Raw genomic sequence first — 55,989 nt, 5'->3', positions numbered from 1 at the left:
GCCCCTCGGAGAAGACGACCAGGTCGGCCGCGGTGTCGCCGAGCATGCCGCGGCACAGCCTGGCGGCGGCCCGTTCGGGCTTGCCGCGGGCCGGCCGGGCGGTGCCCCAGACCGGGACCGCGGTCAGCGACCGGACGTTGCCGGGCAGCTGGACCGCGGGCCGGTCCGGTTCGGTGCCGACGATGGCGACGAGGTCCCAGTCCACATCGGACAGTCCGCGCACCAGCTGGTCGCACCAGGTGCTGACGCCGCCGGTGACGTACGGGTAGGTGCCTTCGTTGACGAGCACGACACGCACGGCGCGGACCTCAGGCCGGCAGCCGCAGCAGCTGCGACGCCCCGCGGCCCAGACTCCGCCAGCCGGAGCGTTCGCCGCCGTACGGGTCGCCGAAGTTGCCGCCGGTGACCTCGATGCCGAGGACCGACATGGTGATGACCTTGGTGCCGTTCGGCATGGTGATGGGCACGTCGAGGGCGCCGGTGCCGCGGTTGACGACGGTGACGCGCCCGTTGAGCGTGTATGCCTCCACGGTCCGGTTCCGCAGCGCCGCCGCCCACGCCGCCTGCCGCTTGTTCTGCAGCGCGGTCTCGGCGAACTTCGGGTTCACGAGCGGGGTCGCGGTGGTGTAGGTCGCGGTGTAGCGGGCGAGGACCGCGTCGAGGACCGGGTAGAGGATGCGGTCCTCGGCGAGGTTCGACTGGTGCGCGTAGTGCGGCGCCGGGCTGGTGGAGACCACGTGGTCGTAGGCGATGCGGGCCTCCATCGGCACGATGTAGGTGTCGAAGCCGTTCGCGCCGAGCGGGGTGATGCAGGTGGAGGCGGGGTTGCTCTCGCAGATGCCGCTGCCGCCGTTGGCCCGGCTGGTGTAGATCCAGTTGTACTCGTCGACCTCTTCGGCCTTCGTGGCCACGTTGTAGTAGATGTTCATCGGGTAGCGGGGCACGGTGACGGCGTTGCCGACGCCGCGGGGCGCCTGCTCCCTGGAGGCGTCGGAGGCGATGTACTTGACGCCGGTGCCGTTCAGGGCGGGCGCGAGGTTCGGGTTGTCGGCCGGCATCTGCGGCAGCGTCTTCAGGCCGGAGTGCTCGCCGGTGACGAGTTCGGCGGCGTCGACGGTGATGCCCTTGCTCTTCGCCCAGTCGATGTTGCGCTTGATCTGGGCGGTGATGTCGGCCTGCGACACCCACTTCGTGGCGCCGTAGCCGTCGGTCGCGCATTTCCACGGCGACACGGTGAAGTCCTGGACGCAGCCGAGGTACGGGTGTTCGTAGGTGTGGTTGATCCAGCGGAACTGGCCCTTGTTGTTCACCATGGCGGTGGTCAGCGGGTCGCCGGCGCCGGCCTCGACGCTGCCGCCACCGTTGAACGCGATGTCGAGCTTGAGGTTGCTGGCCTTCTGCCAGGCGATGAGCGCCTGCACGTCGGCGGGCGTCATCCGGATCGGCGTGTTCTCGACCCCGGGGCCGCAGTCGTCACCGACGGTGCAGTTGTGCGTGGTGCTCCACCGGCCGTCGGGCAGGAGCACGTCGTCGACGTGGACGCTGAAGAAGTTGCGGGTGTAGCCGAGGTGGACGCCCTTGGTGAGCCAGGTGATCAGGCCGTGACCGAGCTCCATCGCGTGCGTCTGGTAGCGGTTGGCGGCGAGTGTGACGACGAGTTCCTCGCGGCCGTCGTGGGTGTAGACGCCCATCAGCGAGCCGGTCGGGGCGTTCTGCACCGAGCCGGTGACCAGCGGGGTGAAGGTCGCGCCTTCCCGCGGTGTGCCGAGGTACCCGTAGGACTCGATGACGTTCGGGTCGCGGTCGTCGATGCGGACGGTGCCCTTGAGGTAGCCGAAGCCGGCGGCCTTGCCCGCGGCGGTGACGGTCATCGTCGCGCCGTCGAGCACGCCGCTCCAGGCGAGGTCCTGCCCGACGTTCGGGTTCGCCCACGTGTACGCGTCGATCTGGCGGATCTTGAACTCGCGTTCGAAGTCGGCGAGGGCGGTCGCCTCGGCGCCGGTGACCGCGCTCTCGTTCGGCACGATCACGCCCTGGAACTTGGCCCGCCGCACGCCGCTGACGGAGTCGGCGAGGAACCCGGGCGTGATCCGCGCCCGGGCGGCGTCGGCGAGCCGCAGCGCGTCGTAGGGGACGCCTTCGCGGTCGAGCTGGGCGCGGAGCATGTCGACGCCGGTGCTGCCGTCGTCGAGCACGAGGACGCGCAGGTCGACGCGCTGGCGGGTTTCGGCGGCGAGCGCCGGAGGGGCGAAGACGAGGCCGGTGAGGCCGACGAGCGCGCAGGCACCGGCGATGACTCGCCGGCGGATCCGGAACTTCAACGTGCTGCTCCTTCGGGCGGGGGGTTCGCTGTTCGCTGTCGCTGTCCGTGCTTTCGTGCGGCAGGTGCTCTCGTTCGGCAGGTGCTCTCGTTCGGCAGGTGCTCTCGTTCGGCGTTCGGCGTTCGCCGTTCGCCGTTCGGCGCCTGGCAGGCGCTCGCGTTCGCCGTTCGGCGGGCGCTCTCGTTCGGCGGGCGCTCCCGCTCGGCGGGTGGGCGAGAGCCGGGTCAGGCGGCCTGGGGCTCCGCGACGGGGGTGGCGGCGGCGCTGCGGACGATCTCGTCGAGGTCGTGGCGGGCGTGCCAGCCGAGCAGTTCCTGGACCCGGGCCGGGCAGGCGACGACCTCGGCGGGGTCGCCGGTCCGGCGGGGCGCTACGACGTACGGCAGCGGCAACCGCAACGTGTCGGACACCGCCGCGATCATCTGCAGCACCGAGGCGCCTTCGCCGCGACCGATGTTGAGGACCTCGTCGTGGATCTCGCCGTCCCTGAGCGCCAGCGCCGCGCGGGCGTGGGCGTCGGCGATGTCGGCGACGTGGACGTAGTCGCGCACGGCGGTGCCGTCGGGCGTCGGGTAGTCGTCGCCGTAGACGACCGCCGGGAGGCCCTCGGCCGCCGCCCGCAGGAGTCGCGGCACGAGGTTGGTGCCGCCGTGGTCGCGCAGGTGCGGGGCGCCGGCGCCGGCGACGTTGAAGTAGCGCAGCGCCGCCCAGCCGAACCCGGCGCTGGCGGCCGCGTCGCGCAGCATCCATTCACCGATCAGCTTGGTGCGCCCGTACGCGTTCTCGGGTGCCGTGCGGGCCAGTTCGCTGACCGGCGAGCACGTCGGCGTGCCGTAGACGGCGGCGCTGGAGGAGAACAGGACCGACCGGGTGCCGGTCGCGGCGACGGCGGCGAGGACGGACCGCAGCCCGTCGAGGTTGTCCTGGTAGTAGCGCAGCGGGTGGGCGGTCGACTCGGCGACGTCCTTGCGGGCGGCCAGGTGGATGACGCCGTCGGGCTGGTAGCGGCGGAACAGGTCGCGCATCGTGGTGCTGTCGCGCACGTCGGCGCGCACCAGCGGCACCCCGAGCGGCAGGCGGGCGGCACGCCCGGTCGACAGGTCGTCGACGACGACCGATTCGACCCCGGACGCCCCGAGGGCGGTGACGACGTGCGCGCCGATGTACCCGGCGCCTCCAGTGACTAGCCATCTCACGATGGGGGCAACGAGGGTCTATCACTACGAATCGGGCAACTGTCGGGTTCCTGACAGTTGGAGCACCCAAAAGTCCGACCGAAGTCCCTCCACCGGTCCCGTAACCCCAGTGTGCCCGCTCCCCCGACCTGCCCTTTCCGTTTTGTCCGATTTACCCCTGTTCGAGTGAGAGGAGCGTCGCCAAGGCTCATCCCGGCCGCCGCGCTGCCGACGTCTCTGGTCGGGAGCGACGACCAACGACCGGACGGGGGAGGCACATGCCTGAGGCTCGGCTGCCAATCCCGCTGTGGCCCTTCGGGCCGCACCAAGCCCTTTCGCTGCAGGTGCACGAGCTGACCGTGCACGGCCGCAACTCCGAGGCGCTGGAGCTCGCCGACCGGCTCGAACAGGTCGTCGAAATCCTCGGCGACGACCGCAGCGTCGGCATGATCCGCCAGGGCCGCCTGTACGCGCTGATCAGCCTCGGCCGGCTGCACGAGGCCCTGGAGGAGGCCGAGCGGCTGCTGACGATGCACCGGGCCGCCGGCGCCCGCACCGGCGAGGCCAAGATCCTCGCCGACACCGCCGAGATCCTGATCAAGCTGGGCCTGCTCGACGAGGGCCTGCACCGCCTCGCGAGCGCACTGCGGCTGATGGAGACCATCCCGCGCGGCAACGTGCGCTACATCTCCGCGATGTCGTCGGTCAGCGAGGCCGCGCGCGCCGCCGAGCTGTACGAGCTGGCCGACGAGGTCTCCGCGTTCGCCGTCGAGTCCTTCACCCCCGGCACCGACCAGCGCGCGGCCGCCGAGCTGCAGCGCGCCGAGCTGCTCCTCGAGTGGGGCCTGCGGCTGGAGCACGTCGGCCTGGTGGAGGAGGCGAACGTCCGCTTCGCCCGCAGCGTCGACCTCGTCCGGTACTGGGTGCAGAACCACTTCCACGACGCGCCGCTCGCCACCGTCCTCTACGCGCTCGGGCTGGTGAAGATCGGCGCCGTCGACCAGGCGCTCATCCTCGCCGACTCGCTGGTCGTGCCGCTGCGCACCAACGGCCACGAGCACGAGGCGCGCCTGGCCCACCTCGCGTACGGCATCGCCCTGCGCCGCACCGGCCGCCTCCGCGAGGCCCGCCGCGAGTTCCTCGCCGCCGACGAGCTGGCCCCGCTCAGCCCCCAGCGGCTGATCTTCCAGTACGAGCTGGCCCTCCTCGCCGCCGCCGAACTCCCCGGCGACTCCACCGGCGCCCTGCTCAACGCCGTCCGCGCCCACGCCCGCCACCTGTGGCGGCTCCGCCTGGAGCGCCGCTCGATGCTCCAGCAGGCCCGCCGCCGCGTCGACCTGGAAGCCGCCCGCGCCCGCGCCGACCGCGTGGCCGCGTCGGACGCCCTGACCGGCCTGGGCAACCGCCGCCAGTTCGACCGTCAGCTCGCCGTCGTGGCAGGCTCCGTCGTCCTGCTCCTGGTCGACATCGACCACTTCAAGGGCATCAACGACCGCTTCTCCCACATCGTCGGCGACCGCGTCCTGCGCGAGATCGCCGCCATCCTGCGCGCCCACTGCCGCCCCGAGGACACCGCCGTCCGTCTCGGCGGCGACGAGTTCGCCCTCTTCCTGCGCACCGACCTGCCGACCGCCGCCCGCATCGGCGAACGCATCCTCGACGTCGTCACCGCCCGCGACTGGAACCAGCTGGCGTTCGGCCTGCACGTCACGCTGAGCATCGGCGTGGCCGCCCTCAACGACGGCATGGACGGCCGCGCACTCTACGACCTCGCCGACCGCAACCTCTACACCGCCAAACGCACCGGCCGCGACCGCCTCGCCGCCTGACCTGCGCTTCCACTGGCAACTCGCCGCAGCCGCTCAACGCGACCGACCCGGCCGCTGTTCTGCTCCGCTCCGCTCTGCTCTGCGGGCCGGGCGCGGGCCGCCACCAGAGATGCCGGCCTGCCGCACTCAGAACCCGTGGCCAAGCCCGAGGCGATGCTTATCCACCTGGGCGGCGCCAGTGAACCTCCCGAGTCGCAGGACGAGCATTCCGCCGCCAGCGACGCCGAACCGCACCACGCCCAGAACCCGCCCCGGACAGCGCCAGTGAACCTCCCGAGCCACCGGACGAGCACACCACCGCCAGCCACGCCGAACCGCACCACGCCCAGAACCCGCCCTGGACAGCGCCAGTGAACCTCGCGAGCCGCAGGACGAGCACACCGCCGCCAGCCACGCCGAACCGCACCACGTCCAAGACCCGGCTCCACAACGCTGCGCCACCCGACCGCCTGGCCGCACGCCCAACCCGACCGCCCAACGCGATCACGCAGCCCGACCACCCAAGCCCAGCCCGCGCCCCGTCCGGGACACACGGCCCAGCCCACCCCGTCCGGGACCCGCGCGGGCGCGCGGGCGGGGCGGGAGGCTGGGTCAGGGCAGCCCCGGACCGCTCAGTGAGGCACGCGGCCCGGCGAGGTGTCAGAGCAGGTGCGGACCTGGTGCCGGGGGGCGTTCCGCTTCATCCCAGCCTAGACCCGGCTTACAAACCGTCGAATCGGATCGTCACTCGGTGTGACCGGTGCGAGTTGACAAAAGGCGGGTCATGCGCGGAGCAGGCGGGCGGCGTCCACGGCCCAGTAGGTGAGGATGAGCTGGGCACCGGCGCGGCGGATGGAGGTGAGGGTCTCCAGGATGACGCGGTCGCGCTCCAGCCAGCCGTTGGCGACGGCGGCCTCGGCCATCGCGTACTCGCCCGAGACCTGGTAGGCGGCGACGGGCACGTCCACGGACGACGCCACCGCGGACAGGACGTCCAGGTACGGCAGGGCCGGCTTGACCATGACCATGTCGGCGCCCTCGGCGATGTCGAGCGCGACCTCGCGAAGGGCCTCGCGGACGTTGCCGGGGTCCTGCTGGTACGACTTGCGGTCGCCGACGAGGGCGGACTCGACGGCCTCGCGGAAGGGGCCGTAGAAGGCGCTGGCGTACTTCACCGCGTAGGCCAGCTGGGCGACCTCCGTGAAGCCGGCCTCGTCCAGGGCGCGGCGCACGACGCCGACCTGGCCGTCCATCATGCCCGAGGGGCCGAGGACGTGGGCGCCGGCGGAGGCCTGGGCGACCGCCATCGAGGCGTAGGCCGCGAGGGTGGCGTCGTTGTCGACCGTGCCGTCGGCGGCGAGCAGGCCGCAGTGGCCGTGCGACGTGAACTCGTCCAGGCAGAGGTCGCTCATGATGACGGTGGCGTCGCCGACCTCGGAGGCGAGGTCGCGGATGGCGAGGTTGAGGATGCCGTGGGGGTCGGCGCCGGCGGAGCCCTGCGGGTCCCGGGTGACGGGCACGCCGAAGAGCATGATGCCGCCGATCCCTGCCTGGACCGCCTCGACGGCGGCCTTCCGCAGGGATTCGCGCGAGTGCTGGACGACGCCGGGCAGCGACGAGATCGGTCGCGGCTCGGTGATGCCTTCCTTGACGAACATGGGCAGGATGAGGTTCGACGGCTCGACGTGCGTTTCGGCGACGAGCCGCCGCATCGCTGGCGTACGACGCAGCCGGCGTGGGCGGACGATCGGGTAACCAGCCATGGTGAACCCCCTGGCAGCAGAGACGATCTAGCGGAACCGCAACGCGGTCGGGCCTTGGACCTTGGAGCCGCGGCGCTGCTTGGCAGGCATCGCGGCGAGCTTCTCGCGCAGTTCCACGGCGTAGCCGGCGAGGGCTTCGACGAGGTCGGGCACGGAGGCGTGCGGCGGCTGGACGTCCACGCGGAGCCCGAACTCGACGGCGGTGTCGGCGGTCTTGGGACCGATGACGGCGACGACGGTGCGGGCGTGCGGCTTGCCGGCGATGCCGACGAGGTTGCGGACGGTGGAGGACGAGGTGAAGAGCACCGCGTCGAAGCCGCCGGACTTGATGGCGTCGCGGATGTCGGCCGGCGGCGGGGCCGCGCGGACGGTCCGGTACGCGGTGACGTCGTCGACCTCCCAGCCGAGTTCGGTGAGTCCGGCGGCGAGGGTCTCGGTGGCGATGTCGGCGCGGGGCAGGAGCACCCGGCCGACTGGGTCGAGGATCTCGTCGTGCGGGGAGAACTCGGCGAGGAGCCCTTCGGAGGACTGGTCGCCGGCGGGGATGAGCTCGGGGACGATGCCGAAGCCGCGGACGGCCTCCGCGGTCGCCTCGCCGATGCAGGCGACCTTCACGCCGCCGAAGTGGCGGGCGTCGAGGCCGTGCTCGGCGAACTTCTCCCAGACGGCACGGACGGCGTTGACCGAGGTGAAGACGGTCCAGGCGTAGCGGCCGTCCACGAGGCCCTTGATCGCGCGTTCCATCTGGGCCGGTGTACGGGGAGGCTCGACCGCGATGGTCGGCACCTCGCACGGGATGGCCCCGTAGGCGCGCAGGCGCTCGCTCATCGCGCCGGCCTGCTCCTTGGTGCGGGGGACGAGGACCTTCCACCCGTACAGGGGCCGGTTCTCCCACCAGCCGAGCTTCTCGCGCTGGGCGACGCCGGCGCCGAGGCACAGGACGACCCGGCCGGCGAAGCCGAGCGCGGCGGCGACCATGCTGTCGACGGTCGTGGCGGAGCTGTACTGGGTCTCGCCGGTGCCGTCGCCGGTGACGGAGACGGGCGTGGTGGGGTCGACGCCGGCGGCGAGGAGGCCGTCGCGGACCGCGGCGAGGTCACCGGCGTCGACGGCGACGGCCGAGGAGCCCCGGCTGACGGCGGCGGCGATGGACTCGAAGTCGACGCTCTGGACGTCGTCGACGTCGGCGGTGACGCGGACGCCGGGGAGGGGGACGCCGGCGTACGTGGCGACGCCCGCCGCCTGTCCGATGCCGGGGACGACCTCGAACGGGACGGCGGTGCGGGAGACGGCCTGCACCTCCTTGAGCACCGTCTCGTGGGCGAGCGGGTCGCCGCCGACGAGGTGGATGGCGCGCAGCCCGGACCGGGCCGCGGACAGCAGCACCTTGGCGACGTCGCCGGGCGCTCCCTCGGCCGGGGAGAACTGTGCCTCAGGGTCGGCTTCGGCGCGGATCACGCTGAGCAGCGACTCGGGGACGTTGCGGTCGTAGACGATGTGGTCGGCGGACACCAGCGCCTCATGGGCGCGACGCGTCAGCAGGCCTGGATCGCCGGGGCCGGCCCCGACGAAGGCGATCCGGCCGGTGCCCTTACGGGTGCGGGTCATGCTGCACTCCCAGTGCGTTGTCGGCGCCTTCCTCGCGCAGGTCGCGGGCCAAGGCTCGGCCCACCTCCGCGGCGTCGGCGAGCGTTCCGGTGCGCGACAGCCGGAGGGCGAACCCGCCGTCCGGGCTGAAGACGGCACCGCGCAGATAGATCTCCGGGCCGTCGTCGCCTTCTGCGACCTCGGCCAGTGCCGCGATCGGGGCGGAGCATCCCGCCTCGAGCTCGGCCAACAGCGCCCGCTCGGCGGTGACCGCCGCGCGGGTGTATTCGTCGTCGAGCGCGGCGAGGAGGTCGCGCAGCTCGGCATCGTCTTCTCGGCATTCGACCGCGAGTGCGCCCTGCGCGGGGGCGGGCAGCATCAGCAGCGGGTCGAGGACCTCGGTGGCCTCGCCGCCGCGGCCGAGGCGGGACATGCCGGCGTGGGCGAGGACGATCGCGTCGAACTCGCCGTCGGCGAGCTTGCGGAGGCGGGTGTCGACGTTGCCGCGCAGCGGGAGCGGCTCGAAGTGGCGGCCGAGCGCGTTGAGCTGGGCGATGCGGCGCAGCGCGCCGGTGCCGATGCGCGCGCCGGCGGGCAGCTCGTTGAGGGTGAGGCCGTCGCGGGCGACGAGGGCGTCGCGGGGGTCGTGGCGCGCCGGGATCGCGGCGATGACGAGGCCGTCGGCCGGGGCGGTCGGCAGGTCCTTGTAGGAGTGGACCGCGAAGTCGATCTCCTTGGCGAGCAGGGCGTCGCGGAGCGCGGACACGAAGACGCCGACGCCGAGGGTCTGGATGGGCGCGCTGGAGCGGTCGCCGGGGGTGACGATCTCGACGAGCTCGACGTCGCGGCCGGTCCGGTCGTGGACGGCTTGCGCGACGGTGCCGGACTGCGCCATGGCGAGGGCGCTGCCCCGGGTGCCGAGTCGCAATGGGTTGGTGGACGTCAAGGGTGCACCTCGCCTGCGGCGGCCGGGTCGATGTCGGAGGTGGGGATCTGTAAGTCAAACAGTTCCCGAAGCGCCTGAGCATATGCCTCGCCGCCCGGTTCGGCGGCAAGTTGGCGCACGCGAACGGTCGGTTGGTGCAGGAGCCGCTGGACGATCCGGTGGACGCTGTGGGCCACCTCGGCGCGGTGGCCGTCGGTGAGCTCGGGGCAGCGCTGGGCGAGCCGGCCGAGCTCGGCCTCGACGACCTCGTCGGCGCGGGCGCGCAGGGCGGCGACGGTGGGCGCGACGTCGGCGCCGCGCAGCCAGGTGAGGAACGCCTCGACCTCGCTGGCGACGATGTCCTCGGCGGCGCGCTGCTCGGCGTCGGCGGTGGTCGACAGCGACGTCGACAGCAGCTCGATGTCGACGAGGGTGACGCCGGCCAGGTCGCCGACGCCGGGGGCGACGTCCCGCGGCAGCGCGAGGTCGAGCACGAGCAGCGAGTCGCGGCCGCCGGAGAGCGCGGCGCCGACCAGGGCGGCGTCGAGGACGGGCTCGGGTGAGGCGGTCGCGCTGACGACGACGTCGACCTGCTCCAGTGCGGTCGGCAAGGTGGCGTAGGGCACCGCGACCGCGCCGTGCAGCTCGGCGAGGCGTTCGGCCCTCTCGTGGCTGCGGTTGGTGACGTACAGGGGGTGCGCGCCGGCCCGGCGCAGCGTGGCGAGCGACAGGGCACCCATGGCGCCGGCGCCGATGACGAGCGCGGGGCGGCCCTCGACGGGGCCGGTGGCGCCCTGGCCGTAGGCGAGGGCGGCGCTGACGACGCTCTGCCCGGCCCGGTCGATCTCGGTCTCGGCGTGGACCCGCTTGCCGACGCGCAGCGCCTGCTGGAGCAGTTCGTGCAGCACGCGGCCGGCGGTGGCGTGCTCGGCGGCGACGCCGTAGGCGTCGCGGAGCTGGCCGAGGATCTGGGCCTCGCCGACGACCATGGAGTCGAGGCCGGCGGCGACGCGGAAGGCGTGCCGGACGGCGTCGACCTCGTAGTGGACGTAGAGCTGGCTGGCCAGGTCGCCGACGGTGGTGCCGGAGCGCGCGGCGAGGACGCCGCCGATGTCGGCGAGGGCGCCGTGGAAGGCGGTGACGGCGGCGTAGATCTCGACCCGGTTGCACGTCGACAGGACGACGGCCTCGTCGACGTACGGCTGGGCGACGATCTCACGCAGCAGCGTGGGCAGCTGCTCGCCGGTGACGGCGAGGCGCTCCAGCAGGGGCACCCCGGCGGTCCGGTGCGAGATGCCGACGACCAGCAGGTTGGAGCCGTTCATGCCGTCACCTCCGCTGCGCTCCGGCGCCGGCCTGACCCGACCTGCACCCATGGTGAACGGCCCGAGCCGCTCCGCTCGCCGGTCATGCCGTCACCTCCGCTGCGCTCCGGCGCCGGCCTGACTCCAACCCGCACCCATGGTGAACGGCCCGAGCCGCTCCGCTGGCCCGTCATGCCGTCACCTCCGCTGCGCTCCGGCGCCGGCCTGACTCCAACCCGCACCCATGGTGAACGGCCCGAGCCGCTCCGCTCGCCGGTCATGCCGTCACCTCCACTGCGCTCCGGCGCCGGCCTGACTCCAACCCGCACCCATGGTGAACGGCCCGAGCCGCTCCGCTGGCCGTTCACGTGGCCACCGCCTCCCCGCCGAGCCGGTTGGCCATGCCGACCCGCCCGGGTTTCTGCACCGCGGCCGGCAGCGCGGTGAGCGCTGACTTGCGGTGCTCGTGGAAGGACAGGATTTGCAGTTCGATGGCCAGATCGACCTTACGCACGTCGACGCCGTCGGGAACGTTCAAGACACAAGGTGCGAAGTTCAGGACACTGGTCACGCCGGCCTCGACGAGGCGGTCCGCGACGTGCTGGGCGGCGTGCGCGGGGGTGGCGATGACCGCGATCGAGATCGACTCCTGCTTGACCACTTCGGGCAGGTCGTCGATGTGGCGCACGACGAGGCCGTTGATGTGTTCGCCGACGCGGCCGTGGTCGGCGTCGAAGAGGGCGGCGATGCGGAAGCCGCGGGTGCCGAAGCCGGCGTACCCGGCGAGGGCGTGACCGAGATTACCCACGCCGACGAGGGCGACGGCCCTGCGGTGGGTGAGGCCGAGGACCTGTTCGATCTGGTCGATGAGCAACGTCACGTCGTAGCCGACGCCGCGGGTGCCGGTGCGGCCGAGGTGGGAGAGGTCCTTGCGGAGCTTGGCGGAGTTGACGCCGGCGGCCGCTGCGAGGCCCTCCGAGGAGACCGTGTCGTGCCCGTCCTCGGCGAGGTGGTGCAGGGCGCGCAGGTATTCCGGAAGCCGGGCGACGGTCGCCTCCGGGAGGTCCGGAAAGTCCGGTCCGCCGGTGGGGCCGGTGCGCTGCTGGCTCATGAGTCTCCGTGACGACGACGGTATGCGAGGCCGCTCGCGATGGCTGTGACCGCCTGTGCTAGCGGGGTTCGTCGTTGCAACAGAGTAGGCGCTTGTGAAGCCGTGCACAAATCGCGATCTTGAAGCGTCCACGCCAACCACGTAGAGGTCAGCGCCCGCCCGTGCGGCCCACGTCCACATGGAATGCCCCCGCGGCACCTGCGTGCCCCTTTCCCCGGACCTGGCCGGCAGCGGGCGGGCGCTCGATGAAGTATTGCCACAAATTCGGGCAATTCGCCATCGACACGCGGGAGAGAATTTCTCACCAGTAGCCAGGCTACACGTGTCGGTAGGGTTGCCCCTACTACCGAGAAGCCTGGCGGCGGGATGGGATGAGCGAGGCGTCATGCATAGCGTCGATGACATGACAACGACCATCACCCCTCGCCGCCGCGGCGTCTTCCGCCAGCTTGCCGTTGACACCCAGTACGTGCTGCTCGGCTTCCCTCTCGGCATCCTCACCGTGGTGCTCTTCATCGCCGGCTTCGCCCTCGGCGTCGGGCTGATCGTGACCGTGCTCGGCTTCCCGATCCTGGTCGCGACGCTCTTCCAGGCCCGCGGCTTCGCCACCGTCGAACGCGCCCGGATCGGACCCGTGCTCCGGACCCGGCTACCACACCCCTATTACAAGAAACCCGACCCGGGCGACGGCTTCTGGCGCAAGATGATCGTGCCGCTCAGCGACGGCCAGTCGTGGCTGGACCTGCTGCACGGGATCCTGCGGTTCATCCCGAGCACGATCGCCTTCGCGTTCGTCGTCACCTGGTGGGCCGGTGCCCTCGGCGGTGTCACCACCATCCTGTGGGACTGGTCGATCCCCCACCCCCCGGAGAACAAGGACCTCAACGACCTCATCGGCCTCGGCGGCGGCGACACCGGCCGGGTGCTGCTCTACACCGGGCTCGGCCTGATCTTCGCGCTCACCCTGCTGCCGGTCGTCCGGGGCGCCGCGCAGCTGGAGGCGCAGTTCGCCCGGGCGCTGCTCAACGGCGTCAACGAGCTGCGGGAGCGGGTCGCGGAGGCCGAGGCCGGCCGGGACGCCGCCCGCGCCCAGCGGGAGGCCGCCGTCTCCGCGGAGGCGACCGCGCTGCGCCGCCTGGAGCGCGACATCCACGACGGCCCGCAGCAGCGGCTCGTGCGGCTCGCGATGGACCTGGGCCGGGCCGACCTGCAGTTCGAGTCGGACCCGCAGGCGGCGCGCGCCACGGTCGCCGAGGCCCTCGCGCAGACCCGGGAGACGCTCGACGAGCTGCGGGCCCTGTCGCGGGGCATCGCGCCGCCGATCCTGGTCGACCGCGGGCTGCGGGCCGCGCTGACCGCGCTCGCCGGCCGGTCGCCGGTGCCCGTGGACCTGGACCTGCCGGAGCTGGACGAGCGGCTCACGGAGAGCCTGGAGACCACGACCTACTTCGTCGTCGCCGAGGCGCTGACCAACGTCGCGAAGCACGCCGGCGCCGAGGAGTGCCGCGTGCGGCTGCAGCGGTCGGCGTACGGGCTGCTGGTCACCGTCGAGGACGACGGTGTCGGCGGGGCGAGCCTGGCCAAGGGGCACGGCCTGACCGGCCTCGCCGACCGGGTCAAGGCCGCCGGCGGCGAGATGACCGTCACCAGCCCGGCCGGCCAGGGCACCCGCCTCACCGCGATCCTGCCCGTCTGAGCCGCCGGCGTGAGGTCCGGGCCGGATCTCATGTCCGCAGGTACGTCAGCACCGCCAGCACCCGGCGGTGCTGCTCGTCGTCCGGGGGCAGATCGAGCTTGGTGAAGATGTTCTTGACGTGCTTCTCGACGGCGCCGTCGGTGACGACGAGCTTGCGGGCGATCGCCGTGTTGGAGCGGCCCTCGGCCATCAGCCCCAGCACCTCGCGCTCCCGCGGGGTGAGGCTGCGCAGCGGGTCGTCGCGGCGGCGGCGGACCAGCAGCTGGCCGACGACCTCCGGGTCCAGGACGGTGGCGCCGGACGCGACGCGCTGCATGCCGTCGAGGAAGTCAGCGACGTCGGACACGCGGTCCTTGAGCAGGTAGCCGACGGCGCCGGCGCGGTCGGCGAGGAGGTCGTCGGCGTAGGAGACCTCGACGTACTGCGACAGGACGAGGATCGGGGTGCCCGGCACCAGCCGGCGGGCCTCGACGGCGGCGCGCAGGCCCTCGTCGGTGTGCGACGGCGGCATCCGCACGTCGACGATCGCGACGTCGGGCCGGTGCTCGACGACCGCCTCGACGAGGCTCGGGCCGTCACCGACGGCGGCGACGACCGTGTGGCCGCTCTCGGTGAGCAGCCGCACCAGACCCTCCCGCAGCAGCACCGCATCGTCCGCGACTACGACCCGCATGCTCATGCCGTCGCCTCCGCTGCGCTCCGGCGCCGGCCTGAGCTCCACCCTGCGCCCATGATGAGCGGCTCCTCGCTCCGCTGCGGCCCGCTCACGCCGTCACCTCCGCTGCGCTCCGGCGCCGGCCTGAGTCCAGGCACTGCGCCCATGATGAGCGGCTCCTCGCTCCGCTGCGGCCCGCTCATGGTCAGGCCGCCAGCTCGACGGCTTCGAGCAGGGTGTACGCCACCGGCAGGCCGGTCGCCTTCAGCAGGGTCTCGTCGGTGAAGCCGCCGGCGTAGAGGACGCACGACGCGCCGAGGGACGTGGCGGCCTCGCCGTCGTCGACGGAGTCGCCGATGAGCACGACGCCGGCGGGGTCGAGGTCGAGCGCCTGCAGGTGGCGCTCCAGGTAGGCGGCCTTGCGGTGGCCGCCGACGGTGCCGGGCAGGCCGTCGACGCGGACCAGGTGGGCGCCGAGGCCGTGCCGCTCGACCTCGATCAGCAGCTCGTCGTGGAAGAACATCGACAGCAGCGACTGGGTGCCGGTCCAGCGGCCCATCGCCTCGAGGGCGTCGGGGGCGAGCTGCACGTCGGCCATGCCCAGCCGGTACGCGTCGTGGAACGCGTCGTCGAGCAGCTGGAACTCGACCTGGTCGACCGGGCGGGCGAGCACGTGCGCGTAGTAGTCGAGGATCGGGCGACGGAAGTCGCGGCGGTGCTCGTCGGCGGTGATCACCGGGCCGCCGACGGTGGCCAGGCAGACGTTGGTGGCGTCGACGACCAGCTTCAGGTCGTCGAGCAGGGTCCCGTTCCAGTCCCAGACGAGGTGCTTCACCCGGGTGAGGATAGCCGTATGTCGCGCAGGAGCCGGTCCTCCTCCACACGCCAGTAGCCGTGCTCCTTGCCGTCGAGGAGGACGACCGGGATGCGGAAGCCGTACTCCTCCTCCAGGGCCTCGTCGCCGGTGATGTCGATCTCGGTCCAGGCCTCGCCGGTCGCGGCGGCGACCCGCTCCATGGCCTCCTTGGCGACGTCGCACAGGTGGCAGCCGGGCCTGGTGTACAGGGTGAGCCTCATCGCAGTGCCGCCTTACGGATCTTGCCGGTCGCGGAGTGGGGCAGCTCGTCGACGAACTCGACGGCGGTCGGGCACTTGAACCTGGCGAGGTTGCGTTCGCAGTGCGCGATCAGCTCCTCGGCGGTGACCTGCGACCCGGGACGCCGCACGACGACGACCTTGACGGTCTGGCCGGTGTACGGATGGGGCACGCCCAGCGCGGCCGCCTCCACGACCGCGGGGTGCGCGGCCAGCACGAGCTCGACCTCGTGCGGGTACACGTTGAAGCCGCTGACGAGGATCAGCTCGCCGAGCCGGTCGACGATGAACAGGTCGCCGTCCTCGTCGGCGTAGGCGACGTCACCGGTCGCCCACCAGCCGTCGGCGTCGGGCGCGCCGTCGCCGCCGGGCCAGTAGCCGTCGAAGAGGTTCGGGCCGCGCACGACGATCTCGCCGGGGTCGGTGCGCACCTCATCGTCCTCGTCCAGGAGCACCTCCTCACCGCCGGCGTCGAGGAGCTTGAGCTCCACGCCGGGGATCGGGCGGCCGATCGAGCCGGGCTTGACCGTGCCGCTGGCGAGCGTGCTGGACACCACGGGGGCGGCCTCGGTCAGCCCGTACCCCTGATGCACCGGCTTCCCGGTCGCCTCGGCGAAGCGTCGCTCCGCGGCGGCGTCCAGCGGCGACGCGCCGCAGACGGCGAGACGGACGCCGGTCCACGCGCGGGTGAGCCGCTCCCCCATCAACGACCAGGCGATGAACATGGGCGGGACGCCGACGACGCCAGTGACGCCGTGCCGCTCGATGACCTCCAGGGAGTCGGCCGGGTCGAACCGCTCGACCAGCACGCCGCACGCGCCGTGGTAGGCGACGGCACCGAGGCCGCTGTTCAGCCCGTACGCGTGGAAGAGCGGCACGGCGAGCAGCAGCACGTCGTCGGGGCGGACCGGCGGCGGGTCGATCGCGGCGAGCTGCTCGTGGTTGGCGAGCAGGGCCCGGTGCGACAGCATCGCGCCCTTCGGGGCGCCGCCGGTGCCGGACGTGTAGAGCAGCAGCGCCAGGCCGCCGTGCGCCGCGACCGGGGCGGCGGCGTGCGGCTGGAACAGCTCCCCCAGGTTTCCGCCCAGGGTGTACCGGCGGGCCGGCGCCTCCACAGCGCCGGTCACCGACTGGGTGCCCACCAGGACCGCGGCGCCCGAGTCGGTGAGCACGTGGGTCAGCTCACGGGCGGTGTAGGCGGGGTTGACCGGGACGGCGACCAGCCCGGCGCGCAGCGCCCCGAAGAACACGGCGGCGAACTCCGGCACGTTGGGCAGCGCGATGGCGACCCGGGCGGGGCCGCGGTCGTCGGCCGGCAGGGCGAGCCCGGCCAGGTGCGCGGCGACCGCGTCGACCTGCTGGTCGAGCTCCGACCAGGTGATCAGGGTGGCGTGTGATCGCAGGGCCGGCCGGGCGCCGGCGGAGGCGGCGGCGCGCCGGACCAGATCGGCGAAGTTTGTGACGTCCTGCACGATCGATCAGTCTGCCACGTCGCGGGTGAGTCGCCGCCACCTGAGAGATCACCCGTCACCTATCACCCTCAGGGCACCCGGTGCTGTGCCAGGGTGCTTACGCGCCCGACACGCCGACTGAGTAAAGGTCCACTCGATCGTGTGGGTCGGGTGTGTCGCACCCGAGTAAGTGCGGCGCGTCTACGTCCCGTTTGCCCCGGTATTCGGCGTGTTGCACGGCGTGTTGTCGTCAAGTGACGGACAGCATGTGCGCCGAGGCTTCCCCGATCCGTGGGAAGAATTGTGCCCTCACGCCAAAGACTGCCCACATGCGGGTGACGCCGGACCTATCATCACCCAAGTCAGCTCACCCCATTTGTTGCGAGTTGACACCCCTCACCCCGAGGAGGCCGAAGTGCCCGTGAACGCGCCGAATAGGCCGTGTCGTCTGGATTGCGAAGCATGACCGCGATTCAGCACGTGTTCGACGCCGAGCACGCACTCGTCGATGGGCTGTCGATCCTGCGCGAGTCCGTCCGCGACTCAGTGCGCGACATGTTCAGCACGGTGATCCGTGGTGAAGGCGGCAGCGTCCCGCGTACACGGGGACGCCCCCACACCAACGAAGCACCCACCCGTCAGGGTTCCGGTGCAGGTGCCGGCACAAACGTCAGACCGAACCCGGGCGCCAAGCCTTCACCGGGTGCCGGTCTCATCGAGGAGGACACGGTCCCGATCACGACGGCCATGGTCGCCGGGACGCTGGTCGACACCGAGCCCGGCCCGGGTGGCCCCGCGCAGGAGCCGGCCCCGAAGCCGGCCCGCCCCGACCGCGGCGACCCCGCCTCGGAGGTGTGGGCGCTGATCGAGCGCGCCCAGGCCGGCGACGGCGCGGCGTTCGGCCTGCTGTACGACCGGTACTTCGACACCGTCTTCCGGTTCGTGTACTTCCGCGTCGGCAACCGGCAGCTCGCCGAGGACCTCACCGCCGACACGTTCCTGCGCGCGTTGAAGCGCATCGGCAGCTTCACCTGGCAGGGCCGCGACCTCGGCGCCTGGCTCGTCACGATCGCGCGGAACCTCGTCGCGGACCACTTCAAGTCCGGGCGGTACCGGCTGGAGGTCACCACCGGCGACGTCCTGGACGCCGACCGGCCCGACCGCGGGCCCGAGGGCAGCCCCGAGGCCGCGGTCATCGACCACATCACCAACGTCGACCTGCTCAAAGCGGTCAAGCAGCTCAACCCGGAGCAGCAGGAATGCATCGTGCTGCGCTTCCTGCACGGGTTCTCCGTCGCGGAGACCGCGCAGGCCATGAGCAAGAACGAGGGAGCGATCAAGGCGCTGCAGTACCGCGCCGTGCGTGCCCTCGCGCGGCTGCTCCCCGACGGATTCCAGCCGTGACCGCTGTCACCTTCCGTAACAGTGTCCCGTCCGGCGCCGTAACCAGCTTCCGCTCTGCACCGTTGGTCCGGGTGCGACCGTCGGCTTGGCGCACGGCGGACGCGGTGGCAAACCATCCCGCTGCCCTGCCGCGCCTGAGTGACGCGATCAGCGAAGGGGGGTGCCTCAGGTGATCGGCTCCGTCTTCCACCGTCACCGGGTTGAGCGTTTCGCGCAACTCGTGGACGAGGCTGCAGGAGCCCGCAGGCACCGCATGAGGTCCACGCTCGACGACTCCCTGACCGAACTGGTCTCAGTCAGCCAACGGCTGACTGAGATGCCGGTCAAAGTGGAGACGCAGCAGGAGTTCAAGGACGGGCTGCGGGCCATGCTCCTGGCCACGGCAGAACGAGAAGGCATCGGCATCACCGCCAAGGACCCGGAGCCCGAGGTGGCCCGCAAGGGCGTGCGCTCGCTGCGCCGCCCGGCGGGCAGCCGGCCGGCGGTCAGCCGGCGGACCCGGACCCGCGGTGCGATCGTCGTCGGCCTCGCCGCCGGCACCCTCGCACTGTCGGGCATGTCCGCGGCGAGCGGCGACGCCATCCCCGGCGACGCCCTCTACACGGTGAAGCGGTCCACGGAGAAGGCCCAGCTGGCGCTCGCCGGCTCGGACATCAGCCGCGGCCAGCTGTACCTCGAGTTCGCCCGGACCCGGCTCGACGAGGCGCAGGCGGTGAAGGACCCGACGGGTCTGACCGCGGTCCTCGACGACATGGACAGCGAGACGCTCGAAGGCGTGCGCCTGCTGACCACGACCGCCGTGAGCCGTAAGGACGCCGCCGCGCTCGACGCCATCGACGCGTTCGTGTCCACCCAGCACGCGGGCACCGAGAAGCTCCGCAACGGCGTCGACGGCGACGCCAGTGCACGGGCCGGCAAGTCCGTCACCCTGCTCGACGAGATCGACCGGCGCTCCAAGGCGATCCGCCCGCTGATCAAGTGTGGCAACGCCGCGGTCTCCGCCGCCGACCAGCTCGGGCCGGTGCCCAACAGCACCGCGTGCAAGCCGGCCGGACAGAAGACCCCCGGAACCAACCAGCAGCCTGGCAACACCCAGCAGCAGAGCAACCCGGGCCAGACCGGCACCCCCGCCGGCCAGCGGCCCGTCCCGAGCGGATCGGCCTCCGACGCCGGCTCGGCGACCGAGTCCGCGCCAGCGGCCCCCTCCCCCGGTCCCTCACCTTCCCCCACGAAGAACCAGGGCCTGCTCGACTGGCTGTTCCACTGATTCTCCGGCAGCAACGCTGAGGAGGGCCCGGTGTCTGACACCGGGCCCTTCTCGTTCTCCATGCCGGTACGGTTGGTCGAACACGACAGGAGGTTCCTCCGCATGGCGATCCGACCTTCGACCGCCGCGCTCGCCCTGCGCCGCCGCCGGCAGGGCCGCATCGGCCCGCCCGCTTCGGTGTCAGCCGGCTGGGCCGTCTCCGAGGTCGAGGCCGCGCTCGCCGTCCCCGCCGATCTGTCCGCCGCCGCGTTCTTCGACGTCGACAACACGATGATGCAGGGCGCGTCGATCTACTACTTCGCCCGCGGCCTCGCGAAGCGCCGCTACTTCACCAGCGGCGACCTGGTCCGCTTCGCGTATCAGCAGGCCCGCTTCCGCCTCCTCGCCTCCGAGCACGCCGGCACCGTCGCCGGCGCCAAGTCCGCGGCGCTCGCGTTCATCGCCGGGTGGAAGGTCGACGACATGTCGCGCCTCTGCGAGGAGATCTTCGACGAGCTGATGGCCGACCGCATCTGGTCCGGCACCCGTGCCCTCGCCCAGCTCCACCTCGACGCCGGCCAGCGCGTCTGGCTCGTCACCGCCGCCCCCGTCGAGCTCGGCCGCATCATCGCCCAGCGCCTCGGCCTCACCGGCGCCATCGGCACCGTCGCCGAGATCCAGGACGACGTCTACACCGGCCGCCTCGTCGGCGACCTCATGCACGGCCCCGAGAAGGCCGCCGCGATCACCGCGCTCGCCTCGGTCGAGGGCCTGGACCTGTCGCTGTGCTCCGCCTACAGCGACTCGGTCAACGACACCCCGATGCTCTCCACCGTCGGCCACGCCGTCGCCGTCAACCCCGACCCCGCCCTGCGCCGCGAGGCCCGCAAGCGAGGCTGGGAGGTCCGCGACTTCCGCACCGGCCGCAAGGCCGCGAAGATCGCCATCCCCGCCGCCCTCGCCACCGGCGCCCTCATCGGCGGCGTCGCCACCGCCGCCGCCCTCCGCCGCCGCACCATTTCCCGCCGTCAGCTGCGCTGAAGCGCTGTTACCCGCTTTCAGCCTTCGGTTGTAGCTCGCCTCCCCACCGCTGCCGCGGCGGGGCCCGCCGGGGGATTCTCACCCCGGACCCCCAATGCGCTGTTTCCCGCCTGTGGCCTTCGGCCATGGGCTCGCCTCCCCACCGCTGCCGCGGCGGGGCCCGCCGGGGGATTCTCACCCCGGACCCCCAATGCGCCGCTGCGCGACGCACTGCCAGCGCTGCCGCGCGGCAGGACTGCGCAGGCGCGCCGCATCCCGGTGGCCGCCCGCCACCCTGGGCCGGCTGCCCTCCCCCATGATCCGGTAGACCTCGTGCAGCCAGGGGTGCACAGGGGCTTCCGATCATGGGAACGGATGCGCCCGGCTTGCGGCGGGCGGTCGGGGTCGCCGGAAGAGGCGGGAGAGACGCGGTGGTCGGCCACGTCGGGCACGCGTGAGCGGTATCCGGCCAGCGGCACGCGCGGCCGTGCGCCGCTCGCGGCGCATTGGGGTCCGGGTGAGAATCCCCGGCCGGACCCGCCGCGGAGCGGTGGGGCGGCGAGCCCATGGCCGAAGGCCACAGGCGGGTGACAGCCACAGGCGGGTGACAGCCACAGGCGGGAAACAGCCAGCCTCAGGCGAAGGCGTCGGGGCGGCGGTCGAGGAGCTTGTAGAGGGTCTGCTGGATCGTTTCGCGGACCTGGTCGGCGAGGTTGAACACGACCATCGGGTCGTCGGCGGAGTCGATGAAGTCGGCGGTGGGGATGGGCTCGCCGAACTCGATGAGCCACTTGCTCGGCAGCGGCACCAGGCCCAGCGGCCCCAGCCACGGGAAGGTCGGGGTGACCGGGAAGTACGGGGCGCCCAGCAGGCGGGCGAGGGGGCGGAGGTTGCCGATCAGGGGGTAGATCTCCTCCGCGCCGACGATGGAGACCGGGACGATCGGCGTGCCGGTGCGCACCGCCGCGGAGACGAAGCCGCCCCGGCCGAAGCGTTGCAGCTTGTACCGCTCGGCGAAGGGCTTGCCGATGCCCTTGAAGCCCTCGGGGAAGACGCCGACGAGCTCGCCCTCGCCGAGGAGGCGCTCGGCGTCGGGGTTGCAGGCGAGGGTGGCGCCGGACTTGCGGGCCATCTCCGACAGGACCGGCAGGCGGAAGACCAGGTCGGCGCCGAGGAGCCGGAGGTGGCGGCGGGCGGAGGTCTCGTCGTGCACGGCGACGGAGAGCATGAGAGCGTCGAGGGCGACCGTGCCGGAGTGGTTGGCGACGACGAGGGCCGGCCCTTCCTTGGGCAGGTGCTCGACGCCGAAGACCTCGGTGCGGAACCACTGGTTGTACAGCGGGCGCAGCAGCGGCAGGAACACGCCGTCGGTCAGGTGCCGGTCGAAGCCGAAGCCGTCGACCTCGTAGTCGCCGGTGAGCCGTTCCCGGAGGAACGCGAGCGCGCCTGCGACCCGGTCGTCCCACTGGTCAGGCAGCGCGGGATCGGACGCCGCAGCACCGGACGCCGCAGCACCGGACGCCGCGGCACCGGACGTCTTGGAGCCGGGCACCGCCCGGTCCGTCAGCCTGGTGTCAGACAGCGCGGCCTCGCCCGCCGCGGGATCGGCGACCGCGGGGTCCGGCTCCGCGGAGTCGGCCGGCGCGGCGTCGGCCACCGCCGAGTCCGGCTCCGCAGCACCGGCCGGCGCCGCCTCCTCCACCGCAGGATCGGGCAGCGCGGCGTCGGCCACCGCTGGGTCCGAATCCGAAGAGCCAGGCGGCACGGCGTCGAAGGGCGCGGCGGGCAGCGCGGGGTCCGGCGGCGGGGCGTCGGGGTCGGGCAGCCCTGGGTCAGGGGAACCAGGGTCGGTCATGTGCCCGCCTCCAACGCGGCGCGCGCCGCACGGGTCCGTCGGAAGCCTTCGAGCAGGGTCTGTTCGAGGGCGCGGATACGGTCGGCCGGCAGCGCCTCGCCGGAGCGGCGGCTGCGGACGAACTCGTCGAAGGCCTCCGCCGTGGTCCTGGGCGTGAACCCGAACTCGCGGACGAGCCTGCTGGTGTCGACGACCCGGCCGTGGACGAACAGGTCCAGCTGGTCCAGCGACACGATGCCGCGGCCGCGACCGGCGGCGATGCCGAGGCCGGGCTCGAGGACCGGCATGGTGATGCGCCCGGCGCGCCGGATCGCCTGCGACAGTGTCAGGGTGCCGCCGCCGGCGACGTTGAACGTGCCCGGGTGCGACTCGGTCACGGAGCGGTGCAGCACCTCGAACGCGTCGTCGACGTGCAGGAACTGCAGGCGCGGGTCGCGACCGAACACGGTCGGGACGACGGGAGCGGCGAAATACCTGGTGAGGCTCGTGTCGACGGTCGAACCGATGAACGGCGCGAAGCGCAGCACGGTGGCACCGACGTCGGCGCGCCGGCGGCGGAAGCCACGGACGTAGCCCTCGATGTCGAGGACGTCCTTGGCGAAGCCGCCGCGCGGGATCTCGCGCGGCTCGGTGTCCTCGGTGAAGATCGCCGGGTCGCGGAACGACGCGCCGTAGGCCGCGGTGGAGGAGCGGACGACCAGCTTGCGCAGCCGGGACGCCTGCTGGCAGGCGGCGAGCAGCTGCATCGTGCCGATGACGTTGAGCTCTTTCATCGCGGCGCGGCCGCCGTGCTGGTCAGCGGCGGTGGTCACGGCGAGGTGCGCCACCGCTTCGACCCGGGCGTCGACGATCACCCGCAGCACTCCGGGGGTGCGCAGGTCGACCTGGTGCACGTCGACGTCCTTGAGCACGGTGGCGAGCTCGCCCGCCGGTGCCGTGGCGTCGATGCCGACGACTCGCTTGATCCGCGGATCCTTGGCGAGCCTGGCGGCCAGGTGTGCGCCGAGATATCGGCCCACCCCGGTCACCAGGACTACCCGTGGCGTCGTCACAGCGTCACCTCCGAGCCGGGGCGGACCTCCGACGCGTTGCTACTTGCCGAGACGACGACGCTGGACGCGGGTCTTGCGCAGCAGCTTGCGGTGCTTCTTCTTGGCCATACGCTTGCGGCGCTTCTTGACCACCGAGCCCATACGGGTATCTCCTCGAAACAGCGGAACGCGTGCCATCGCTGGCACGCCGAAGACATGGTTAGCGGCTCCAGCGTAGCCGCACCACCTCGTGATCGGAAAAGCGGCCCCACCGTCGGCGGCGAAACGTACGACTTACGCCGTTTCGCGGAACGCCTCGCGCAGGTACGCATCGACCGCGTGCTCGGGCACCCGGAACGACCGGCCGACCCGCACGGCGGTGAGGTCCCCGGCATGAACCAGGCGGTAGACGGTCATCTTGGACACTCGCATCAGGGTTGCGACCTCGGCGACCGTGAGAAACCTGACCTCGCCCAACCGGCCTTCGGTGGTGTGTGGCGTGCTAGACATCGCGACCTCCGACCAGCGTGCTCGCCAAGCTGATGAATCAGCGTGTTATCAGTACGGTAACGGTACTGCTGTGACTTGCGCCCTCGCTTCGTCGGATTCTTTGCCGCCAAGGTCAAGTCGAGGTGCGACGCACCGCGAGTCGCCGCGTGACGCACCGCGAGTCGCCGCGTGACGCACCGCGAGTCGCCGCGCCGGTCACTCGGTGCGCAACGCCACCACGGGGTCGAGGCGGCCGGCGCGCTGGGCCGGCACGACGCCGAAGATGATGCCTACGGCCGCGGAGACCCCGAACGCCAGCGCGAGCGACCACCACGTGATCGCCGCCGGCACGGGTGACAGCGCGGCGACGATCAGGGCGGCGCCGATGCCCAGACCCATCCCGATGAACCCACCGAGCGTCGTGAGCAGCACCGCCTCGAGGAGGAACTGCACGCCGATGTCGCGCGGCCGGGCGCCGACGGCCTTGCGCAGCCCGATCTCCTTCGTGCGCTCCCGGACGGAGACGAGCATGATGTTGGAGACGCCGACCCCGCCGACGAGCAGGGAGATCCCGGCGATCGCGGCGAGGACGCCGGTGAGCACACCGAGGATGTCGCCGAGGACGCCGAGGATCTGCTCCTGGGTGACGGCGCTGAACTCGGTGCCGGGGTGCCGCCGGGCGAGCTCGGCGATGATGCGGGCGCTCAGGTCGTCGATCTCGTCCCGGTTCGGGGCCTTGATCGCGATGCCGTCGACCCGGTTGGTGCCCAGCAGGCGGTGCGCGGTGGTGATCGGCACGTGGACCTCGTTGTCGCGGTCGACGCCGAGGCTCTGCCCGAGCTTCGCGAAGACGCCGATCACGCGGAAGCGCACGCCGGCGATGGTGACCTGCTGGCCGACGGCGTCGCGGTCGCCGAACAGCGCGTGCGCGACGGTCCACCCGAGGACGGCGACGCGGCGCTGGGTGTCGACGTCGCTGCGGCTCAGGTACGTGCCGCGGGCCAGGCTCCGCACGAACACCTGCGGCGTGGTCTCGATGACGCCGTTGATGGTGGCGAACGTGTCGGTGTTGCCGGCCGCGACGGTCTCGCCGGAGGCGACGGTGACGGCGACCCGGTTGCGGTCCCCCACGATCTTCGACACGGCGTCGACGTCGGACAGGTCCATCCGCGACACGGACGGCGCCGAGCCGAGGCTCACCTGGCCGGGCAGGACGATCAGGAGGTTCGAGCCGAGCCCTTCGACCTGCCGCTCGATCTGCTGCTTCGTGCCGGTGCCGATCGCGACCAGCACGACCACCGCCGCGACGCCGATGATGACGCCGAGCATGGTGAGCGTGGAGCGGAGCCGGTTCGCTCGAAGGGCGTCGATCGCGACGCGCCACGCCTCGGCGAACCTCATGACACGATCACGCCGTCGCGCATGACGATCTTGCGGTGGGCGCGGTCGGCGACCTCGTTGTCGTGGGTGACGATCACCAGCGCGACGCCCTGCTCGGCGTTGAGCGTCTCCAGCAGGGCGAGGACCGCCTGGCCGTTCCTGGTGTCGAGGTTGCCGGTCGGCTCGTCGGCGAGCAGCACCTGCGGGTCGGTGACCAGCGCCCGGGCGATCGCGACCGCTGCTGCTCGCCGCCGGACAGCTGGTTGGGCCGGTGGTCGAGCCGGTGACCGAGCCCGACCCGCTCCAGCATCGCCACGGCGCGGCGGCGCCGCTCGGAGGCGCGCATCCCCCGGTACACCAGCGGCAGCGCCACGTTGTCGACGGCGCTGGTGCGGGCCAGGAGGTGGAAGGACTGGAAGACGAAGCCGATGGTCTCGTTGCGCAGCCGCGCGAGGGCCTGCGGGTCGAGGCCGGCGACGTCGCGCCCGCCGATCCGCAGTGTTCCCGCCGTCGGCCGGTCCAGCCCACCGAGCAGGTGCATGAGCGTCGACTTGCCCGATCCCGACGGCCCGATGATCGCCACGTAGTCGCCCGCGTCGATCGTGAAGCTGACCCCGCGCAGCGCCGGCACCGTGACGCCGTCCAGCGCGTACTCCCGGGTCACGTCCCGCACGACGAATGCGGCGTCCAGCGCGGGACCGCTCATCGGGTCAGGTCCATGCCCTGCTTGACCTTGTCGGTGCCGCGGATCACGACCCGGTCGCCGTCGGCGACGCCGCTGAGCACCTGCACCCGGTCCTGGCCGGCGACGCCGACGCTGACGGGTGCCTGGATCGCCTTGCCGTCGCGGACGAGCCAGACGACGTCCTTGCCGCCGGCGTTGAACACCGCCGCCGCCGGCACCGTCACCGCGTCGCGGACCTGCCGGACCTGCAGGTGCGCGACCGCGTTCATGCCCGGGCGCGGCGCCGGGGCGGCCCGCCCGTCGGCGAAGGTGCCCTTGCCCAGCGTGAGCCGCGACCGGTACGAGACACCCCCGCGCGCCGACGCGGACGGCAGCACGTCCGCGGACGTGACCGTCGCCTCGTACGTGGCGCCGGGTGCCGCGTCGAGCTCCACGCGGGCCGTGACGCCCGGCTCGACGAGCAGGACGTCGGTCTCGTCGATCTCCGCCATCAGCCCGAGCTGCGACACGTCGACGACGGTGATGATCGCGGTGCCGGCCGAGACCTGCCCGCCGACGGGGACGGCGGGGTCGACCCCTGGGCCGGAGGCGCCGGCGGCCGGAGCGGCACCCGCCGGAAGCGCCTGGCCACCCGTCGCCGCGCCGAGGAGGTCGGTGATGGACGGCGCGGCGGCGGCCGACGTGCCGCCGAGCTGGACGACGCCGCCGACGGGCGCCCGCAGCGTCAGCGCGTCGACGGTCGACTTCGCCAGGTCGTACGCGGCCTGTGCCTGGCTGCGCTGCGCCGCCGTCAGGGCGGCCATCGCCTTCGTCACGCTCGCCAGGCCGCGCTGCACGGCGCTGATGACGGCGCGGGCCGAGGCGGCCGCCTCCTGGTACGACTTCTCGGCGAAGTCGATCTGGGCGAGGAGGCCGGCTCGTACCGTGGCGTCGGCGATGACCTGAGCGGCCTTGCGCGCCTCGCCGAACGCCTTCGCGGCCGCGTCATCGGTCTTCTTCTGCGTCGCCGACAGGTTCTTGACGCCGCCTCCGCCGCCGCCGGCGCTCTTGAGCGCGTCGAGGGCCTCCTCGGCGCCGCGCAGCCGCTGCTGGGCCGACGGGGAGTCCACGACGGCCAGCACCTGGCCCGCCGTCACGGTGTCGCCGGGGCGCACGGCCAGCGCCGCGAGGGTGCCGTCGGCGGCCGCGGTCAGCGTCGCCGCCGCCCGCGCGGTGACGGTGGCGGGCGCATCGACAACCTCGACGACGTCGCCGCGACCGGCGGCGCCGAGCCCGATGCCGTCGTCCTCCTCGGAGCAGGACGCGCCGGTGAGCGAGAAGAGGGTCAGGACGGCGACGAGCAACTGAACACGCGGGGGGACGCGATTCACGCCCGCCAGTCTGCCACGGGCTGTCAGACGTGGTTGCGGACGTACTTGACGCAGTCGGTGGCGACGTCGTCCCATGACACGCCATAGACCCTCGTCGCGGCGTCCTGCAGCGCGACGCCCTGCCTGGCGGTCAAGTCGAAGAACTCCAGCATCTTCGCCTCGCCGAAGCGCTCCACCATGCGGTTGACCGCCATGTACGCGACGCCGTACCGGCCGCTGACGTCGGCGGACGTGGCGCCCTCCGGCGGGTCGTCCATCGCGATCTCGTTCTGCCAGCGGCCGCTCTGCACGTACTTGCGCACCGACGCGACGTCGTCGAACCGGCCGCCGAGGCCCTGCACCCGCACGTACTCGGCGATGCCCTCGACCAGCCACCACGTCTGGTCATAGGCGCGCGACACCTTCGACAGGGTCACCACATGCGTGAACTCGTGCCGCAGCACGTCCAGGGTCTCCTTCACGTCGACCCGGTTGGCGTTGAGCACGATCTCGGTAGCGTCGGCGGTCAGCGGCAGCGCGAAGCCGGCGACCCAGCTCTCCTGCTTGAGGCCGTACCAGGTGGACCACTCCTCCGGCCCCGCCAGGTAGACGACGTACCGCGACGGCGGCGCCGCCCACTTCGAGTAGCGGTCGGACAGCTCGGCGGCCTTCTCAGCGGCGTTGAGCATGGTGTTGAGCCGTGACGCGTACTTCGGGGTGGTCGCCATGATGACCCGCTTGCCCACGGCGACCCTGAGCTCGCTGCGCTCGAACGGGCGCGGGCCGAGGTCCTCGGCGGTGCCGAACTCGAGCAGCTTCACGCCGGCGGCGGTGACGTTCCACTTCGTCTTCGTCTCGAGGTTCATCGGGTCGCAGGTGGTGACGACGTAGCAGTACCGGACGTAGACGATCACGTCGGCCGTGTTGTCGCCGGCGACCTCGACCTTGTCCAGGACGCTCGGCTCCCACAGCTTCACCTGCAGCTGCCGCAGCGAGTTGAAGCGCCTGGTGAGCTCGTCGCGCAGTGCCGTCGCGGACGGGTCGACGGCCGCGACGAACCCTGGGGCATCGCCGTTGAGCAGCGCGTTGCCCTGGTCGGTGAGCGCCTGCTTGATCTTGCCGTCGACGGACGCGGGCGGCGAGGTCGTCGGGGTGCCGCTGGCGCCGGGCCGGCCGTTCGCCTCGCCGGGGCCCTTGCCCGCGGTGTCGACATCCTGCGCGCTGCCGGCGGCCCGCTCCCGGCGCACCGTCTCGAACGCGATCGCCGCGGGCGGCGTGACGAGCACCAGCGCGAGCGCGACGAGCAGCGCCACCCGCAGCCCGGTGAGCTTCCCGCGCCGCGGTGCCTCCGGTCGGTACGGGTGTCCGGTGTACGCCTGGGGGTAGCCGCCGGCCTGCGGCGGGAACATCTGCGGACCGGCCTGCGACGGCACGCCGAGGTGCGGCCCGGCGGGCGGCCGGGCCACCGGCGCGAACCCTGGAAACGCCCCGCTCTCCTGCGGCCGTTGCTGCTGCGGTACGAGCGGGAACTGGCCGCTCGGGTGCGACCCGGCCGGGAACTGCCCGGTCTGGGGCGGCACGACCGGGAACTGGCCGGTCGGGCGCTGGACGGCCGGCTGCGGCACGACGGGGAACTGGCCGGTCGGGTGTGATCCGATCGCCGCCTGCTGGGGCACGAACGGGAGCTGGGCGGTCGGGTGGGACCCGGCCGGGAACTGCCCGGCCGGGGGTGGCGCCACCGGGAACTGGCCGGTCGGGCGCTGGGCGGCGGGCGGAAGCGGCTCGCCGGGCATCGGCCGGCGCTGCGCCGGCGGCATGCCCGGGGCCGGGCGCGGCTGGACGATCGGGTGCTGGCCGGTGTTGCCCATCCGCGGCGGGAACGGTCCGGCCGGCGGCCACGGCGCCACCGGCTGCGCCGACGTCCTCGGCCGCTCCCCGGCCAGCGGCTGCGGCGACGGCGAGTCCGGCGCCACCCACATCGGGGCTCCGAGGGGCTCGCCGATCAGCTCGGCCGCCGCCGGCTCGGGCGCCCAATCGGCGGCCGGCCGCGGGCGCGGCACCGGCGGGCGCGCCGCAGCGGCATCCGGCCCGGGATCCGGTGTGGTCCCCGGTCCCGGGCGGTGCGGCGCGTCGGCTTCATCCCCCTGCATCACTGCCGGAACGTACGCGACCCGGTCAAGACTCCGCGTCGCCCGTACGGACGAGATGTTGAGTAAGCCCGTAACCTCCCGGGATGCCGGATTAACCCCGCGAAGTGACCGCCCGGGCGAGGAAGCCGAGGTTGGCGGGGCGTTCGGCGAGGCGCCGCATCATGTACGCATACCACTGGGTGCCGTACGGAAGGTAGACCCGCACGGTGTACCCGAGTTGGGCGAGGCGCAGCTGTTCGTCGGGGCGCACCCCGTACAACATCTGGATCTCGAACTCGTCGGGGTTGCGGTCGAACCACTTGGCCCGGTCCTCGCCGATGGCGACCAGTCGCGGGTCGTGCGTGGCGATCATCGGGTAGCCGGTGCCGGCCATGAGGACGTTGAGGCAGCGCACGTACGACTTGTCGACCTCCAGCCGGGACTGGTAGGCGACCGACTCGGGCTCCTTGTAGGCGCCCTTGCAGAGCCGGACCCGTGAGCCGCTGACGGCCAGCTCGCGGCAGTCGGCCTCGGTGCGGCGCAGGTACGACTGGACGACGGCCCCGGTGGTGGGGAACTCGGCGCGCAGCCGGCCGAGGACCTCCAGGGTCGAGTCGGTGGTGGTGTGGTCCTCCGCGTCGAGGGTCACGGTGGTGCCGGCCTCGCTCGCCTTGGCGCAGATCGCGCGGGCGTGCTCGTAGGCGAGCTTCTCGTCGAAGACCTGGCCGAGGGCGGAGAGCTTCACGCTGACCTCGGCGGCGGGGGTCAGCTCGGCGACGTGCAGGGCATCGAGCAGTTTCAGGTATTCGTCCCGGGTCCCTTCGGCCTGCTGGGGATTGGTGGTGTCCTCCCCCAGGTGGTCGATGGTGACGGCCAGTCCGGCGGCGACGAGCTCGCGGGTGCGTTGTAACGCGTCCTCCACGTGCTCGCCCGCGATGAACCGGCGCACGATGCTCCGGCTGACCGGGGCGGTTTCAACGATCCGCTCGACCCGATGTGAGCGGGCGGCGGCGAGGATGACCGATCTGAGCATGTGCCGAGCGTAGACAGAACCGCCGACTCCGGTGACGCCTGGTCGCCAGTGTGGCATTTCTTGACTACCTTGGTCGGGTGGACTTCGACGCGTATGCGCGGACCGCCGTCGACATCGTCAACGCGCCGCTCGAAAGCATGCAGGATCTCGTCGCCCTGTTCGGCGAGGACAGTTGGCAGACCGCCGAGGCGACGGAGCGCGACCTGATCGCGTTCCGGCGTGCCCGGAAGCGGCTGCGGGAGGTGTTCGAGCACGGATCGTCCGGCCGGGACATCGCGGCGGTCGCCGAGCTCAACGCGCTGCTGGAGGCATATCCCATGCAGCCGCGCATCTCTGGTCACGACACCCATGACTGGCACATGCACGTCACCGGTCGCGGGTCGTCGGTCAGTTCGGAGCTGCTCGCCGGTGCGGCGTGGGGCCTGGCGGTGTGGCTGTGCGAGCACGGCAGCTCCAGGTTCGGCGTCTGCGCGGACGAGCGCTGCGGCAACGTCTACCTGGACACGTCGTCCAACTGCTGCCGGCGGTTCTGCTCGGAGCGGTGTGCGACCCGGTCGCACGTCGCGGCACACCGGGCCCGCAAGCGTGCCGCCGAAACGGGCGCCACACTCGCACCGTCGCAGGTGGGGGTCGGCGAGGCCGATCGGGCGGTCGTGACCGCGTAACTGCTGGAAACAGCCACACACGCCGCCGACTTCGGCATATCTTGCGTGTTGTGGTTCGCTTCACCGCGTGCCCGACCAATCCGATTTAACGGGTATTGTCGGACATGCGGGTAGGGCGATGTTGGGTCGTGGCACCAGTTCGCGGCGCTCGACACCGGGTCCCGCACCGGATCACGACGCCCTACGAAGGAGAAACAGCACCATGGCACAGGGAACCGTGAAGTGGTTCAACGCTGAAAAGGGCTTCGGCTTCATCAGTGTCGACGGCGGCAACGACGTCTTCGTCCACTTCTCCGCCATCGCCGAGGACGGCTACCGGAGCCTCGACGAGAACCAGCGCGTCGAGTTCGAGATCAAGCAGGGTCCGAAGGGCCCTCAGGCCGAATCCGTGCGCAAGCTCTGACCGGCGACTTCACGGCCCGGCGCGCATCAGCGTGCCGGGCTTTTTCCTGCCCTCGACTTCCTGCCCTCGACGCGCGCCCGCCCGAACCCTCGGCCGGCACCTACCCAGCCTTCTCCCACGCGCGCCCCGGACTCCCCGGCCCATGCCCACCTGGGCCAGCACCTACCCAGTTCCTCGGAATCGCCGCCCAACGCCCCCGGCCCCACGCCCTTCCGGCGCCCCCGCTTCCGGCGCCCCCGCTTCCGGCGCTCCCGCTTCCGGCGCCCCCGCTTCCGGCGCCCCCGCTTCCGGCGCCCCCGCTTTCGGCGCTTCCGTGGCTGGTGCACCCGGTGCCCTCGACCGGCATCCGCCCAGACCCTCGGTCGATGCCCGCCCGGCTCGCTCAGCCGGCGCTTCGCCAAACCCCTCGGCCGCCCGGCTCCCTCAGCCGGCGCTTGACCACAACCCTCGCCCAGCGCCCGCCCAGCGTCCTCGGCATGCGGTTACCCGTTCCTGCCGGACAAATACGAAATGTCGGATAAGTCTGGCGCTTGCGCCGGACTTATCCGGGGCCGGGCGGCGGTGCGCTGCTACACCTGAGTCTGGCGCTTGCGCCGGGACCTATCCGGGGTGGGTGGCGGTGCGCTGCTACACCTGAGTCTGGCGCTTGCGCCGGGACCTATCCGGGGTGGGTGGCGGTGCGCTGCTACACCTTGCTCCGCTCGGCGGTCGGGGTGGTGGCCAGGTGCTGGCGGGCGAAGCGCAGGGACTCCGCCAGGTCCGCCTCGCGCTCGGCGCGGCTGCTCGCCTTGCGGGTGCCGACCTCGACCGCGACCGACCCGGTGAACCCGCGCCGCCCCAGCGACTCCAGCAGCTGCGCGCACGGCTGGGTGCCCCGGCCCGGCACCAGGTGCTCGTCGCGGCCCTTGCCGGTGCCGTCGCCGAGGTGCACGTGGGCCAGCCCCGCGCCCATCGTGTCGGCGAGCCCGATCGCGTCGGTCCGGGAGGCCGCACAGTGCGAGAGGTCGAGGGTGTACGCGTCGAAGCCGGTGATCGTCGGGTCCCAGCCCGGCGCGTACGGGACGAACTCCCGCCCGACGCCCCGCAGCGGGAACATGTTCTCCACCGCGAACCTGATGCCCGGGAACGTCTTGCCGAGCTTGGCCAGTCCGCTGCTGAACGTCCGCGCGTAGTCGCGCTGCCAGGCGAACGGCGGGTGCACCACCACGACCGGCGCGCCGAGCGTGTCGGCGAGCACCGCGGCCCGCCGCAGCCGCTCCCACGGGTCGGGGCTCCACACCCGCTGGGTCACCATCAGGCACGGCGCGTGCACCGAGCCGACCGGCACGCCGTAGTGCTTCGACAGGCCGGCGAGCGCGCCCGCGTCCTGGCTCACCGCGTCGGACCAGACCATCACCTCGACGCCGTCGTACCCGACGGCGGCCGCCATCTCGAACCCGGCAGCGGTCGGCTCAGGGAAGACGGACGACGTGGACAGCAGCACCGGCACTCGACGACTCACTCCCCCAGGCTAACCCTAGCCAGGTAGCGTCTCCTGTCGATCAACTTGACTCCAGCACTTCCAGCCGGCGAAGAATCACCCCTTCGCGCAGCGCCCACGGACAGATCTCGACCTCGTCGATCCCGAGACTGCGCATCGTGACCTCGGCGACGACCGCCCCGGCGAGGATCTGGTGTGCGCGGCCCGGGCTGACCCCGTCGATCTCGGCGAGGGCCGCCGACGGCATTCTCCGGATGAACGACAGCACCTGGTGCAGCCCGACTCTGGTCAGCTTCCGCGGCGCCCGCGGCCCCGCGGACGACGGCGCGGCGCCGGCCAGCCGGGCCAGGGTCCGGAACGTCTTCGAGGTCGCCACCGGCCGGTCCCAGCCGGCGTCCATCAGCCGCTTCGCCGGCCTGGCGATCTCGGCCTCGGCGTATTCGCACAGCGCTTCGACGGAGGCCCTGGTCGGCGGGTCGCCGTCGAGGCGCTCGCGGGTCAGCCGCCCCGCGCCGAGCGGCACGGAGAGCGCCACGTCGGGCTCCTCGTCGATGCCGGTCGCCAGCTCCAGCGAACCGCCGCCGATGTCCATGACCAGCAGCCGCCCCGCCGACCAGCCGAACCAGCGGCGCACCGCCAGGAAGGTCATGATCGCCTCGGCCTCGCCGGACAGGACCTGCAGGTCGACGCCCGTCTCCTCGCGGACCCGCCGCAGCACTCTGGCCGAGTTCTTCGCGTCCCGTACCGCAGACGTCGCGAACGCCAGAAGGTCCTCGGTCTCCAGTGCGGACGCCGCGTCGCGGGCCTCATGGCACGCCGCGACCAGGCTGTCGGCGCCGGCCTTGGTCAGCTCACCGTTGGTCCCGATCTTCTCGGCGAGCCGCAGCTCCGCCTTCTGTGAGTGCGCGGGCCACGGATGGGCGCCATGGTGCGCGTCGACCACCAGCAGGTGGACCGTGTTCGAGCCGACATCCAGCACACCGAGCCGCATCCCTTCAAGGTAATGCCGCGACGGGACGCGTACCCTTCACCAAATGGAGATTCACGTCGCGGTCGACAGCACCGGCGAGCCCGAAACGCCGCGTGACCTCGAGGTCGATCTCGACTTCCCGCGGGAGTTCCTGGAGTTCATCGACCCCGCCGACGCCGACCACCTCGTGCGCGCCGACCTCACCTGGCTGCTGTCCAACTGGACCTGCGTCTACGGGCAGGGCTGCCACGGCATCATCGAGGGCAAGGCCGAGGAGGGTTGCTGCTCGCACGGCGCGTTCTTCACCGACGCCGACGACGAGAAGCGGGTCCGCGCGGCCGCGAAGCGCCTCACCCCGGAGCACTGGCAGCACTACCGCCGCGGCTTCAAGCACTACACCGAATGGGACACCATCGACGGCGAGTCGAAGGCCCTGCGCACCGCGACCCGCCCCGGCGCCGGCTGCGTCTTCCAGAACGACACCGACTTCGCCGGCGGTGGCGGCTGCGCCCTGCACGGCCAGGCCCTCCGCGACGGCGTGCACCCCCTGGAGTACAAGCCCGACGTGTGCTGGCAGCTGCCCGTGCGGCGGGACCAGGACTGGCGCAAGCGCCCCGACGGCACCAAGGTCCTCGTCTCCACCCTCGGCGAGTTCGACCGCCGCGGCTGGGGCGAGGGCGGCCACGACCTGCACTGGTGGTGCACGTCCTCCCCCGAGGCGCACGTCGGCACGAAGCGGCTCTACCAGGAGTACGAGGCGGAGCTCGTCGCCCTCATCGGCCGCCCCGCCTACGCGAAACTCGCCGAGCTGTGCGCGGAGCGCGCCCGGCAGGGCATGGTCGCTCCTCATCCGGCGACGACGGTCGCCCTGACGCTCCTGCCGACCCGCAGGTCTTAGCACCCGTTACCCGAGGGATGGCCGCGGCTCAGTCGTCGTCGGTGGGGTCGGGCTGTGAGCGGGTGCGGCGGGACCTCGCGAAGAGGGAGTAGCCCACGGCGGTCAGGGACAGCCCGATGAAGATGCTGGGGACGGCCTCGGCCCAGCCCGTGCGGGTGATGGCGGTCCAGGTCGCGCTGATCGCGAGGATCATGCCGACCAGCATCATGAGCGTCCCGGCGGGGCCGGAGTTGAAGCTGCGCACCCCAGGGAACGCTACGGGGTCGCGGGTGTCGAGTGTGTGACAACGCCGGAACCCGCGGACCGGACCGGCCCGCGGTGCAATAGGTTCATCCGGTGACCGAAGAGATCTTCCCCGGGGTTGAGCTGGGTGAGGGCACCGTGGTGGAGCCAGGTGCGCGGATCGGGGTGCCGCCGCGCGGCGCGGCACCCGGCGAACTGCCGACGATCATCGGGCCGGGGAGCCGGATCAGGTCCGGGACGGTGATCTACGCCGGGGCGCGGATCGGGGCCCGGTTCCAGTCCGGGCACGGCGCGATGATCCGGGAGAACAACGTCATCGGCGACGGCTGCTCGGTGGGCACCAACGCGGTGCTGGAGCCGGGCAACCGGATCGGCGACGGCAGCCGGGTCCACTCGCACTGCTTCCTGGAGAACGTGACGCTCGGCCGCCGGGTGTTCCTCGGTCCGGGCGTGGTCTTCACCGACGACCCGCACCCGCCGTGCCCGCGCTACGACGAGTGTGTCGGCGGGGCGACGGTCGAGGACGACGCCTCGATCGGCGGCAACGCGACGATCCTGCCCGGAGTCCGGATCGGGGCCCGGGCGCTGGTCGGCGCCGGGTCGGTGGTGACCCGGGACGTGGCCCCGGACACCGTGGTCGCGGGCAGCCCGGCGCGCGAGAAGCGCAAGACGTCGGAGCTGATCTGCGCCCCCGGTCACTTCGCGAAGCCGTACGAGTGGCGTGAGGCACTGGACTCGTAGCATCCGGGCACTCAAGTCGGCGGCCGATCGGCCGAACGTGTAGGCGTGACCATGCCCGCGATCAACGCTCTGGTCGACGTGGTGCTGATGGACGGCGAGGCCTATCAGTCCCGCGTCGAGGACGTGGCCGGCAAGCGGCTGACCGTCGCCGCGCCGTTCGGCGTCAACGGCGCCGACATGCCGAAGCTCGGCACCTCCGTCGAGCTGGCCTGGGTGACGGGCGACCGGCGGCAGGCCGTCGACGTCCGGCTGGTCGAGCTGGGCAAGGAGCAGCCGCCGCGCTGGAGCCTGGAGGCCGTCAGTTCGGTGCGGCTGCAGACCCGGCGCAACTACGTGCGCGGCGGGGGCGGCGAGAGCGTCGAGGTCGGCAAGGACGGCACCGTGTTTCGCGGGCGGGTCATCGACCTGTCCGAGGGGGGTGTGCGGTGCCGCCTCGACGAGGACCGCTTCGAGCGCGACGACCGGGTCGACCTGCGGATCGCGCTCGACGACGAGACGATCGCGATCCGGGGCACGGTGCTCTTCGTCCGCCGCGACCCGGAGAACGACGCGTTCGACGTCATCATCACGTACGAGACGACCGAGCACATGGGACGGGCGATCCGCGGTTACGTCCTCCGGCGCGAGATGGAGGAGCGCCGGAGGGCCCGCGAGTCGGTGGCGAACGCCGGGTGACGCAGGGCCCGGCAACGAAACGCCGGGCGAAGCGGAGCCCGGCTGCTGTCTACGGCTCGAACTTGTAGCCGAGGCCGCGCACGGTGACGATGAAGCGCGGTGCCGACGGCTCCGGCTCGATCTTCGAGCGCAGCCGCTTGACGTGCACGTCGAGCGTCTTCGTGTCGCCCACGTAGTCCGCGCCCCAGACCCGGTCGATCAGCTGGCCGCGGGTGAGCACCCGGCCGGCGTTGCGCAGCAGCAGCTCGAGCAGCTCGAACTCCTTCAGCGGCAGCTGGACCGCGTCGCCGGCGACGGTGACGACGTGCCGGTCGACGTCCATGCGGACGGGGCCCGCGGACAGCGTCGGCGGGGCCAGCTCGCCGACGGTGTCGACCTGCCGGCGCAGCACCGCGCGGATGCGGGCGACCAGCTCGCGCGGCGAGTAGGGCTTCGTGACGTAGTCGTCGGCGCCGATCTCCAGGCCGACCACCTTGTCGATCTCACTGTCCCGCGCCGTGATCATGATGATCGGCACGTTGGACTTGGTCCGCATCTGGCGGCAGACCTCGGTGCCCGACATCTCCGGCAGCATCAGGTCGAGCAGGACGATGTCCGCCCCGGTGCGGTCGAACTCCGTGAGTGCCTCGGTGCCGGTCGCCGCGATGGAGACCTCGAAGCCTTCCCTGCGGAGCATGTACGACAACGGGTCCGAGATGGACTCTTCGTCCTCGACCACGAGTACGCGCGCCAACGTGCTGTCCTTTCGTAGTTGCCGGGGAGCCGCACTGCGCTGCGAACCGCGGGTCTGATGTTGCGATTGGGTCACAATCATGGGGTGCCTCCGATCTCAACGGACGGCGGTAGCGCCAGCGCGGCATCTGCCGGACGCGCGGGAAGCCGCAAGGTGAACGTCGAGCCAACTCCGACCGTGCTGACCACGTCGACACGGCCGCCGTGGTTGGTCGCGATGTGCTTGACGATTGCCAGGCCGAGGCCGGTGCCGCCGGTCGCGCGGGAGCGGGCCCGGTCGGCCCGGAAGAAGCGCTCGAAGATCCGGTCGATGTCACGCGGCTCGATGCCGATGCCCTGGTCCTCGACCGCGATCTCGATGTATCCGGTGTCGGCGTCCGTCAGGTGCCGGGTCGACAGGCTGACCGTGGTGTTCTCCGGCGAGTAGGCGATCGCGTTCTCCACCAGGTTCACCACGGCGGTGACGAGCTGGTTCTCGTTGCCGTAGACGGTCAGCCCGCGGGCGCCCCGCGACGCGACCTCGATGTGCTTCGCGGAGCCGGGCGTCTTCGTCCGGTCCAGCACCTCGGCGACGATCTTGTCGACCTCGACGGGCTCCGGCTCCGGCAGGGGCTCGGCACCCTGCAGGCGCGACAGCTCCAGCAGCTCCGAGACGAGCCGGCCGAGCCGGGCCGACTCGTGCTTGATCCGCTCCGCGAACCGGATCGCGGCCGCCGGGTCCTTGTCGGTGGCGTCCAGCAGCGCCTCGGCGAGCAGCTGCAGGGCGCCGACCGGGGTCTTGAGCTCGTGGCTGACGTTGGCGACGAAGTCGCGCCGGACCCGGGCGACCCGGTGCGCCTCGGTGACGTCGGCCGCCTCGATCGCGACCCGGCCGCCGTCCAGCGCCACCGCCCGCACGTTGACGCCGAGCGGGTCGCCGTGGGTGAGGCGGGGCAGGTCGAGCTCGACGACGCGGGTCACCCCGTTGCGCCGGACCTGGGTGGCGAGGCTGCGCACGATGGTGTGCGCCTCCTCCGCCGCGCCCTGGCGCTGCCGGACCAGACCCATCTCGCGGGCCGCCGCGTTGACCAGCACGGGCCGGTCGGTGTCGTCGAGCACCACGACGCCGACAAGAAGCGCGTCGAGGATCTCGGTCATGGCCGAGCCCATCGCCGCGCTGTCAGCCTTCGACTGGCGGAACTTCCAATCCACGACCTGATGGTAGGAGGTCGCCTACCCGACGGACGGTGGTCCAGGGCACGAAACGGGCTCACATCACCCAGTGTTCACCCTGGCGCGGGATGAAGTTCACCGGATGCGCCGGTGCGGGACCTACCGTGAGGGACACCACGATAGGAGAACCATGCGCGACGAATACCGTGCCGACCTGCTGCAGGTCAACCGTCTACTGGTTTCGATGGCGGACGCCGTCCGCAGCGCGATGATCCGTGCCACGAAGGCGCTGCTCACCGCCGACCAGACCGACGCCGAGGAGGTCGTGGCCCGCGACGCGGAGGTCAACGCCCTCTACCGGCTCGTCGAGGACAAGGTCTACGACCTCTGCGCCCGCCAGGCGCCGGTCGCCTCCGACCTGCGGGTCGTGCTGACCGCACTGCACCTCGCGGCCGACCTGGAGCGCATGGGCGACCTCGCCGACCACGTCGCGAAGACGGCGCTGCGCCGGCTGCCCGAGGTGGCGGTGCCGGAGCCGCTGCTCGCGACGTTCGAGGAGATGGGCACGGTCGCCGACCGGATCGCCGGCAAGATCTCCCGCGCGATCTCCAACCTCGACGTGGTCGCCGCCGGCCAGCTGGACCGCGACGACGACGAGATGGACCGGCTGCACACCAGCCTGTTCGAGACGATGTTCGGCCCGAAGTGGACCGAGAGCACGCAGGCCGCGGTCGACACCGCGCTGCTCGGCCGCTTCTACGAGCGCTACGCCGACCACGCCGTCAACGCCGGCCGCCACGTGGTGTTCCTCGTCACCGGCGAGTCGTTCGACTCCGCGCAGGCGTAACGAGAACGAACAGAAGAGGGGGCCGCGGAAGCGGCCCCCTCTTCTGTATGAAAGCGGGTCAGCGGCCCTGGTTGGCGACCGCGGCCGCGGCCTCCTTGGCCGCCTCCGGGTCCAGGTAGGTGCCGCCCGCGGTGACCGGCCGCAGCGCGGCGTCGAGGTCGTAGCGCAGCGGGATGCCGGTCGGGATGTTGAGCTTGGCGATCGCCTCGTCCGAGATGCCGTCGAGGTGCTTCACCAGGGCGCGCAGCGAGTTGCCGTGCGCCGCCACCAGCACGGTGCGGCCGGCCAGCAGCTGCGGCACGATCTGGTCGTACCAGTACGGCAGCATCCGCGCCACGACGTCCTTCAGGCACTCCGTGCGCGGGCGCACGTCCGGCGGCAGGTTCGCGTAGCGCGGGTCGTCGACCTGCGACCACTCGTCGTCGTCGGCGATCGGCGGCGGCGGCACGTCGTACGAGCGGCGCCAGAGCATGAACTGCTCCTCGCCGAACTCCTCCAGCGTCTGCTTCTTGTTCTTGCCCTGCAGGGCACCGTAGTGCCGCTCGTTGAGCCGCCAGCTGCGCTGGACCGGGATCCAGTGCCGGTCGGCGGCGTGCAGGGCGATCTCGCTGGTGCGGATGGCACGGCGCAGCACTGACGTGTGCACCACATCCGGCAGCAGACCGGACTCACGGAGCAGCTCGCCGCCCCTGCGGGCCTCGGCCTCTCCTTGGGCGCTGAGGTCCACGTCGACCCAGCCGGTGAACAGGTTCTTCGCGTTCCACTCGCTCTCACCGTGCCGCAAGAGCACCAGTGTCCCGACTTCACTCATGCCGCAATCTTCCCGCACTGAATCACTTCGACAGCACCGGACCTCCAATGTAAGGATGCGAGCGTGCCTCGCAGCTTACAAACACGGCTACCGTCACAGTTCTGGGTCGTCTGGACCGCGACGCTGATCAACCGCGCGGGCGGGTTCGTCGGCATCTTCCTGACGATCTACCTGACGTCGGAGCGCGGGTTCAGCGAGTCCACGGCCGGGCTCGTCCTCGGGCTCTACGGGCTCGGCGGTGCGATCGGCGTCACCGGCGCCGGCCACCTGACCGACCGGTGGGGGCGGCGGCCGACGGCCCTGCTGGCGATGGGCTCCGCGTCGGTGCTCATGGTCGGCCTCGGGCTGGCGCACAGCCGGCCCGCGATCATGGCCGGCGCGCTCGCGCTGGGGATGGCCGCCGAGGCCGCCCGCCCGCCGCTCGGCGCGATGATCGCCGACCTGGTGCCGGCGTCCGACCGCGGCCGGGCCTTCTCCGTGTACTTCTGGGCGGTCAACCTGGGCTTCGCGACCGCGGCGATCCTCGCCGGGTTCGCCGCCGGCAGCGGCTACCTGACCCTGTTCCTCGCCGACGCGGCCACGACCGCCGCCGCGGCGGTCCTCATCGCGGTGCGGATCCGCGAGACGAAACCCGCGGCGACGCCGAAGACCGAGCAGCGGTCCGGCCTGGCCTCGCTCGGCCGCGACCGGGTGTTCCTCGGGTTCGTCGCGTGCAACCTGTTCGTCGCGCTCCTGCTGCTCCAGCACGCGGCGATGCTGCCGATCGCGATGATCGACGACGGCCTGAGCCCGCGCACGTTCGGCGTGGTGATCGCGCTCAACGGCGTGCTCATCGTGCTCGGCCAGCCGCTCGTCACCCGCCTGCTCGCCACCCGCCGCGAGGCGCTCGTCGCGCCGGTCGCCGCCGTGGTCATGGGGGCCGGCTTCGGCCTCACCGCGCTCGCGCACACCCCCGTCTGGTACGGCGCGACCGTGCTGGTCTGGACCGTCGGCGAGATGCTCAACGCCCCGTCCAACGCCGCGCTGCTGGCCGGGTTGTCTCCGGTCGACATGCGGGGCCGCTACCAGGGCGCGTATGGGCTGTCGTGGCAGGCGGCGTCGTTCCTGGCGCCGACGCTCGGCGGCGCGGTCCGCGAACTCGCCGGCAACACCGCGCTGTGGCTCGGCTGCCTCGGGCTGGGCCTGGCCGCCGGGGTGTGGAGCCTGCTCGCGGCGCCCGCCCGGGAGCGCCGGGTGGCCGAGGTCACCGCCGCCGCGGAAGCGCCGGGCGAGTTGGCTAAGATCTAACTGTTAAGCGCGTTAACAATTCTGGAGCAATCGTGCGGGTGTGGTACCGGTCCACGATCGGTGGTCTGCCGAGGATGTACTGGTACCTCTGGACCGGCATGCTCATCAACCGCGTCGGCGGGTTCGTCGCGCTGGTGCTCTCGCTGTACCTCACCGCCGACCGCGGCCTGAAGCCCGGCGCCGCGGGCCTGGTCGTCGGCCTCTACGGCATCGGCGGGATCGCGGGCGTCCTGCTCGGCGGCGTGCTCGCCGACCGGTGGGGGCGCCGGCCGACGCTCCTGCTGTCCCACTTCGGCGCGGCGGTGTTCGTCGGCGGGCTGGCCCTGACCCGCGACATCCCCGCGATCGCCGCCCTGGCCGCGCTGCTCGGGCTCATGCACGCCATGCCGGGCCCCGCGTTCGTCGCGGCGATCGTCGACGTGGTGCCCGCCGGCGACCGCAGCCGCGGGTTCAACCTGCAGTTCTGGGCGATGAACCTGGGCATGGCCGCGGCGTCCGTCCTCGCCGGCGCGCTCGCCGAGGTGAGCTTCCCGCTGCTGTTCGCGGTCGACGCCGCCGGCACGCTGGTCACCGCCGTGCTGCTGCTGTGGAAGGTCCACGAGACCAGGCCCGCGGCGCGGACGGCCGGCGAGCCCGTCAAGGGCGGCCTGCACACCGCGCTGACCGACCGGGCCTACCTGGCGTTCGTCGGGCTGAGCCTGCTGCTGGCCGTCGTCACCATGCAGAGCTCGACGATCCTGCCGCTCGCGATCGACGCCGACGGGCTGCGGCCGACCGTGTACGGCTCGGTCGTCGCCTACGGCGGCCTGCTCATCGTCGCCGGGCAGCTCTTCGTGCCGAAGCTCATCGACCGCTGGCGCAAGGGCACCACGCTCGCCGTCGCCAACGTGCTCCTCGGGCTCGGCTTCAGCTGCGTCGCGCTCGCCTCCGGCGTGCCCGGCTACCTGGTCGCGGCGACCGTCTGGACGATCGGCTCGATGCTCGCCGCGCCACCGAACGCGGCCGTCATCGCGGAGCTGTCGCCGGAGGCGCTGCGCGGGCGGTACCAGAGCGTCTTCTACCTGATCTTCCCGGCGGCGAGCTTCATCGCGCCCGCGGCCGGCGGCGTGAGCCTGGAGTTCCTCGGCGACTGGCACTGGGTGATCTGCGGCGGGCTCGGGGCGCTCGCCGCCGCCGGTCACCTGCTGATCCAGCCGGCCCGGGAGCGCCGGGTCGCCCGCGCCGAAAAGGAGCGTTTAGCGGTGCCGGTAGCGGGGTAGACGCCGCCCTTCGACGTGACAGGGGGCGAAGTGGACGGTCTGACGGCGAAGCTGGAGGCGCCGGACCCCGGCACGGTCGTCATCCGGCTCGACGGAGAGCTCGATCTCGCCACCCGCGACCGCCTCTCCGAAGCGGTGCGTGCGGTGCTGCCCGTCTTCCGGCCAGGAGCGCTGGTGGTGGACCTGGCCGGCGTGACGGTGCTCGACTCGGCCGGGATCGGCGCGCTGGTCGGCTGCTGGAAGCTCGCCAAGGAGACCGGCTGCACGCTCAGCCTGCGCAATCCGCGCCCCCTCGCCTACGCACAGCTGCGCCTGACCGGCCTGCTGCCCGTCTTCGCGCTCAGCTAGAGCCGCGTTCTCTAGAGCGTCCCGTCGTACTTGGCGGCGCCGCTGACGGTGGCGTCGGCGCGGAGGCGGCCCTTCGCGGCACCGTCGCTGTAGAGGGTGTAGCGCAGGAAGTCGAGCATCGTCTTGGACACCGCCTGGTTGGCGGGTGCCGAGCCGAACAGCCCGCCGCCGTGGTCGCCGCCCAGCAGGGTCAGGAACGCCTTGGGCCAGCCGCAGCCGTCGTACAGGCCGCGGCCGCTGCTGTAGGGCACGGTGCCGTCGGCGTCGCCGTGGATGAACAGCACCGGCGTGGCGGCGCCGCTGAACTTCCCGCCCATGCCGCCGCCGGAGACGATGATGCCGCCCTTGAGCCGGGCGTCGCGGCCCGAGCCGGACAGCATGCCGGCGGTCGTGTAGCCGCCCGCCGAATGGCCGCCCGCGGCGACCCGGCCGGTCTCGATGTGGCCGGCGAGGGCGGCGCCGGCCTTCGTGTCGAGCTTGAGCACCTCGGTGATCACGGCGGACGCGTCGGCGGGCTGGTTGCCCATGTCGTTCTGGTTGAAGGGATTCGCCGCGGCGTTGGTGAACGGGTAGGCCGGCGCCGCGACGACGAACCCGGCGGCGGCGATCTTCGCGGTCACGCCCTGGTAGCCCTCCGGCGAGCCGTGCAGGCCGTGGCTCCACAGGACCAGGGGGAACCTGCCCGCGGCGACGCCCGCGTCCTTCTTCGGCGAGCCGCCGGCCGCCCCGGCCGCCGGGTAGAAGACCAGGGTGCGCAGCGTGCGGCCGGCGCGGCTGAACGTGAACTGGCTGACCCCGACGGCGAATGTCTGAGTGGGTGCCTTCGCGGCGGGCGGCGCGGCGCTCTTCGAGCCGGCGGCCGGCCCCGATGCCGGTGCGGACCCGGAGGGTGCGGCCCCGGCTGCGGCGAGTGCGGCGGCACCGTCCCCGCTCCCGGCATCCGCGCCCGCCTCCACCGATGCGGACGTCTCCGGATTCGCTTCGGTGTTGCCGGCCTTCGCGCCACAGCCGGCCAACGTGGCGACGAGCAAGAGACCGGCGAGGGCACCGCGCATCCGCATGCGAGAGAAACTACGGCTTCGCGACGTTGTGCGTCTTTACGCCGGACTTAAGTTTGCGGGCTCGCGCCGGACTTGAGTTTGCCGGCTCGTGCCGGACTTGAGTTGACGGGCCCGTGTCGGCCCTGGAAGCTCGTGCCGGCGGCAGCGGGTGGCGTGCACCCCCAGTCCACGACCACCCGCTCTGCTGCGATCCGAAGATCGCGCGGTGCCGCCGGTTGCAGTGGCCGCCCCGCCCGGACAGACCACTGCGAGTGGGCCTTGACGGCCCAGAAACACCCCCGTCGCTCCCCAACTTCAGGAATCGCCGGTATCCGTGATTGACGGTACGCGGCGAGGAATTGCAGCGACAAGTAACGGGACTGTCGGCTCTCTCACACAATCGAAATAATCGAAATCAATCGAAGTGTTGAAAGCCCGGCCACAGGTCAGCCCAGGCGCCCTTCAGCCCCCGGCACACGAAGACGCGAGCTGTTTGCTCTTCGTTCTCCACGCCGTAACGGTTGTCCAGATTCGCCTTGAACTCGCATGATACGAACGCCGCCGAGCGGCTCGGGTCACCCTGCGTCACGAGCACGACGACGGTCGCGGACTCCGGCGGCGGGCCGAGCCGGTGCAGCTCGTTCTGTCCACTGTAGACATCCGGCAGGCCGAGGGACTTGCCGTAGCGGTCCAGGGCGCCGGCCTCGCCGTAGTTGCCGGTGAGGAGCACGGTGTGCGGCTTGTCCTGCGCCGGAAGCGCCTCGTAGACGTCGGCGACCTGCCGCACGTACCGGCGCCAGCCGACCTGGTCGGAGATGCCCTGGTTGATCGCGGGGATCGGCGTCCCGCCCACCACCCCGACCGGCAGCACCGGCAGGGACATCAGGATCGCGAAGCCCACGTTGACGGCGGCGCCCACGGCGAGGATCCACCGCCTGGTGACGCGCCGCTCGACCGGGACGGCGCCGATCGCGAACAGCGCCGACAGCAGCCCGACGGTGTAGTACGGCTGCCCGGCGATCACGAACAGAAGCACCAGCATCAGCGGGTACGCCACCCCGAGCGCGCGGACCGGGCGCAGCGCCGGATTCCGCAGCAGCGTCACGATGCCGGCGACCCAGACCGGCACGAAGAACGGGCCCAGCCACGCCAGCTGGAGCGGGATCAGCGTGATCCTGGCCTCGTCGCCCTTGTTCTCGGCCAGGGCCGCGGCCATGTCGAGCTGCGGAAAGTCGTTGGCGATCTGGTACAGCAGGTTGGGCAGCCCGACGACGATCGCGATGCCGGCGCCGGCCCACAGCCACGGCGACAGCAGGACCTTGCGCGGGCCGGCGACGAGCAGCCCCGCCGCGAACGTGAGCAACAACAGGATGACCAGGTGCTTGTTGTACAGCGCGAGCCCGGTGACCAGCCCGGCGAGCAGCCAGTACCGTGGCAGCTCGCGCAACGACGCGCGCATGACGCACAGGACGACCCCGAGCCAGACCAGCAGGTCGGGCCCGGTGGTCAGGGTCAGGTGCGTGGACACCAGGGAGAACGTGGTCAGCGCCCCGGTCCCGGCGAGGGTCTGCGCGACCGCGCCGCCGCCGGCCTCGCGGGCGATGAGGGCGAGCAGGAAGACGGCGGCGGGCAGGAACAGCACGCCGGGCAGCCGGATCGCCCACACCGAGTCGCCGAAGACCTCGACGCACAGCCGGATCAGCAGCGGCGTGAACGGCGGCTGGTCGACGTAGCCCCACCTGGGACGGTCGCCGAGCATGCGGAAGTACAGCTCGTCGCGGTGGTAGTCATAGCGGTTGATCGTCAGCAGGAGCGCGACGGCGGCCGAGGCCGCCACCGCACCGACAGGTTTCCAGGCCAGCTTCTGCACATCGGGCGCTCGCTCGATCACCGGCTCAGCGTAGCTACGCCCCGCGCTCCACGAAGGCCGTGAATGCCTTGAGATTGTCGAGGGGTTCGCCGCGCTTGACGCGCCACTCCCACTCGCGGCGGATCGCGGAGCCGAAGCCGATCTCCAGCATCGGGTCGAAGCTCTCGTCGGCGTAGGTCAGCACCGCGCCGAGCAGCCGGTCGAGCTCCTCCTCGGTCACCGCGTGCAGCGGCAGGCGGCCCATCAGGTACACGTCACCGACCGCGTCGATGCTGAACGCCACCCCGTACATGCGCGCGTTGCGCTGCAGGAGCCACTGCCACAGCTCCTCGCGGTTCTCGTCCGGGTGGCGCATCACGAACGCCTCGACCCGCAGCGTGTGCTCGCCGACGATGAGGTTGCAGTTGGTCTTCTGCTTGTGGGTGCCGGGCAGGACCGCAACGTAGGCGTCGTCGCCGGTCTTCTCCCAGGCGATCTCGCGCTCGTCGCAGACCCGCTCGATCAGCGCCTTGACGCCTTCGACCGTAGGGGTGCCGCTCATGCCGTCACCTCCGCTGCGCTCCGGCGCCGGCCTGAGCTCCACCCTGCAATCCCGACTCGCAGCCCTCCGCTACGCTCCGGGCCGCTCATGCCGTCACCTCCGCTGCGCTCCGGCGCCGGCCTGAGCTCCACCCTGCAATCCCGACTCGCAGCCCTCCGCTGCGCTCCGGGCCGCTCATGCCGTCACCTCCGCTGCGCTCCGGCGCCGGCCTGAGCTCCACCCTGCAATCCCGACTCGCAGCCCTCCGCTGCGCTCCGGGCCGCTCATGACATCGCCGCCAGCAGTTCGGTGTCGCGGTGGGTGGTGAGGGCGTCGCGGTACGCGGCGAGCAGGCCGCTCGCGGTGTGGCTCCACGAGAACTCGCGGGCGTGCCGGACCGCACCTTCCGCGAGCTCGCGGCGCCTCGCCGGATGGGCGAGCAGGTCGCCGAGGACGGCGGCCCAGTCGGCCGGGCGGTGCGTGTCGACCAGCACCCCGGAGACCCCGTCACGCACGGCGGTCACCAGCCCGCCGACGGCGGCCGCGACGACCGGTGTGCCGCACGCCTGCGCCTCGATCGCGACCAGACCGAACGACTCGTTGTAGCTCGGCACGGCGACCAGGTCGACGGCGCGGAACAGCTCGGCGAGGTCCTCGCGCGGCTGCGGGGCGAGGAACCGCACGCAGTCGGCGATGCCCAGCTCGGCGGCGAGGTCCATGAGCGCGGTCGGCCGGTCCAGGCCCGAGCCGCTGGGGCCGCCGCAGACGGCGACGACCAGCTTCGCACCCAGCTCGGGGTCGCGGGCGCGCAGCTCGGCGGCGGCGCGCAGCAGCACGTCGGGCGCCTTCAGCGGCTGGATCCGCCCGACGAACGCGACCACCAGGGCGTCCTCGGGGAGGCCGAACTTCTGCCTTCCCCGGGTCCCGGCAGGGGTGAACGTCTCCAGGTCCACGCCCGGGGGCACCACGCTGACCCGGCGGGGGTCGGCGGCGTACAGCTCGATCAGGTCGGCGGCCTCGGCCGGGGTGTTGGCCACCAGGCTGTCGGCCGCGGCGACGACCTGCTCCTCGCCGATGACGCGGGCCATCGGCTCGGGCTTGTCACCGTCGGCGAGCAGCTGGTTCTTCACCTTGGCGAGCGTGTGGGCGGTGTGCACCAGCGGGACGCCCCACCGGTCCTTCGCCAGCCAGCCGACCTGACCGGACAGCCAGTAGTGGGAGTGGACGAGGTCGTACCAACCGGGCGCCCGCGACGCCTCGGCGCGCAGGACACCGTTGGTGAACGCGCACAGCTGCGCCGGCAGGTCCTCCTTGGCCAGGCCCTCGAACGGGCCGGCGATGACGTGCCGCACGAGCACGCCCGGCGCCATCTCCACCACCGGCGGCAGCTCGCTGCCCGTCGCCCTGGTGAAGACCTCGACCTCGACGCCGGCGCTGGCCAGTCGCTCGGCGACCTCGACGATGTACACGTTCATGCCGCCGGCGTCGCCGGTGCCCGGCTGGTCGAGCGGGGACGTGTGCACGGACAGCGTCGCCACCCTCCGCGGGAGGGAGCGACGGGACTGCGGGGTGTGCCTGTGCAGCGAGTCGACCCGCGCCACGTCGGTGCTCCTTCATCTGTTGCCGGACGGTTACATCTTCCCAACCGTCCATGTTCCCTCGCGGGCGGCCGTCTACCCACCGTTGCGTTCATCACTGCGGTTCGCGGTGCATGCGGGAGGATGGTCGGCATGTCTTCTCCTGTTGCCGTTGTGACCGGCGCTTCCAGCGGTATCGGCGCTGCTACCGCCCGTCGTCTGGCCGCTGAGGGCTTCCACGTGGTGGCCGTGGCCCGGCGGGCCGCGCTGCTGGATGCGGTGGTCGCTTCGCTGCCGTCAGCGACCGCTGTTGTGGCCGACATCACGTCCGATGCGGACATTTCACGACTTGTCGACACGGTCACCGCGTTGGGCGCGCCGGTGGAGCTGCTGGTCAACAACGCCGGCGGGGCCATCGGCGCGGAGACCGTGGAGGAGGCGGACCTCAGCGACTGGCAGTGGATGTTCGAGGTCAACGTGCTGGGCACGGTCCGGGTCACCAAGGCGCTCCTGCCGCTGCTGTCCGCCTCGGGCCGGGCGACGATCGTCGTGATCTCTTCCACGGCGGGTCTCATCGTGTACGAGGGGGGCGGCGGCTACACGGCGGCGAAGCACGCCCAGACGGCGGTCGCGGAGACCCTGCGGCTGGAGCTCAACGGGCGCCCGATCCGGGTCGTGGAGATCGACCCCGGCATGGTGAAGACCGACGAGTTCTCCCTCAAGCGCTTCGAGGGAGACTTGGACAAGGCCGCCGCCGTGTACAAGGGTGTGGAGAATCCGCTGGTCGCCGAGGACATCGCCGACTGCGTCGCGTGGACCGCGACCAGGCCGCACCACGTCAACATCGACCGGATCGTGGTCCGGCCGCTCGCCCAGGCCGCCCAGCACAAGGTGCACCGGGTGACGTGATGCGCGTCCTCGGCGCGATCACGCGCGGGACCACCAATCCCAACCGGCTGCGGCGGGTCGACAACTGGATCGCGGTGACGCTCGGCCCGGTGCTCGCCCGCGCCGACGCGCCGCTCGTCGTCGACCTCGGGTACGGCGCCTCGCCCGTCACCACCCTGGAGCTGCGCCGCCGCCTGCTTGAACTGCCGGGGCCGCGGGTCCGGGTCGTCGGCCTGGAGATCGACCCGGCGCGGGTCGCGGTCGCCCAGCCCTTCGCCGACCCACCGTTTCTGGAGTTCCGCCGGGGCGGCTTCGAGCTGGCCGGGCTCGCCCCGACCGTGGTGCGGGCGTTCAACGTGCTGCGCCAGTACGACCTGGAGGCCGTCCCCGCGGCGTGGGCCGCGATGACCGCGACCGGGGCGGTCCTGGTCGAGGGGACCTGCGACGAGCTCGGCCGGCTGGCATCCTGGGTGACTGTCACCGCCGGCGTGCCGCGGACCCTGACCCTCGCCAGCCGGCTGTCCACGTTGGACACCCCGGCGACCCTGGCCGAGCGCCTGCCGAAGTGCCTCATCCACCACAACGTGCCCGGGCAGCCGATCCACGCGCTGCTGTCCACACTGGACACCGCGTGGCGAGCGGCGGCGCCGCTGTCGGCCTTCGGCCCGCGCCAGCGCTGGCGGCGCGCGGTCGAGGCCACCCGGGACGCCGGCTGGCCCGTCCTGGACCGCCCCGCCCGCTGGCGCCTGGGCGAGATGACGGTCCCTTACAGCTGCGTCGCTGCAGACGGCGATTGACCTCGCTACGGGCGGCGGATGACCTCGCTACAGGCGGCAGTTGACCTCGCTGCAGACGGCGGTTGACCTCGCTACGGGCGGGGGCGGACTTCGCTACAGGCGGGGGCGGACTTCGCTACAGGCGGCAGTTGACCAGGACCGGCTCCGGGTGCAGCTGCACGCCGAACCTGTCCTTGACCCCGTGCTGGATCTCGCGCGCCAGCCCGAGCAGCGCGGCGGTCGTGCCGGTGCCCCGGTTGGTCAGGGCGAGGGTGTGCTTCCCCGACAGCGCCACGCCACTGGCCGGGTCGCCGTAGCCCTTGCCGAACCCGGCCCGCTCGATGAGCCACGCCGCGCTGAGCTTGACCATCCCGTCGGGCGCCGGCCACGCGGGCGGCTCACCGGCGGCCCGGCGCACGTCCTCCACCGCCTCCGCCGCCACCACGGGGTTCGTGAAGAACGAGCCCACCGAGAACGTGTCCCTGTCGACCGGGTCCAGGACCATCCCCTTGCCGGCGCGCAGCTTCAGCACCGTCTCGCGCACGTCGGTGAGCGGCGCGGACTCCCCCGCCTGCACCCCGAGCGTCCTGGCCAGCTCCGCGTAGCGGACCGGCGTCGACAGCGGCGACACCGCCAGCTCGAACGTCACCGAAAGGACGACGAACCGCTCGTTGTGCTTGAAGACGCTCGTCCTGTACGCGAAGCCGCACGCCTCCTTCGGCAGTGTGACGACCTCGTCGCGGACCCGGTCGTACGCCCGGACGGCGGTGATCGTCTCGGCGACCTCCTGCCCATACGCCCCGACGTTCTGGATCGGGGTGGCGCCCGCCGACCCCGGGATGCCCGACAGCGACTCGATCCCCGCCCAGCCGCTGGCGACCGCCACCGCCGCGACCTCGTCCCACGGCTGCCCCGCCTGGACGGTCAGCCGGACGGTCTCGCCCTCCTGCCGCACATCGATCCCGCGCTGCCGCAGCAGCACCACGGTCCCCGGAACCCCCTCGTCGGCGATCACGACGTTGCTGCCCCCGGCGAGGACGAGCAGCGGTTTTCCGGGCTTTGCCCTTTTTGTTGCTGCGATCGTCTCCTCTTCCGAAGTCACCTCCACCAGTTGCTCGGCGGGCCCGCCGAGGCGCAGGGTGGTGAGGTCGGCGAGGCTGGGCGCGGACGCGGCTGCTTCGGGCACCGCACCAGAGTAAGGCGTGCCCTAATGTTGGAGCTGCAGCGTCCAGACCGGGAGAGGGATCGCCGATGAGCAAGCCTCAGCTCACCAAGGAGTTCTGGCTCACCGCGCTGCGCGCCGAAGGCGACGCCTTCCGCGCCGCGCTCGGCACCGTCCCTCTCGACGCCGCCGTGCCCACCTGCCCCGGCTGGCAGCTGCGCGACCTGGCCTGGCACCTCACCCAGATCTACGTGTGGGTCAACGCCATCGCCCCCCGCGGCGTCACCGACCGTCCCGACCCGCGCCCCGACACCCCGCTCCCGGCGGACGTCGACCCGGCGGTCGCATGGACCGACGCCTTCACTGAACTTCTCGCCACCCTCGACGCCCTCGACCCCGACCTGCCCGCCTTCAACTGGGCCCCGCAAGCGAAGAAGGCCGGCTTCTGGCACCGCCGCATGGCGCACGAGACCGCCATCCACCGCTGGGACGCCCAGATGGCCGCCGGCCTCAGCGAGCCCATCGAACCCCGCCTCGCCAGCGACGGCGTCACCGAGGTCCTCGACACCTGGCTCCCCGCCGGCCGCCGCTCCGGCCCCACCAACCGCGCGGGCATGATCGCCCTCCACGCCACCGACGTCGACCAGGTCTGGTACGTCCGCCTCCGCGGCGCCGGCGTCGCCCTCCTCGACACCGACACCCTGCTCGACTCCGACGACCACCACGAACGCGCCACCGCCAGCGGCCCCGCCAGCGACCTGGTCCTGGCCCTCTTCGGCCGCGTCGCCTTCGACACCCTCCTCGTCAGCGGCGACACCACCCTCCTGGAAGGCCTCCGCACCGGCTGACCTCCCAGCGATCGCGCCCCAGATCCCGCCGGCCCACCGCCCCACCGGCCGTCGCGCTGACCCTCACCTCCGCAGCAGCGACCGCCGCCGCGCCGACGACCACCGCCTGCGTCGCCGACCTAGCACTCTCGCGTGCCCGCCTCGGCCGTCCAGGCCATCGCCCCGGCGCTCAGACGCGCCCCTGATCACGTGGGCATTGTCCTTCCCGGCCCGACCACCTGCCTGCACCGGTCCGGATCCCGCTCACCCCACCCACGAAGCGACGGGATTCCGCGTCGGGCAGTCCGTGCTGGAGGCCCGCGGCAGGGAGTCCGCATCGGGTGGTGCGCGCCAGGAATCCACGTCGAAGGTCCCCAGCGGTGCGGTGGCCTGTCCGCCGCGCGGGGCCAAACGCTCGGCTCCGTCCTCGCGAGGGACCTGGGGCGCGGGTGACCCATCGCGTCGGCGCCATCCTGATGTGCACGGCGGAGCCATGGACGGGTTCCGGCTCGCCCGAGCGCTACTCCGCCGGACTCGGCTGGGGCACCGCACGAACCCCGACACGTCCTGCCACGGCTGCGTCCGTCGAGCTGTACACCTTCCTTGCTGCGTCAAGCACCTGGCCACGCCGCAGTTCATGCCCCGAACGCGGACGACCTCCCGCAGGCCGACCGACGCAGTTGCCCGGCGGCGGCCGTGCTTCACGTTCGGCGGCGGCGCGGACCAGCCGAACACCCCTTAACGTTCACAAACCGTCACTCATCCCCCACTCCCCCGGCCGGGAGCGCTCGGGTCACAACCGGCCGGCTACTCCCACATCATGCCCGCCGGGTACGACAGTTTCCGCGCCTCGAACGACTGGTGGCTTGCCGAGAGCGACGGATGGCTTGTCGGTCGGGAGGGCGAAGAGCCTGCGGGTCAGCAGGGTGCTGCCGGCCACCGCGGCGGGGACGACCAGGACCGCGGCGAAGGGGATCAGCAGGATCACGAAGACCGGTATGCCGAAGCCGAGCGCGAGCGGGCGGTTGGCGCGGAGCATGGCGCGGCGGTCCCTCAGGCGCATGCCGCGGCGGTTGAACGGGACGCCGGTCAGCTCAACGGCGAGCAGCCAGCCGCCGACCACGGCGTCGAGGACCGGGATGACCGTCTGGCCGAGGACCGGGACGAAGCCGAGCAGGAAGAGCGGGATCGAGACGGCGACGGCGAGCAGGATGAGCCTGATGGAGTCGGCGGCGTTCTTGAAGAACGTGCGGTGCCACGGCAGGTCGGGCAGCCCCGGCGCGCCGCCGAAGTGGTCCTCGACGCGTTCGGAGATGACCTCGTAGAACGGGTCGCCGATGAGCAGGGTCAGCGCCGTGTACGTGAGCACCGACACCAGGGCGGACACGATGACGATGCCCGCGCCCGCGCCGAACCTGGTGACGCCGCGCCACGGTGACCCCCAGTCGTCGGCGAACCAGGTGACGGTCGCCGCCAGGTCGCGGATGAACCAGAGCAGGAAGAACCAGGCGATGCCCAGCAACAGGAAGGAGATGCCTGCCGGGATCAGCCCGAGGAGCAGGAGGCGTGGGCTTCGGCTGTACAGCGAGAACCCCCGCCCGAGCAGTCTCGCCCCCTCGGCGAACTCGTCCCACATCGTCTTCAGCGGCGCCACCCCGTCATTTTTCACGACCCGGGACCGCCCCGACGGCCAGCCCCGGATCACGAGCCGTGCCGGTCGGCGCTGGGGCACGGGCGTGTTTGCCGACTCGTGCGTTGCCGTGGGATGATGGCCATGTACGCATAGGACGGCAAGCGGACAAGATCATGGGGTTATCTACCGTTGCAGCATGATCGACCGGAGTTCGGATCGGCCGTTGTACCAGCAGCTGGCGGACCTGCTGCGTGAGCAGATTCGGGCGGGGAAGCTGGCGCCGGGGGCGTTCGTGCCGTCGGAGAGCAGCCTGATGCAGGAGTACGAGCTGGGCCGGCCCGCCGTTCGCAACGCGGTGGCGGTGCTGCGGCAGGAAGGGCTCGTCGTGTCGGCCCGGGGGGCGCGGACCATGGTGCGGCCCGCGTTACAGCGGGAGGTCGTGGAGCTGCGGGCCGGGGACGAGGTGATCGGCCGGATGCCGACCGATCCGGAGCGGCGCGACCTGGGGATCGATCCGGGCGAGCCGATTCTCGAGTTGACCAGGGCCGGCGGGGAGAAGCTGATCCTGCCCGCAGGAGCCAACCTGCTGCGGGTCGGGCCCTGAGACGGGCGGTCACGGCCGAACGGGCCTGGAGCCAGCAGGCTTGGGCCAGACAGACTCGGAGCTAGCAGGCCCGGAACTCGCGGCGCAGAGCTGGCAGGCGTGGGCGGAGCGGGTCCCTGCCCATGGGGCCAACCTGCTGCAGGTCGGCCACCTGAGGCGAGCGGAGCGGGCGAGCGCCGCGACGGACGGGGCGTCAGTCGATCAGGCGGACGCGGACCCGGCGGTTGGCTTTGCCCTTGCTCTCGACCTTGACGATCTGGAGGCGGCCGATCTGGGCGGTCGACGCGACGTGGGTGCCGCCGTCGGCCTGGGTGTCGAGGCCGACGATGTCGACGATGCGGATCTCCTGCTCGTCGGCTGGGATGAGGTTGGTCTGCGTGCGGATGATGTCGGGGATCGCCAGGGCTTCGTCGCGGGCGAGGACCTTGGTGACGACCTTGCGGTCGGCGGCGACCTCGGCGTTGATGAGCTCCTCGAGCCGGGCCTTGAAGTCGGGTGGGACCTCGGGGAGGTTGAAGTCCATGCGGGCCTCGGCGGGCTCCATGGAGCCGCCGGTGACCAGGGCGCCGAAGTCGCGGAACACCACGCCGCCCAGGACGTGCAGGCCGGAGTGGGTGCGCATGAGCTTGGTGCGGCGGTCGTCCTCGACGGCGCCGATCACCTCGGTGCCGGCGGGCGGGAGCGGGTCTCCCTCGGCGGGCTGGAGGTAGAGGTCGTCGCCCTTGCGGGTCCCAGTGATTCGCGTCTGTACCCCCTGCCACAGCAGCACGCCGTGGTCCGGTGGCTGGCCGCCACCGCCAGGGTAGAAGGCTGAGCGGTCGAGCACGATGCCGTCGGTGGCATCGGAGTGCAGGACGACGCACGTCCACTCGCGCAGCGTCGGGTCTGCGAGGTCGAGGCGGGAGGTCCTGCCGTGTTGCGTGACACCCATGTCGGGAACTCTATGTCGGTCCGGCCCAGCGGCGCAGCGCGGTCATGGTCCGATCCCCCTCGGTCAGCTCGTGGCGAAGTTGTCATGCATTAGACAGACGCCCCGAGGTGCCGCCCTGATACATGCCAGAGGTCAGCCGTTCGGACAGTTCAGGCGGGACCGGCGTTCAGGAACGTGGAGATCCGGGCGCGCAGGTCGGCGCGCTGGGTCCAGACGACGCCGGGCCGGTCGTACACGTGCAGCTCTGCGTCGGGAAGCGCCTCGGCGAGCTGCTCGGCCACGGCGACCGGGTGCAGCTCGTCGCCCCTGGAGCCGATGACGAGGCACTTCGCGGTGACCGCGGCGAGGTCGGCGCGGTCCTGCACGGCGGCCTGGGCGGGCAGGCTGGACAGGCCCGCGGCGAGCCCGTCGCGCATCAGCTGGTCGAGCCGCTGGCGCAGGAACGCCCAGACCGGTGGCGTGTTGCGGACCTGGGCGGGGATCTCCATGGAGATCACGTCGGCCACGGCCGCGGCGTCGCCGGCCTCGATCGCCTCGAGCAGGGCGGTGAGGCGCTCCTGCGCGGCGGCCGGGCGCACCGTGTCGAGGACGGCGGGGAGGAAGAAGACGGCGCGCTCGAAGCGGCCCGGGTTGTCGGCCAGGAGGCGGCAGAGGGCACCGGCGCCGAGGCTGACGCCCAGGGCGCGGGTGGCACCGGAGAGGTCGGCGACGGCACGCAGGTCCCGGGCGAGGTCGGCATAGGTCCAGACGCCGCCGGGCGCGGCGGAGTGGCCGTGGCCGCGGAACTGGAAGAACGCCTTGCGGCCGAGGACGGCGCTGCCCAGGGGGCGGGTCTCGGCGATGCCGCTGCCCAGCCCGTGCGCGAAGACCGTGACAGGGTCGCCCTCGCCGGTGAGAAGCCACTCCAGCTCGACGCCGTGCGGGGTGGCGATCTGCTCGGTCGGCGGCGCGGGAAGGGTGGGCCGGCCGGTCTGCGGCCCGCGGGTCACGGGCGGGCGGAACCGGTCGGGCCTGCCGTCGGGCGGCGGCGGCCAGCGGAAGTCCATCAGCGAACCGCCGCCACAACCACCGGCGCGGCCGCCGGCGCCACCACCGGCGCAGCCGCCGCCGGCTCGGCCACCGGCGCAACGACCGTCAC

51 protein-coding genes and 2 pseudogenes (1 of these 53 running past the window's edge) are annotated in these 55,989 nt (G+C 72.2%); 18 read left to right on the top strand and 35 right to left on the bottom strand.

Going from position 1 to position 55,989, the window contains the following annotated elements:
• From pelF to galE, 3 genes are all read right to left on the bottom strand, one after another.
• Nucleotides 1-298: the 5' end (the start) of a GT4 family glycosyltransferase PelF gene (gene pelF / locus ACFY3L_RS47195; RefSeq protein WP_389340147.1), read on the bottom strand. It extends 1,160 nt beyond the left edge of the window; only the first 298 of its 1,458 coding nucleotides appear in the window; the start codon lies at nt 296-298; its stop codon lies off the left edge, out of view.
• A gap of 10 nt (nt 299-308) precedes the next feature.
• The gene (locus ACFY3L_RS47190) at nt 309-2,321 is read right to left on the bottom strand and encodes a hypothetical protein (RefSeq protein ID WP_389340145.1); all 2,013 of its coding nucleotides are present in this window, start codon (nt 2,319-2,321) and stop codon (nt 309-311) included.
• A gap of 224 nt (nt 2,322-2,545) precedes the next feature.
• Nucleotides 2,546-3,517: a UDP-glucose 4-epimerase GalE gene (gene galE / locus ACFY3L_RS47185; RefSeq protein ID WP_389340143.1), complete on the bottom strand. Its 972-nt coding sequence runs from the start codon at nt 3,515-3,517 to the stop codon at nt 2,546-2,548.
• A gap of 257 nt (nt 3,518-3,774) precedes the next feature.
• Between galE and ACFY3L_RS47180 the strand changes: the two genes are divergently transcribed.
• Entirely contained in the window at nt 3,775-5,325 is a 1,551-nt protein-coding gene (locus ACFY3L_RS47180) for a diguanylate cyclase (protein WP_389340141.1), read from the top strand.
• Nucleotides 5,326-6,086: 761 nt separating this feature from the next.
• Here ACFY3L_RS47180 and hemB read toward each other — a convergent pair.
• The 5 genes from hemB to ACFY3L_RS47155 all read right to left on the bottom strand — a co-directional run bounded on the left by hemB (nt 6,087) and on the right by ACFY3L_RS47155 (nt 11,994).
• Nucleotides 6,087-7,067: a porphobilinogen synthase gene (hemB, locus tag ACFY3L_RS47175; protein ID WP_389340139.1), complete on the bottom strand. Its 981-nt coding sequence runs from the start codon at nt 7,065-7,067 to the stop codon at nt 6,087-6,089.
• A gap of 27 nt (nt 7,068-7,094) precedes the next feature.
• Entirely contained in the window at nt 7,095-8,675 is a 1,581-nt protein-coding gene (locus ACFY3L_RS47170; RefSeq protein WP_389340137.1) for a uroporphyrinogen-III synthase, read from the bottom strand.
• Nucleotides 8,659-9,600, bottom strand: a complete 942-nt coding sequence (gene hemC / locus ACFY3L_RS47165) for a hydroxymethylbilane synthase (RefSeq protein WP_389340135.1) — start codon at nt 9,598-9,600, stop codon at nt 8,659-8,661. Before hemC ends, ACFY3L_RS47170 begins: the two co-directional genes overlap by 17 nt.
• Nucleotides 9,597-10,904, bottom strand: a complete 1,308-nt coding sequence (locus ACFY3L_RS47160) for a glutamyl-tRNA reductase (RefSeq protein WP_389340133.1) — start codon at nt 10,902-10,904, stop codon at nt 9,597-9,599. The genes hemC and ACFY3L_RS47160 overlap by 4 nt, the downstream gene beginning before the upstream one ends.
• 343 nt (nt 10,905-11,247) lie before the next feature.
• Nucleotides 11,248-11,994, bottom strand: coding sequence for a redox-sensing transcriptional repressor Rex (locus ACFY3L_RS47155; protein ID WP_389340131.1), 747 nt, complete (start codon nt 11,992-11,994; stop codon nt 11,248-11,250).
• Nucleotides 11,995-12,397: 403 nt separating this feature from the next.
• Here ACFY3L_RS47155 and ACFY3L_RS47150 point away from each other — a divergent pair, with 403 nt between their 5' ends.
• On the top strand, nt 12,398-13,690 hold the full coding sequence (locus ACFY3L_RS47150; RefSeq protein ID WP_389340129.1) for a sensor histidine kinase: 1,293 nt from the start codon (nt 12,398-12,400) through the stop codon (nt 13,688-13,690).
• A 28-nt stretch (nt 13,691-13,718) separates the two neighbouring features.
• Here the strand turns inward: ACFY3L_RS47150 and ACFY3L_RS47145 are convergent, their stop codons facing one another.
• The 4 genes from ACFY3L_RS47145 to ACFY3L_RS47130 all read right to left on the bottom strand — a co-directional run bounded on the left by ACFY3L_RS47145 (nt 13,719) and on the right by ACFY3L_RS47130 (nt 16,912).
• Complete coding sequence (locus ACFY3L_RS47145) at nt 13,719-14,363, bottom strand: response regulator (protein ID WP_389340175.1); 645 nt, start codon at nt 14,361-14,363, stop codon at nt 13,719-13,721.
• Nucleotides 14,364-14,550: 187 nt separating this feature from the next.
• Nucleotides 14,551-15,180 carry an HAD family hydrolase gene (locus ACFY3L_RS47140; RefSeq protein WP_389340127.1) on the bottom strand — a complete coding sequence of 210 codons (630 nt, stop codon included), beginning with the start codon at nt 15,178-15,180 and terminating at the stop codon, nt 14,551-14,553.
• Complete coding sequence (locus ACFY3L_RS47135; RefSeq protein WP_389340125.1) at nt 15,177-15,422, bottom strand: glutaredoxin family protein; 246 nt, start codon at nt 15,420-15,422, stop codon at nt 15,177-15,179. The genes ACFY3L_RS47140 and ACFY3L_RS47135 overlap by 4 nt, the downstream gene beginning before the upstream one ends.
• Nucleotides 15,419-16,912 carry an AMP-binding protein gene (locus ACFY3L_RS47130; protein WP_389340123.1) on the bottom strand — a complete coding sequence of 498 codons (1,494 nt, stop codon included), beginning with the start codon at nt 16,910-16,912 and terminating at the stop codon, nt 15,419-15,421. Before ACFY3L_RS47130 ends, ACFY3L_RS47135 begins: the two co-directional genes overlap by 4 nt.
• 441 nt (nt 16,913-17,353) lie before the next feature.
• Here ACFY3L_RS47130 and ACFY3L_RS47125 point away from each other — a divergent pair, with 441 nt between their 5' ends.
• The 3 genes and pseudogenes from ACFY3L_RS47125 to ACFY3L_RS47115 all read left to right on the top strand — a co-directional run bounded on the left by ACFY3L_RS47125 (nt 17,354) and on the right by ACFY3L_RS47115 (nt 20,582).
• Complete coding sequence (locus ACFY3L_RS47125) at nt 17,354-18,295, top strand: sigma-70 family RNA polymerase sigma factor (protein WP_389340122.1); 942 nt, start codon at nt 17,354-17,356, stop codon at nt 18,293-18,295.
• 169 nt (nt 18,296-18,464) lie between these two features.
• Nucleotides 18,465-19,328 (top strand): annotated as a pseudogene (locus ACFY3L_RS47120) (DUF5667 domain-containing protein); the annotation flags it as partial.
• A 336-nt stretch (nt 19,329-19,664) separates the two neighbouring features.
• Complete coding sequence (locus ACFY3L_RS47115) at nt 19,665-20,582, top strand: HAD family hydrolase (RefSeq protein WP_389340120.1); 918 nt, start codon at nt 19,665-19,667, stop codon at nt 20,580-20,582.
• A gap of 613 nt (nt 20,583-21,195) precedes the next feature.
• Here the strand turns inward: ACFY3L_RS47115 and ACFY3L_RS47110 are convergent.
• From ACFY3L_RS47110 to ACFY3L_RS47070, 9 genes and pseudogenes are all read right to left on the bottom strand, one after another.
• Complete coding sequence (locus ACFY3L_RS47110; protein WP_389340173.1) at nt 21,196-22,038, bottom strand: lysophospholipid acyltransferase family protein; 843 nt, start codon at nt 22,036-22,038, stop codon at nt 21,196-21,198.
• Nucleotides 22,039-22,412: 374 nt separating this feature from the next.
• Nucleotides 22,413-23,468 carry an NAD-dependent epimerase/dehydratase family protein gene (locus ACFY3L_RS47105; RefSeq protein WP_389340118.1) on the bottom strand — a complete coding sequence of 352 codons (1,056 nt, stop codon included), beginning with the start codon at nt 23,466-23,468 and terminating at the stop codon, nt 22,413-22,415.
• A gap of 39 nt (nt 23,469-23,507) precedes the next feature.
• Nucleotides 23,508-23,609 (bottom strand): 30S ribosomal protein bS22, encoded by a 102-nt coding sequence (locus ACFY3L_RS47100; protein ID WP_007465623.1) that lies wholly within the window; start codon nt 23,607-23,609, stop codon nt 23,508-23,510.
• A 132-nt stretch (nt 23,610-23,741) separates the two neighbouring features.
• Nucleotides 23,742-23,957, bottom strand: a complete 216-nt coding sequence (locus tag ACFY3L_RS47095; RefSeq protein WP_033363444.1) for a helix-turn-helix domain-containing protein — start codon at nt 23,955-23,957, stop codon at nt 23,742-23,744.
• Between the two features lie 195 nt (nt 23,958-24,152).
• Nucleotides 24,153-25,337 (bottom strand): ABC transporter permease, encoded by a 1,185-nt coding sequence (locus ACFY3L_RS47090; RefSeq protein WP_389340116.1) that lies wholly within the window; start codon nt 25,335-25,337, stop codon nt 24,153-24,155.
• Nucleotides 25,337-26,022, bottom strand: a pseudogene (locus tag ACFY3L_RS47085) (ABC transporter ATP-binding protein); the annotation flags it as partial. The gene ACFY3L_RS47090 and the pseudogene ACFY3L_RS47085, both read right to left, overlap by 1 nt.
• Nucleotides 26,019-27,446, bottom strand: a complete 1,428-nt coding sequence (locus tag ACFY3L_RS47080) for an efflux RND transporter periplasmic adaptor subunit (RefSeq protein WP_389340114.1) — start codon at nt 27,444-27,446, stop codon at nt 26,019-26,021. The pseudogene ACFY3L_RS47085 and the gene ACFY3L_RS47080, both read right to left, overlap by 4 nt.
• Nucleotides 27,395-29,329, bottom strand: coding sequence for a basic secretory protein-like protein (locus ACFY3L_RS47075; RefSeq protein ID WP_389340112.1), 1,935 nt, complete (start codon nt 29,327-29,329; stop codon nt 27,395-27,397). Before ACFY3L_RS47075 ends, ACFY3L_RS47080 begins: the two co-directional genes overlap by 52 nt.
• A gap of 262 nt (nt 29,330-29,591) precedes the next feature.
• Entirely contained in the window at nt 29,592-30,512 is a 921-nt protein-coding gene (locus tag ACFY3L_RS47070) for a proline dehydrogenase family protein (RefSeq protein WP_389340110.1), read from the bottom strand.
• A 77-nt stretch (nt 30,513-30,589) separates the two neighbouring features.
• Between ACFY3L_RS47070 and ACFY3L_RS47065 the strand changes: the two genes are divergently transcribed.
• Nucleotides 30,590-31,177: a CGNR zinc finger domain-containing protein gene (locus ACFY3L_RS47065; protein ID WP_389340108.1), complete on the top strand. Its 588-nt coding sequence runs from the start codon at nt 30,590-30,592 to the stop codon at nt 31,175-31,177.
• 202 nt (nt 31,178-31,379) lie between these two features.
• Nucleotides 31,380-31,580: a cold-shock protein gene (locus tag ACFY3L_RS47060; protein ID WP_344511569.1), complete on the top strand. Its 201-nt coding sequence runs from the start codon at nt 31,380-31,382 to the stop codon at nt 31,578-31,580.
• A gap of 685 nt (nt 31,581-32,265) precedes the next feature.
• Here the strand turns inward: ACFY3L_RS47060 and ACFY3L_RS47055 are convergent.
• Both ACFY3L_RS47055 and ACFY3L_RS47050 read right to left on the bottom strand, forming a co-directional pair.
• The gene (locus ACFY3L_RS47055; RefSeq protein WP_389340106.1) at nt 32,266-33,081 is read right to left on the bottom strand and encodes a sugar phosphate isomerase/epimerase family protein; all 816 of its coding nucleotides are present in this window, start codon (nt 33,079-33,081) and stop codon (nt 32,266-32,268) included.
• Between the two features lie 40 nt (nt 33,082-33,121).
• The gene (locus ACFY3L_RS47050; RefSeq protein WP_389340104.1) at nt 33,122-34,051 is read right to left on the bottom strand and encodes a Ppx/GppA phosphatase family protein; all 930 of its coding nucleotides are present in this window, start codon (nt 34,049-34,051) and stop codon (nt 33,122-33,124) included.
• A 43-nt stretch (nt 34,052-34,094) separates the two neighbouring features.
• Here ACFY3L_RS47050 and ACFY3L_RS47045 point away from each other — a divergent pair, with 43 nt between their 5' ends.
• Nucleotides 34,095-34,928, top strand: coding sequence for a hypothetical protein (locus ACFY3L_RS47045; RefSeq protein WP_389340102.1), 834 nt, complete (start codon nt 34,095-34,097; stop codon nt 34,926-34,928).
• 28 nt (nt 34,929-34,956) lie between these two features.
• Here ACFY3L_RS47045 and ACFY3L_RS47040 read toward each other — a convergent pair whose 3' ends face one another.
• A complete protein-coding gene (locus ACFY3L_RS47040) occupies nt 34,957-35,172 on the bottom strand; it encodes a hypothetical protein (protein ID WP_389340100.1) in 216 nt (71 codons plus the stop codon).
• 293 nt (nt 35,173-35,465) lie between these two features.
• On the opposite strand from ACFY3L_RS47040, the gene ACFY3L_RS47035 reads away from it, so the two are divergent.
• Together ACFY3L_RS47035 and ACFY3L_RS47030 are read left to right on the top strand one after the other, a co-directional pair.
• On the top strand, nt 35,466-35,912 hold the full coding sequence (locus tag ACFY3L_RS47035; protein WP_389340171.1) for an acyltransferase: 447 nt from the start codon (nt 35,466-35,468) through the stop codon (nt 35,910-35,912).
• A 51-nt stretch (nt 35,913-35,963) separates the two neighbouring features.
• A complete protein-coding gene (locus ACFY3L_RS47030; protein WP_389340169.1) occupies nt 35,964-36,587 on the top strand; it encodes a PilZ domain-containing protein in 624 nt (207 codons plus the stop codon).
• A 49-nt stretch (nt 36,588-36,636) separates the two neighbouring features.
• Here ACFY3L_RS47030 and ACFY3L_RS47025 read toward each other — a convergent pair whose 3' ends face one another.
• A complete protein-coding gene (locus tag ACFY3L_RS47025; protein ID WP_344511556.1) occupies nt 36,637-37,320 on the bottom strand; it encodes a response regulator transcription factor in 684 nt (227 codons plus the stop codon).
• A gap of 77 nt (nt 37,321-37,397) precedes the next feature.
• Complete coding sequence (locus ACFY3L_RS47020; protein ID WP_389340167.1) at nt 37,398-38,468, bottom strand: sensor histidine kinase; 1,071 nt, start codon at nt 38,466-38,468, stop codon at nt 37,398-37,400.
• 193 nt (nt 38,469-38,661) lie between these two features.
• Here ACFY3L_RS47020 and phoU point away from each other — a divergent pair, with 193 nt between their 5' ends.
• Complete coding sequence (phoU, locus tag ACFY3L_RS47015; protein ID WP_389340098.1) at nt 38,662-39,318, top strand: phosphate signaling complex protein PhoU; 657 nt, start codon at nt 38,662-38,664, stop codon at nt 39,316-39,318.
• Nucleotides 39,319-39,376: 58 nt separating this feature from the next.
• Here phoU and ACFY3L_RS47010 read toward each other — a convergent pair whose 3' ends face one another.
• Entirely contained in the window at nt 39,377-40,129 is a 753-nt protein-coding gene (locus ACFY3L_RS47010; RefSeq protein WP_389340096.1) for a phosphoglyceromutase, read from the bottom strand.
• Nucleotides 40,130-40,192: 63 nt separating this feature from the next.
• Here ACFY3L_RS47010 and ACFY3L_RS47005 point away from each other — a divergent pair, with 63 nt between their 5' ends.
• The 3 genes from ACFY3L_RS47005 to ACFY3L_RS46995 are packed head-to-tail and all read left to right on the top strand — an operon-like array spanning nt 40,193 to nt 43,023.
• A complete protein-coding gene (locus tag ACFY3L_RS47005) occupies nt 40,193-41,416 on the top strand; it encodes an MFS transporter (RefSeq protein WP_389340094.1) in 1,224 nt (407 codons plus the stop codon).
• A 32-nt stretch (nt 41,417-41,448) separates the two neighbouring features.
• Nucleotides 41,449-42,675, top strand: a complete 1,227-nt coding sequence (locus ACFY3L_RS47000; protein WP_389340092.1) for an MFS transporter — start codon at nt 41,449-41,451, stop codon at nt 42,673-42,675.
• 30 nt (nt 42,676-42,705) lie between these two features.
• Nucleotides 42,706-43,023 carry an STAS domain-containing protein gene (locus ACFY3L_RS46995; protein WP_389340090.1) on the top strand — a complete coding sequence of 106 codons (318 nt, stop codon included), beginning with the start codon at nt 42,706-42,708 and terminating at the stop codon, nt 43,021-43,023.
• Between the two features lie 11 nt (nt 43,024-43,034).
• Here the strand turns inward: ACFY3L_RS46995 and ACFY3L_RS46990 are convergent, their stop codons facing one another.
• From ACFY3L_RS46990 to mshA, 4 genes are all read right to left on the bottom strand, one after another.
• The gene (locus ACFY3L_RS46990; protein WP_389340088.1) at nt 43,035-44,084 is read right to left on the bottom strand and encodes an alpha/beta hydrolase family protein; all 1,050 of its coding nucleotides are present in this window, start codon (nt 44,082-44,084) and stop codon (nt 43,035-43,037) included.
• 394 nt (nt 44,085-44,478) lie between these two features.
• The gene (locus ACFY3L_RS46985; RefSeq protein ID WP_389340086.1) at nt 44,479-45,954 is read right to left on the bottom strand and encodes a glycosyltransferase family 39 protein; all 1,476 of its coding nucleotides are present in this window, start codon (nt 45,952-45,954) and stop codon (nt 44,479-44,481) included.
• A 13-nt stretch (nt 45,955-45,967) separates the two neighbouring features.
• Nucleotides 45,968-46,474: a YbjN domain-containing protein gene (locus ACFY3L_RS46980; RefSeq protein WP_389340084.1), complete on the bottom strand. Its 507-nt coding sequence runs from the start codon at nt 46,472-46,474 to the stop codon at nt 45,968-45,970.
• A 263-nt stretch (nt 46,475-46,737) separates the two neighbouring features.
• On the bottom strand, nt 46,738-48,054 hold the full coding sequence (gene mshA, locus ACFY3L_RS46975) for a D-inositol-3-phosphate glycosyltransferase (RefSeq protein WP_389340082.1): 1,317 nt from the start codon (nt 48,052-48,054) through the stop codon (nt 46,738-46,740).
• 129 nt (nt 48,055-48,183) lie between these two features.
• Between mshA and ACFY3L_RS46970 the strand changes: the two genes are divergently transcribed.
• A complete protein-coding gene (locus ACFY3L_RS46970; RefSeq protein WP_389340080.1) occupies nt 48,184-48,939 on the top strand; it encodes an SDR family oxidoreductase in 756 nt (251 codons plus the stop codon).
• Nucleotides 48,939-49,715 carry a class I SAM-dependent methyltransferase gene (locus ACFY3L_RS46965; protein ID WP_389340165.1) on the top strand — a complete coding sequence of 259 codons (777 nt, stop codon included), beginning with the start codon at nt 48,939-48,941 and terminating at the stop codon, nt 49,713-49,715. The genes ACFY3L_RS46970 and ACFY3L_RS46965 overlap by 1 nt, the downstream gene beginning before the upstream one ends.
• A 115-nt stretch (nt 49,716-49,830) precedes the next feature.
• On the opposite strand, the gene ACFY3L_RS46960 is transcribed toward ACFY3L_RS46965, so the two are convergent.
• A complete protein-coding gene (locus tag ACFY3L_RS46960) occupies nt 49,831-50,880 on the bottom strand; it encodes a UDP-N-acetylmuramate dehydrogenase (RefSeq protein ID WP_389340078.1) in 1,050 nt (349 codons plus the stop codon).
• A gap of 65 nt (nt 50,881-50,945) precedes the next feature.
• Here ACFY3L_RS46960 and ACFY3L_RS46955 point away from each other — a divergent pair, with 65 nt between their 5' ends.
• On the top strand, nt 50,946-51,704 hold the full coding sequence (locus ACFY3L_RS46955; protein ID WP_389340076.1) for a maleylpyruvate isomerase family mycothiol-dependent enzyme: 759 nt from the start codon (nt 50,946-50,948) through the stop codon (nt 51,702-51,704).
• Between the two features lie 772 nt (nt 51,705-52,476).
• On the opposite strand, the gene ACFY3L_RS46950 is transcribed toward ACFY3L_RS46955, so the two are convergent.
• On the bottom strand, nt 52,477-53,352 hold the full coding sequence (locus tag ACFY3L_RS46950) for an EI24 domain-containing protein (protein ID WP_389340074.1): 876 nt from the start codon (nt 53,350-53,352) through the stop codon (nt 52,477-52,479).
• Between the two features lie 160 nt (nt 53,353-53,512).
• Here ACFY3L_RS46950 and ACFY3L_RS46945 point away from each other — a divergent pair, with 160 nt between their 5' ends.
• The gene (locus ACFY3L_RS46945) at nt 53,513-53,920 is read left to right on the top strand and encodes a GntR family transcriptional regulator (protein ID WP_389340072.1); all 408 of its coding nucleotides are present in this window, start codon (nt 53,513-53,515) and stop codon (nt 53,918-53,920) included.
• A gap of 193 nt (nt 53,921-54,113) precedes the next feature.
• Here the strand turns inward: ACFY3L_RS46945 and ACFY3L_RS46940 are convergent, their stop codons facing one another.
• Together ACFY3L_RS46940 and ACFY3L_RS46935 are read right to left on the bottom strand one after the other, a co-directional pair.
• Nucleotides 54,114-54,851 (bottom strand): alanyl-tRNA editing protein, encoded by a 738-nt coding sequence (locus ACFY3L_RS46940; protein WP_389340070.1) that lies wholly within the window; start codon nt 54,849-54,851, stop codon nt 54,114-54,116.
• Between the two features lie 149 nt (nt 54,852-55,000).
• Nucleotides 55,001-55,900, bottom strand: a complete 900-nt coding sequence (locus ACFY3L_RS46935) for an alpha/beta fold hydrolase (protein WP_389340163.1) — start codon at nt 55,898-55,900, stop codon at nt 55,001-55,003.
• Nucleotides 55,901-55,989 lie beyond the last annotated feature (89 nt).

Source organism: Dactylosporangium sp. NPDC000521 (assembly GCF_042898305.1).
Lineage (GTDB): Bacteria > Actinomycetota > Actinomycetes > Mycobacteriales > Micromonosporaceae > Dactylosporangium.
Note: the sequence above shows the minus strand (reverse complement) of the source record. Positions and strands in the feature narration are given on the sequence as shown.

What these genes read in the sequence shown, in the direction of transcription:
- ACFY3L_RS47180 (WP_389340141.1), top strand. Translation starts at nt 3,775, where the DNA reads ATGCCTGAGGCTCGGCTGCCAATCCCGCTGTGGCCCTTCGGGCCGCAC.
- hemB (WP_389340139.1), bottom strand. Translation starts at nt 7,067, where the DNA reads ATGGCTGGTTACCCGATCGTCCGCCCACGCCGGCTGCGTCGTACGCCA.
- ACFY3L_RS47170 (WP_389340137.1), bottom strand. Translation starts at nt 8,675, where the DNA reads ATGACCCGCACCCGTAAGGGCACCGGCCGGATCGCCTTCGTCGGGGCC.
- ACFY3L_RS47160 (WP_389340133.1), bottom strand. Translation starts at nt 10,904, where the DNA reads ATGAACGGCTCCAACCTGCTGGTCGTCGGCATCTCGCACCGGACCGCC.
- ACFY3L_RS47155 (WP_389340131.1), bottom strand. Translation starts at nt 11,994, where the DNA reads ATGAGCCAGCAGCGCACCGGCCCCACCGGCGGACCGGACTTTCCGGAC.
- ACFY3L_RS47150 (WP_389340129.1), top strand. Translation starts at nt 12,398, where the DNA reads ATGACAACGACCATCACCCCTCGCCGCCGCGGCGTCTTCCGCCAGCTT.
- ACFY3L_RS47145 (WP_389340175.1), bottom strand. Translation starts at nt 14,363, where the DNA reads ATGCGGGTCGTAGTCGCGGACGATGCGGTGCTGCTGCGGGAGGGTCTG.
- ACFY3L_RS47135 (WP_389340125.1), bottom strand. Translation starts at nt 15,422, where the DNA reads ATGAGGCTCACCCTGTACACCAGGCCCGGCTGCCACCTGTGCGACGTC.
- ACFY3L_RS47125 (WP_389340122.1), top strand. Translation starts at nt 17,354, where the DNA reads ATGACCGCGATTCAGCACGTGTTCGACGCCGAGCACGCACTCGTCGAT.
- ACFY3L_RS47115 (WP_389340120.1), top strand. Translation starts at nt 19,665, where the DNA reads ATGGCGATCCGACCTTCGACCGCCGCGCTCGCCCTGCGCCGCCGCCGG.
- ACFY3L_RS47100 (WP_007465623.1), bottom strand. Translation starts at nt 23,609, where the DNA reads ATGGGCTCGGTGGTCAAGAAGCGCCGCAAGCGTATGGCCAAGAAGAAG.
- ACFY3L_RS47095 (WP_033363444.1), bottom strand. Translation starts at nt 23,957, where the DNA reads ATGTCTAGCACGCCACACACCACCGAAGGCCGGTTGGGCGAGGTCAGG.
- ACFY3L_RS47090 (WP_389340116.1), bottom strand. Translation starts at nt 25,337, where the DNA reads ATGAGGTTCGCCGAGGCGTGGCGCGTCGCGATCGACGCCCTTCGAGCG.
- ACFY3L_RS47080 (WP_389340114.1), bottom strand. Translation starts at nt 27,446, where the DNA reads ATGGGACGACGTCGCCACCGACTGCGTCAAGTACGTCCGCAACCACGT.
- ACFY3L_RS47075 (WP_389340112.1), bottom strand. Translation starts at nt 29,329, where the DNA reads ATGTGGGTGGCGCCGGACTCGCCGTCGCCGCAGCCGCTGGCCGGGGAG.
- ACFY3L_RS47070 (WP_389340110.1), bottom strand. Translation starts at nt 30,512, where the DNA reads ATGCTCAGATCGGTCATCCTCGCCGCCGCCCGCTCACATCGGGTCGAG.
- ACFY3L_RS47060 (WP_344511569.1), top strand. Translation starts at nt 31,380, where the DNA reads ATGGCACAGGGAACCGTGAAGTGGTTCAACGCTGAAAAGGGCTTCGGC.
- ACFY3L_RS47050 (WP_389340104.1), bottom strand. Translation starts at nt 34,051, where the DNA reads ATGCGGCTCGGTGTGCTGGATGTCGGCTCGAACACGGTCCACCTGCTG.
- ACFY3L_RS47045 (WP_389340102.1), top strand. Translation starts at nt 34,095, where the DNA reads ATGGAGATTCACGTCGCGGTCGACAGCACCGGCGAGCCCGAAACGCCG.
- ACFY3L_RS47035 (WP_389340171.1), top strand. Translation starts at nt 35,466, where the DNA reads ATGATCCGGGAGAACAACGTCATCGGCGACGGCTGCTCGGTGGGCACC.
- ACFY3L_RS47030 (WP_389340169.1), top strand. Translation starts at nt 35,964, where the DNA reads ATGCCCGCGATCAACGCTCTGGTCGACGTGGTGCTGATGGACGGCGAG.
- ACFY3L_RS47020 (WP_389340167.1), bottom strand. Translation starts at nt 38,468, where the DNA reads ATGGGCTCGGCCATGACCGAGATCCTCGACGCGCTTCTTGTCGGCGTC.
- phoU (WP_389340098.1), top strand. Translation starts at nt 38,662, where the DNA reads ATGCGCGACGAATACCGTGCCGACCTGCTGCAGGTCAACCGTCTACTG.
- ACFY3L_RS47010 (WP_389340096.1), bottom strand. Translation starts at nt 40,129, where the DNA reads ATGAGTGAAGTCGGGACACTGGTGCTCTTGCGGCACGGTGAGAGCGAG.
- ACFY3L_RS46990 (WP_389340088.1), bottom strand. Translation starts at nt 44,084, where the DNA reads ATGCGGATGCGCGGTGCCCTCGCCGGTCTCTTGCTCGTCGCCACGTTG.
- ACFY3L_RS46980 (WP_389340084.1), bottom strand. Translation starts at nt 46,474, where the DNA reads ATGAGCGGCACCCCTACGGTCGAAGGCGTCAAGGCGCTGATCGAGCGG.
- ACFY3L_RS46970 (WP_389340080.1), top strand. Translation starts at nt 48,184, where the DNA reads ATGTCTTCTCCTGTTGCCGTTGTGACCGGCGCTTCCAGCGGTATCGGC.
- ACFY3L_RS46965 (WP_389340165.1), top strand. Translation starts at nt 48,939, where the DNA reads ATGCGCGTCCTCGGCGCGATCACGCGCGGGACCACCAATCCCAACCGG.
- ACFY3L_RS46955 (WP_389340076.1), top strand. Translation starts at nt 50,946, where the DNA reads ATGAGCAAGCCTCAGCTCACCAAGGAGTTCTGGCTCACCGCGCTGCGC.
- ACFY3L_RS46945 (WP_389340072.1), top strand. Translation starts at nt 53,513, where the DNA reads ATGATCGACCGGAGTTCGGATCGGCCGTTGTACCAGCAGCTGGCGGAC.
- ACFY3L_RS46940 (WP_389340070.1), bottom strand. Translation starts at nt 54,851, where the DNA reads ATGGGTGTCACGCAACACGGCAGGACCTCCCGCCTCGACCTCGCAGAC.